56 protein-coding genes (2 of these 56 only partly in view) are annotated in these 55,536 nt (G+C 63.8%); 24 read left to right on the top strand and 32 right to left on the bottom strand.

Annotated elements, in window-relative coordinates:
* The 7 genes from PCA31118_RS04645 to PCA31118_RS04615 form a co-directional block, all read left to right on the top strand.
* A protein-coding gene (locus tag PCA31118_RS04645) for a DUF58 domain-containing protein (protein WP_425495325.1) crosses the window boundary here: on the top strand, positions 1 to 171 show its end. 735 nt of this gene lie to the left of the window's left edge; 171 of the gene's 906 nt are visible here — the last part of the coding sequence; its start codon lies beyond the left edge, outside the window; it ends in the stop codon at positions 169 to 171.
* Complete coding sequence (locus PCA31118_RS04640) at positions 168 to 722, top strand: DUF4381 domain-containing protein (RefSeq protein WP_150623343.1); 555 nt, start codon at positions 168 to 170, stop codon at positions 720 to 722. Before PCA31118_RS04645 ends, PCA31118_RS04640 begins: the two co-directional genes overlap by 4 nt.
* On the top strand, positions 709 to 1,707 hold the full coding sequence (locus tag PCA31118_RS04635) for a vWA domain-containing protein (protein WP_174990327.1): 999 nt from the start codon (positions 709 to 711) through the stop codon (positions 1,705 to 1,707). Before PCA31118_RS04640 ends, PCA31118_RS04635 begins: the two co-directional genes overlap by 14 nt.
* A complete protein-coding gene (locus PCA31118_RS04630) occupies positions 1,697 to 3,370 on the top strand; it encodes a vWA domain-containing protein (RefSeq protein WP_150623341.1) in 1,674 nt (557 codons plus the stop codon). The genes PCA31118_RS04635 and PCA31118_RS04630 overlap by 11 nt, the downstream gene beginning before the upstream one ends.
* A 62-nt stretch (positions 3,371 to 3,432) precedes the next feature.
* Positions 3,433 to 4,833, top strand: a complete 1,401-nt coding sequence (locus PCA31118_RS04625; protein ID WP_174990326.1) for a BatD family protein — start codon at positions 3,433 to 3,435, stop codon at positions 4,831 to 4,833.
* Between the two features lie 12 nt (positions 4,834 to 4,845).
* Positions 4,846 to 5,454 carry a hypothetical protein gene (locus PCA31118_RS04620; RefSeq protein WP_150623337.1) on the top strand — a complete coding sequence of 203 codons (609 nt, stop codon included), beginning with the start codon at positions 4,846 to 4,848 and terminating at the stop codon, positions 5,452 to 5,454.
* Positions 5,455 to 5,540: 86 nt separating this feature from the next.
* Positions 5,541 to 6,242 (top strand): lysozyme inhibitor LprI family protein, encoded by a 702-nt coding sequence (locus PCA31118_RS04615; protein ID WP_174990325.1) that lies wholly within the window; start codon positions 5,541 to 5,543, stop codon positions 6,240 to 6,242.
* A 121-nt stretch (positions 6,243 to 6,363) separates the two neighbouring features.
* Here the strand turns inward: PCA31118_RS04615 and PCA31118_RS04610 are convergent, their stop codons facing one another.
* Positions 6,364 to 7,245 carry a hypothetical protein gene (locus PCA31118_RS04610; protein ID WP_150623333.1) on the bottom strand — a complete coding sequence of 294 codons (882 nt, stop codon included), beginning with the start codon at positions 7,243 to 7,245 and terminating at the stop codon, positions 6,364 to 6,366.
* A 211-nt stretch (positions 7,246 to 7,456) separates the two neighbouring features.
* Between PCA31118_RS04610 and PCA31118_RS04605 the strand changes: the two genes are divergently transcribed.
* A complete protein-coding gene (locus PCA31118_RS04605) occupies positions 7,457 to 7,804 on the top strand; it encodes an ArsR/SmtB family transcription factor (RefSeq protein ID WP_246190054.1) in 348 nt (115 codons plus the stop codon).
* 45 nt (positions 7,805 to 7,849) lie between these two features.
* Here the strand turns inward: PCA31118_RS04605 and arsH are convergent, their stop codons facing one another.
* The 10 genes from arsH to PCA31118_RS04555 all read right to left on the bottom strand — a co-directional run bounded on the left by arsH (position 7,850) and on the right by PCA31118_RS04555 (position 17,089).
* Entirely contained in the window at positions 7,850 to 8,521 is a 672-nt protein-coding gene (arsH, locus tag PCA31118_RS04600; protein ID WP_246190085.1) for an arsenical resistance protein ArsH, read from the bottom strand.
* A 195-nt stretch (positions 8,522 to 8,716) separates the two neighbouring features.
* The gene (locus PCA31118_RS04595) at positions 8,717 to 9,928 is read right to left on the bottom strand and encodes an SAM-dependent methyltransferase (protein ID WP_150623329.1); all 1,212 of its coding nucleotides are present in this window, start codon (positions 9,926 to 9,928) and stop codon (positions 8,717 to 8,719) included.
* A complete protein-coding gene (locus tag PCA31118_RS04590; protein ID WP_150623327.1) occupies positions 9,925 to 10,812 on the bottom strand; it encodes a DUF1365 domain-containing protein in 888 nt (295 codons plus the stop codon). Before PCA31118_RS04590 ends, PCA31118_RS04595 begins: the two co-directional genes overlap by 4 nt.
* Positions 10,809 to 12,131: an NAD(P)/FAD-dependent oxidoreductase gene (locus PCA31118_RS04585; RefSeq protein WP_150623325.1), complete on the bottom strand. Its 1,323-nt coding sequence runs from the start codon at positions 12,129 to 12,131 to the stop codon at positions 10,809 to 10,811. Before PCA31118_RS04585 ends, PCA31118_RS04590 begins: the two co-directional genes overlap by 4 nt.
* 12 nt (positions 12,132 to 12,143) lie before the next feature.
* Positions 12,144 to 13,307, bottom strand: a complete 1,164-nt coding sequence (locus PCA31118_RS04580) for an SAM-dependent methyltransferase (protein ID WP_150623323.1) — start codon at positions 13,305 to 13,307, stop codon at positions 12,144 to 12,146.
* A 30-nt stretch (positions 13,308 to 13,337) separates the two neighbouring features.
* Positions 13,338 to 14,135 (bottom strand): DUF1295 domain-containing protein, encoded by a 798-nt coding sequence (locus tag PCA31118_RS04575; RefSeq protein WP_150623321.1) that lies wholly within the window; start codon positions 14,133 to 14,135, stop codon positions 13,338 to 13,340.
* A 203-nt stretch (positions 14,136 to 14,338) separates the two neighbouring features.
* Entirely contained in the window at positions 14,339 to 14,764 is a 426-nt protein-coding gene (locus PCA31118_RS04570) for a cupin domain-containing protein (RefSeq protein WP_150623319.1), read from the bottom strand.
* Between the two features lie 111 nt (positions 14,765 to 14,875).
* A complete protein-coding gene (locus PCA31118_RS04565) occupies positions 14,876 to 15,664 on the bottom strand; it encodes an AraC family transcriptional regulator (RefSeq protein ID WP_425495315.1) in 789 nt (262 codons plus the stop codon).
* A gap of 67 nt (positions 15,665 to 15,731) precedes the next feature.
* Complete coding sequence (locus tag PCA31118_RS04560; RefSeq protein ID WP_150623315.1) at positions 15,732 to 16,463, bottom strand: anti-sigma factor; 732 nt, start codon at positions 16,461 to 16,463, stop codon at positions 15,732 to 15,734.
* Positions 16,460 to 17,089 (bottom strand): sigma-70 family RNA polymerase sigma factor, encoded by a 630-nt coding sequence (locus PCA31118_RS04555; RefSeq protein WP_425495314.1) that lies wholly within the window; start codon positions 17,087 to 17,089, stop codon positions 16,460 to 16,462. The genes PCA31118_RS04560 and PCA31118_RS04555 overlap by 4 nt, the downstream gene beginning before the upstream one ends.
* A gap of 379 nt (positions 17,090 to 17,468) precedes the next feature.
* Here PCA31118_RS04555 and maiA point away from each other — a divergent pair, with 379 nt between their 5' ends.
* Positions 17,469 to 18,122: a maleylacetoacetate isomerase gene (maiA, locus tag PCA31118_RS04550; RefSeq protein ID WP_174990324.1), complete on the top strand. Its 654-nt coding sequence runs from the start codon at positions 17,469 to 17,471 to the stop codon at positions 18,120 to 18,122.
* Positions 18,123 to 18,173: 51 nt separating this feature from the next.
* Here maiA and PCA31118_RS04545 read toward each other — a convergent pair whose 3' ends face one another.
* The 3 genes from PCA31118_RS04545 to PCA31118_RS04535 form a co-directional block, all read right to left on the bottom strand.
* Positions 18,174 to 19,028 (bottom strand): class I SAM-dependent methyltransferase, encoded by an 855-nt coding sequence (locus PCA31118_RS04545; protein WP_150623311.1) that lies wholly within the window; start codon positions 19,026 to 19,028, stop codon positions 18,174 to 18,176.
* Positions 19,029 to 19,125: 97 nt separating this feature from the next.
* Complete coding sequence (locus PCA31118_RS04540) at positions 19,126 to 19,587, bottom strand: MarR family winged helix-turn-helix transcriptional regulator (protein WP_150623309.1); 462 nt, start codon at positions 19,585 to 19,587, stop codon at positions 19,126 to 19,128.
* Positions 19,588 to 19,746: 159 nt separating this feature from the next.
* Positions 19,747 to 20,310, bottom strand: coding sequence for a lipocalin family protein (locus tag PCA31118_RS04535; protein WP_150623762.1), 564 nt, complete (start codon positions 20,308 to 20,310; stop codon positions 19,747 to 19,749).
* 260 nt (positions 20,311 to 20,570) lie between these two features.
* Between PCA31118_RS04535 and PCA31118_RS04530 the strand changes: the two genes are divergently transcribed.
* Positions 20,571 to 21,155, top strand: a complete 585-nt coding sequence (locus PCA31118_RS04530) for a fasciclin domain-containing protein (RefSeq protein WP_150623307.1) — start codon at positions 20,571 to 20,573, stop codon at positions 21,153 to 21,155.
* A gap of 176 nt (positions 21,156 to 21,331) precedes the next feature.
* Positions 21,332 to 22,264, top strand: coding sequence for an alpha/beta hydrolase (locus tag PCA31118_RS04525; RefSeq protein ID WP_150623305.1), 933 nt, complete (start codon positions 21,332 to 21,334; stop codon positions 22,262 to 22,264).
* A 47-nt stretch (positions 22,265 to 22,311) separates the two neighbouring features.
* Here the strand turns inward: PCA31118_RS04525 and PCA31118_RS04520 are convergent, their stop codons facing one another.
* From PCA31118_RS04520 to PCA31118_RS04495, 6 genes are all read right to left on the bottom strand, one after another.
* Positions 22,312 to 22,455: a DUF2256 domain-containing protein gene (locus tag PCA31118_RS04520; protein WP_150623303.1), complete on the bottom strand. Its 144-nt coding sequence runs from the start codon at positions 22,453 to 22,455 to the stop codon at positions 22,312 to 22,314.
* Position 22,456: 1 nt separating this feature from the next.
* On the bottom strand, positions 22,457 to 23,032 hold the full coding sequence (locus PCA31118_RS04515; RefSeq protein ID WP_150623301.1) for a lipocalin family protein: 576 nt from the start codon (positions 23,030 to 23,032) through the stop codon (positions 22,457 to 22,459).
* Between the two features lie 37 nt (positions 23,033 to 23,069).
* On the bottom strand, positions 23,070 to 23,801 hold the full coding sequence (folE, locus tag PCA31118_RS04510; protein ID WP_150623299.1) for a GTP cyclohydrolase I: 732 nt from the start codon (positions 23,799 to 23,801) through the stop codon (positions 23,070 to 23,072).
* Between the two features lie 42 nt (positions 23,802 to 23,843).
* Complete coding sequence (locus tag PCA31118_RS04505) at positions 23,844 to 24,947, bottom strand: MerR family transcriptional regulator (RefSeq protein ID WP_150623297.1); 1,104 nt, start codon at positions 24,945 to 24,947, stop codon at positions 23,844 to 23,846.
* 324 nt (positions 24,948 to 25,271) lie between these two features.
* Positions 25,272 to 25,835, bottom strand: coding sequence for a DUF3592 domain-containing protein (locus PCA31118_RS04500; RefSeq protein WP_150623295.1), 564 nt, complete (start codon positions 25,833 to 25,835; stop codon positions 25,272 to 25,274).
* Positions 25,836 to 25,921: 86 nt separating this feature from the next.
* Positions 25,922 to 26,797, bottom strand: coding sequence for a ferredoxin reductase family protein (locus PCA31118_RS04495; protein ID WP_246190052.1), 876 nt, complete (start codon positions 26,795 to 26,797; stop codon positions 25,922 to 25,924).
* A gap of 342 nt (positions 26,798 to 27,139) precedes the next feature.
* Between PCA31118_RS04495 and PCA31118_RS04490 the strand changes: the two genes are divergently transcribed.
* Entirely contained in the window at positions 27,140 to 28,237 is a 1,098-nt protein-coding gene (locus PCA31118_RS04490) for an esterase/lipase family protein (RefSeq protein ID WP_425495324.1), read from the top strand.
* 89 nt (positions 28,238 to 28,326) lie between these two features.
* A complete protein-coding gene (locus PCA31118_RS04485) occupies positions 28,327 to 29,229 on the top strand; it encodes a lipase secretion chaperone (RefSeq protein WP_150623291.1) in 903 nt (300 codons plus the stop codon).
* Positions 29,230 to 29,326: 97 nt separating this feature from the next.
* On the opposite strand, the gene PCA31118_RS04480 is transcribed toward PCA31118_RS04485, so the two are convergent.
* From PCA31118_RS04480 to PCA31118_RS04470, 3 genes are all read right to left on the bottom strand, one after another.
* Entirely contained in the window at positions 29,327 to 30,643 is a 1,317-nt protein-coding gene (locus tag PCA31118_RS04480; RefSeq protein ID WP_150623289.1) for an MFS transporter, read from the bottom strand.
* Entirely contained in the window at positions 30,640 to 31,863 is a 1,224-nt protein-coding gene (locus PCA31118_RS04475) for a M20 aminoacylase family protein (protein ID WP_150623287.1), read from the bottom strand. The genes PCA31118_RS04480 and PCA31118_RS04475 overlap by 4 nt, the downstream gene beginning before the upstream one ends.
* A gap of 73 nt (positions 31,864 to 31,936) precedes the next feature.
* The gene (locus tag PCA31118_RS04470) at positions 31,937 to 33,013 is read right to left on the bottom strand and encodes a porin (RefSeq protein WP_174990323.1); all 1,077 of its coding nucleotides are present in this window, start codon (positions 33,011 to 33,013) and stop codon (positions 31,937 to 31,939) included.
* Between the two features lie 322 nt (positions 33,014 to 33,335).
* Here PCA31118_RS04470 and PCA31118_RS04465 point away from each other — a divergent pair, with 322 nt between their 5' ends.
* Positions 33,336 to 34,298: a LysR family transcriptional regulator gene (locus PCA31118_RS04465; protein WP_150623283.1), complete on the top strand. Its 963-nt coding sequence runs from the start codon at positions 33,336 to 33,338 to the stop codon at positions 34,296 to 34,298.
* Between the two features lie 130 nt (positions 34,299 to 34,428).
* Entirely contained in the window at positions 34,429 to 35,718 is a 1,290-nt protein-coding gene (locus PCA31118_RS04460; protein ID WP_150623281.1) for an MORN repeat-containing protein, read from the top strand.
* 22 nt (positions 35,719 to 35,740) lie between these two features.
* Here the strand turns inward: PCA31118_RS04460 and PCA31118_RS04455 are convergent, their stop codons facing one another.
* Positions 35,741 to 36,640, bottom strand: coding sequence for a LysR family transcriptional regulator (locus PCA31118_RS04455; protein WP_150623279.1), 900 nt, complete (start codon positions 36,638 to 36,640; stop codon positions 35,741 to 35,743).
* Between the two features lie 193 nt (positions 36,641 to 36,833).
* Between PCA31118_RS04455 and PCA31118_RS04450 the strand changes: the two genes are divergently transcribed.
* The 9 genes from PCA31118_RS04450 to PCA31118_RS04410 all read left to right on the top strand — a co-directional run bounded on the left by PCA31118_RS04450 (position 36,834) and on the right by PCA31118_RS04410 (position 48,981).
* On the top strand, positions 36,834 to 38,564 hold the full coding sequence (locus tag PCA31118_RS04450; protein WP_150623277.1) for an FAD-dependent monooxygenase: 1,731 nt from the start codon (positions 36,834 to 36,836) through the stop codon (positions 38,562 to 38,564).
* Positions 38,565 to 38,736: 172 nt separating this feature from the next.
* Complete coding sequence (locus PCA31118_RS04445; protein ID WP_246190050.1) at positions 38,737 to 40,143, top strand: MFS transporter; 1,407 nt, start codon at positions 38,737 to 38,739, stop codon at positions 40,141 to 40,143.
* A 112-nt stretch (positions 40,144 to 40,255) separates the two neighbouring features.
* Entirely contained in the window at positions 40,256 to 41,119 is an 864-nt protein-coding gene (locus tag PCA31118_RS04440) for a fumarylacetoacetate hydrolase family protein (RefSeq protein ID WP_150623275.1), read from the top strand.
* Positions 41,120 to 41,177: 58 nt separating this feature from the next.
* Positions 41,178 to 42,149 carry a VOC family protein gene (locus PCA31118_RS04435; RefSeq protein WP_150623273.1) on the top strand — a complete coding sequence of 324 codons (972 nt, stop codon included), beginning with the start codon at positions 41,178 to 41,180 and terminating at the stop codon, positions 42,147 to 42,149.
* A 63-nt stretch (positions 42,150 to 42,212) separates the two neighbouring features.
* Positions 42,213 to 43,373 (top strand): porin, encoded by a 1,161-nt coding sequence (locus PCA31118_RS04430; protein ID WP_150623271.1) that lies wholly within the window; start codon positions 42,213 to 42,215, stop codon positions 43,371 to 43,373.
* A gap of 232 nt (positions 43,374 to 43,605) precedes the next feature.
* Entirely contained in the window at positions 43,606 to 44,103 is a 498-nt protein-coding gene (locus PCA31118_RS04425; RefSeq protein WP_150623269.1) for a sigma-70 family RNA polymerase sigma factor, read from the top strand.
* Between the two features lie 132 nt (positions 44,104 to 44,235).
* Complete coding sequence (locus PCA31118_RS04420; protein ID WP_150623267.1) at positions 44,236 to 45,303, top strand: FecR family protein; 1,068 nt, start codon at positions 44,236 to 44,238, stop codon at positions 45,301 to 45,303.
* Positions 45,304 to 45,379: 76 nt separating this feature from the next.
* Positions 45,380 to 47,962 (top strand): TonB-dependent receptor, encoded by a 2,583-nt coding sequence (locus tag PCA31118_RS04415; protein ID WP_150623265.1) that lies wholly within the window; start codon positions 45,380 to 45,382, stop codon positions 47,960 to 47,962.
* A gap of 206 nt (positions 47,963 to 48,168) precedes the next feature.
* A complete protein-coding gene (locus tag PCA31118_RS04410) occupies positions 48,169 to 48,981 on the top strand; it encodes an IclR family transcriptional regulator (protein ID WP_246190049.1) in 813 nt (270 codons plus the stop codon).
* A gap of 30 nt (positions 48,982 to 49,011) precedes the next feature.
* Here the strand turns inward: PCA31118_RS04410 and PCA31118_RS04405 are convergent, their stop codons facing one another.
* The 8 genes from PCA31118_RS04405 to PCA31118_RS04370 form a co-directional block, all read right to left on the bottom strand.
* A complete protein-coding gene (locus tag PCA31118_RS04405; RefSeq protein WP_246190048.1) occupies positions 49,012 to 49,515 on the bottom strand; it encodes a flavin reductase family protein in 504 nt (167 codons plus the stop codon).
* A gap of 95 nt (positions 49,516 to 49,610) precedes the next feature.
* On the bottom strand, positions 49,611 to 50,039 hold the full coding sequence (locus tag PCA31118_RS04400) for a MaoC/PaaZ C-terminal domain-containing protein (protein ID WP_150623261.1): 429 nt from the start codon (positions 50,037 to 50,039) through the stop codon (positions 49,611 to 49,613).
* Positions 50,036 to 50,521 (bottom strand): FAS1-like dehydratase domain-containing protein, encoded by a 486-nt coding sequence (locus PCA31118_RS04395; RefSeq protein ID WP_150623259.1) that lies wholly within the window; start codon positions 50,519 to 50,521, stop codon positions 50,036 to 50,038. Before PCA31118_RS04395 ends, PCA31118_RS04400 begins: the two co-directional genes overlap by 4 nt.
* An 82-nt stretch (positions 50,522 to 50,603) precedes the next feature.
* Positions 50,604 to 51,770 carry a thiolase family protein gene (locus PCA31118_RS04390; RefSeq protein WP_150623257.1) on the bottom strand — a complete coding sequence of 389 codons (1,167 nt, stop codon included), beginning with the start codon at positions 51,768 to 51,770 and terminating at the stop codon, positions 50,604 to 50,606.
* Positions 51,767 to 52,954, bottom strand: a complete 1,188-nt coding sequence (locus PCA31118_RS04385; protein ID WP_150623254.1) for an acyl-CoA dehydrogenase family protein — start codon at positions 52,952 to 52,954, stop codon at positions 51,767 to 51,769. The genes PCA31118_RS04390 and PCA31118_RS04385 overlap by 4 nt, the downstream gene beginning before the upstream one ends.
* 64 nt (positions 52,955 to 53,018) lie before the next feature.
* Positions 53,019 to 54,197 (bottom strand): acyl-CoA dehydrogenase family protein, encoded by a 1,179-nt coding sequence (locus tag PCA31118_RS04380; protein WP_174990322.1) that lies wholly within the window; start codon positions 54,195 to 54,197, stop codon positions 53,019 to 53,021.
* A complete protein-coding gene (locus tag PCA31118_RS04375; protein ID WP_150623251.1) occupies positions 54,194 to 55,273 on the bottom strand; it encodes an ABC transporter ATP-binding protein in 1,080 nt (359 codons plus the stop codon). Before PCA31118_RS04375 ends, PCA31118_RS04380 begins: the two co-directional genes overlap by 4 nt.
* Positions 55,273 to 55,536 carry the 3' end of an ABC transporter ATP-binding protein gene (locus tag PCA31118_RS04370; RefSeq protein WP_150623249.1) on the bottom strand. Its footprint extends 819 nt past the window's final position, so the window shows 264 of its 1,083 coding nt (coding positions 820-1,083); its start codon lies beyond the right edge, outside the window; the stop codon is at positions 55,273 to 55,275. Before PCA31118_RS04370 ends, PCA31118_RS04375 begins: the two co-directional genes overlap by 1 nt.

The raw sequence follows: 55,536 nt of genomic DNA, 5'->3' as shown, positions 1-55,536 counted from the left end.
GTTCGCACACCGGTGGCCGCCTTCTTCAAAGGGCGCACGGCGGAAGTGGCCGAATTGTTGCGCCTGAGCGGCGTGCCGTGGATGCCGCTATCGAGTGCGGAGCCCGCCGTCGATCAGGTGCGCCGCTTGCTTGGCGCACGCCATACGACGACACATGGAGGTGGCCTATGAGCGACGCGGCTCAGGCGACCCCGATGACGGCGGACTTTCCGAGCGACGTGCCCGAGACGATGGACGTGTCCGTCGCGTTGACGGGACTGGACGAACTGCCGCTGCCGCCGCCCGTGTCGTATATGCCGCAGACGTGGGGCTGGGGCGTCGTGGCAGTGCTGATTGTGCTGGGCGTGGCGTGGTGCGTCTGGCGCGCGTGGCGGCGATACCGGCGGGATCATTACCGTCGTCTGGCGTTGGCCGAGCTGGAACGGCTCGCCGCGATGTCGCGCGAGCCGGACCACCGCACGATTGCCGTCGCATCGATGGCTGCGTTGCTCAAACGTACGGCGCTGGCGGCTTATCCCGCCGAGAACGTCGGGGCGATGCGTGGCGCGACATGGATTGAATTCCTCAATCGTCATCGCGGCCGGTTCGAGGCGCGCGACGGCCAGTACCTGGCGATGGCCAGCTACGCGCCGCGTGGCGTGGACGACACGCCGCAGGGCGAGATCGACGCGCTGGTGCAGCGCGCCCGTCAATGGATACATGACCACCATGTGGAAGTTTGATCTGCCGTGGATGCTCGCGTTGTTGCCGCTACCGATACTGGTCGCGTGGCTGGTGCCGCCGTATCGGGCGATGGCGCTTGCCGTGCGCACGCCGTTCTTTCACGAAATGGCGCAGGCGGCCGGTGAGCGTCCGTCGCCCGGCGGTGTGCATCTGCGGCGCAACTGGCTGCAATGGCTGCTATTGCCGCTGGCGTGGGCGCTCGTGGTGGTCGCCGCTGCCCGGCCGGTGCATGTGGAAGCGCCGATCACGCACGAGACACCGGCGCGCGATCTGATGCTCGCCATCGACCTGTCTCAATCGATGGAGACGACCGACTTCGTGAGCGCAGCCACCGGTGAGCGGACCGACCGGCTGACGGCCGTCAAGCATGTCGTGGCCGATTTCATCGCCAAGCGCCGGGGCGACCGCATCGGGCTTGTCGTGTTCGGCGACGCTGCCTATCCGCAGGCGCCGCTCACGCTCGATCACGATAGCGTGATGATCCTGCTCGATCAGATGCAGATCGGCATGGCCGGTCCTCGCACGGCACTGGGCGACGCCATCGGCCTGACCGTCAAACTGCTCGCCGACTCGAAGGCGCCGGAGAAGGTGCTGATTTTGCTGACCGACGGCAACGACACCGCGAGCAAGATCCCGCCGGATCAGGCCGCACGGATCGCCAAGACCCATGGGCTCGTGATTCACACCATCGGCATCGGGGACGCCAACGCCACCGGCGAAGATCGTGTCGATCTGGCGGCCCTGCAACGCATTTCGAGCGCCACGGGCGGGCGCTCCTATCAGGCATTCGGGCGCGAGCAGGATCTGGCCGATGTCTACACGCAGCTCGATCGGCTAACGCCCGAGCGCATCAAGCAGGACGTCTATCGTCCACAGACGGAGTACTTCTGGGTACCGCTAGGGCTCGCGTTGCTGATCGTGGCGGCGTATCACCTTTTCGCCATGCTCAGTGCCGTCGTTCGGGGGGCTGCGCATGGAAATTGACGTCAGCGCCTTCCACTTCCTGCGTCCCATGTGGCTATGGCTGCTCGCCCCTGCGCTGGTGCTGCCGTTCGTCTGGCGAAGGCGCAGCGACGTGCGCGCGCGCTGGCGGAAATTCATCGCACCTGCGCTGCTGGAGCACCTCCTGGTCGGCGACACACGCTCGTATCGGGTGCAACCGGTGCATACGCTCGCGATCCTGCTCGCCCTCGGTGCGCTGGCGGCGGCCGGCCCGACTTGGGAGCAGGTGCGCCCGCCGTTCAGTCAGGACAAGGCGCCGATGGTCATTGCGCTGGCGCTGGACCGGTCCATGGACGCCACGGACGTGCCGCCGACGCGGCTCGAACGCGCCAAAGCCAAGGTGCTCGATATCGCGCGTGCGCGTAAGGGCGCTCGGACCGGACTGGTCGTCTATGCAGGCACTTCGCATCTGGTCGTGCCGCCCACCGAAGACCCCGCGATGCTTGAGCTGTACGTGCCGGCGCTGGCCACAGGCCTGATGCCCAAAGACGGCAAACGCATGGACCTCGCGCTCGATGTTGCACAGCGTCTGCTGGCGCACGACACGGCGGCGGGCACGATCGTATTCATTGGCGACGGGTTCGATGCAGCGTCGCGCGATGCCTTCGTCGCCAGCGCCAGAGCCTCGAAGCAGCAGTTGTTGTGGCTAGCGGCAGGCACCTCCAAGGGCGGCTCGGTGCGCAATGCCGATGGCACGATCGCGACGGACACCAACGGTTATCCGGTGACCGCCGGTTTCGATGCCGACGGTATTCGCCAACTGGCGCGCGATGCGGGCATTCCGCTCGCGAGCCTGCGCGCCGACGGCGACGACGTCGTATGGGTGCAGCGCCGTGCGCAGACCTATCTGACCGAGATGGACGAAGCGCATCGCGAGCCGCGATGGCAGGAGAACGGTTTCTGGCTCGTGGTGCCGATCTTGCTGCTGGTCTTGGCGTCGTTCCGCCGAGGCTGGACGGTGAAGTGGCTGCCGGTCGTGTTGTTGTCCCTCACGTTCGCCGCGACGCCGGACATCGTGCGCGCGGACGAGGTAGCCCCCCAGCACACCGGCTGGCGATGGATCGACGCCTTCGCCACGCGAGACCAGCAAGGGCGCTGGTACTTCTCCCGGGGGGACTACGCGAAGGCGGCGGCCAGCTTCGAAGACCCGATGTGGAAGGGCCGCGCGCAGTACGCCGCGAAGGACTACAGCGACGCGCTCGCCACGTTCTCTCAGGTCTTCGCCCAACAAAAGCGTGACACGGCCGCGTTCTACATGGGCAATGCGCTCGCGCATCTGGGCGATTATGCGGGCGCCATCAAGGCCTACGAGATCGCGCTCAAGCTGCATCCGGGCTGGGCGGAGGCGAGCGCCAATATCGCCTTGATGAAGGACCTGCTCAAGGCCGACGAACAGCAGGAGGATGCGACGCAGCAGCCGTCGCAGGGCGAGCAGAAGGTTGATCCGAAGAAAGGACAGGGCAAGACGCAGCCGGTGGTGTCGCTGGCGCCGACGGAGGACGTGTGGATGCGCGGGCTCAATACGTCGCCCGCCATGTTCCTGCGTCAGCGCTTCGCGCAGGAGGCGGCGTCTCCATCGATCAGATCCACGACACGACCGGCAGCAGCAACGGCCGCGAGTGCGGCGAAGGCAGGTGCGCCATGAGAGATTTCGTTGCCCGCTGGTGCCGTGTTGTCCGTATTGTCCGTGACCTCCATGTTGCCCATATGGCTTGTGCCGTGCTGATGGTGCTGGGCATATGCGGCGCGCTGAGCGTCGCCGGTGCCTCGAACGCCCTCGCCGACGAGCCGCCGAAGACGATGATCCGCGCGCACCTCGAACCGGCGGGCAACGTGGTCGCAGGCACGCAGGTCAAGCTCGTCGTCGATATCCTCACGACGACATGGCTGAGCGACGCGCCCGACTGGCCCTTGTTCGACATGCCCGGGGCGATTGTCACGCTGCCTGACGAGCAGGCGCGAAATCTCAGTGAAATGATCGGCGACCAGCGCTGGTTCGGCGTGAGCCGCGCCTATCGCATTGCGCCGCAGGCGGGGCAGCGTTACACCACCCCCGCGTTCGACATCCACGTGCAACCCGGCGGGGCCACGGCCCCGGTCACGCTGAAGACGCCATCGCTCTCATTCGTTGCGACGGTGCCGCCGGGAGCGGAGGGCATGAAGGTGTTTTTCCCGACCAGCGGTCTGTCGGTGACGCAGAAGATCGACCCGTCTTCCTCACACGTTCAGGTTGGGGACACGATCACGCGTACGGTCACACAGCGGGCTACGGGCACCGAAGCGATCCTCATACCACCGGCGCCGCTGGCCGACGTGGATGGAATGCAACGGTATGCGCGCCCGGCCACGACGCATGACGATCTGCAAGGCGGGCGCGAACTGGTCGCCGGAGTTCGAACGGATTCGGCAATGTACGTCGTCAACCGGTCCGGTCACATCGAGCTGCCCGCCATCGACATCGAATGGTGGAATACGACGGCGAACCGACGCGAAAAGGTCACGCTCCCCGCAATCTCCGTGAGCGCCCGCGGAGCGCACGAGACGCCGCTGTTCGAGATTCCGGTGGAAGCGGTCGGACGCGCCGCCCACCGCGTGATCGTGCTCGATCGCTCGGACCTGTGGGTCGCGGGCGCAGGCGTTGCGCTGGTATTGGGGTTGCTGTGGATCGGACCGCGTATTGTCGGGGCAGGGCGACGTGCCCGGCAGCAACTCCGTGCGTGGCGCAACGCGATCACCACTGGCGAGCCGCATGCCTGGCGTCAGTTGCAGCGCGTGGCACGCACCGGTTCGTGGCAGGCGTTCGTCAGCGCGTTGTACGGCTGGCTGGACCGCCGCGCGTCAGCGCGTGGCCAACCGCCGACCGGATTGAGCGAGTCGGGCGGATCGTGCGCCGACGCTTCCGAAGAGATCGCCGCGTTGCGCAAGGCCGTATATGCGCGATATTCGCCGAATCCTCCCCACCGTGTCGATTCGTCGCTGGCACCGACGTTAAAGACCATCCGCAAGCAGATGAATCGTGCCTCACGTCGGTCGAACCGGCCCGACGACCTGCCGCCGTTGTACGCCCCGGTGCCGCCGCACCGCCCCAGCCGTCGCTCTCCCAATTGACGAGGAGCTCCGATGCCACGTACTTCCCCGCACTTCGACGACGCCACGCTGAATCAGCTTTACGCGGCCGCGCGTCAGGCCGATGCTGCCCATCGCGACTCGAACACGGCGTTTCTCGATCAGTTCATTCGCGACGCGCTTCGCACGACGCATCGGCTGCACAGCGCGCAAACCTATTTACGCGTGTTGGCCGGGGCAGGTATCGAGCGTCTGCCGAGTGCCGGCACCGTTCAACGCGCCATCACCCGAGCCCGTACCGGGACGGCCAGCGAGACGGGAGATTCGACCGGGCTGGGAATGCGGGCTGCGGCGCAACAAACGCTGGCCCAGCATGTCGCGCGCGTCATGGCGTTGCTCAGCCCCGACGGCAGCGGGCTTCAGGCGATCGATCATGCGGGTGAGCCGCCGTTCGACGCCGCAGATGCCTACCGGCGGTTGCAGCGCCTGGAGGGTGAGAATCGTGCACTGCGAGTGCGTGCGGAGGAACTGACCGCGATGCTGATGGCCGCTCGCGTGGCGCTGGCCGAAGCGCTGAGCCATCACGGACCGCGAGCCGACGGCCTGCCTGCGACGGGCACACGCCACGCGCCGTCCCGACGCGCGAGTGGTAAGAAGGCTTAACGGCAATGTCGAATCGCTTTCGAACGTGGTACTTGCCTGCGTTGGCGCTGAGCGTGGTCTGCCAGGTGCCGGCCGCCGAGTCAGCAATGGGTACCGTTAGCACGTCGAGTGCTGCGAGGTCGATGGGGGCAGGGCAGCCAACAACGGATGGGGTGGATATCGACGGGGCGCTGACGCAGTGTCTGGATGCACCGGACAAGCAGTCCACCGGCGATCAGGACGCATGCATCGTCGAAGCGACGCACGCGTGGGATGCGCGTCTGAACGCCAACTACCGGGCGTTGCAGGCGGAATTGCCCGAGGCGTCGCGACCGATATTGCTTGCTGCGCAGCGCGCATGGCTCGCCAGCCGGGACGCCGATCTCAAGCTGATCGCTGCCGTGTACGCCACGGTGCGCGGCACGATGTATGCCCCGATGAACGCCAATGACGTCATGATGTTGACCAAGCGCCGAGCGCAGACGCTCACGCGCTACGCGGCAGACTTGTCGTACGCGGCATCCGGCGAGTTTCGGCCGATCACCGCCAAGGCCGTGGGGTCGTCGGACATCGATGCCGTTGCCCGCCGCATGACACGCCGCCTGCCCGCTGCATCCGGAAACACAGTGCGTGTGTCCAACGAGAAATGGCGTGCGTTCATGACAGCCGAGACCGCACTGATCGCGGTGGTTTGCCCCCAAGGCAATGCGGCCGCAGGCCAGGCATGCCGCGTTGCACAGGCTCGTGCTGCGTCGGCCGCGCGTCTCGAATGGTTGACAGGTCTAGACCGGCTGATTGGCGCCAATTGACGTGTGTGCCGTCTTCACGTGCCTTCACGTGCCTTCACGTGCCTTCATGCCGTTGCGGGCCATTGTGTGCCCCTGGCGCCCGTGCGTGTCCTTGTGCGGCGGGCTGCGTCGTTCGGCAGGGTCAATCGGTGCGCCGCACCCGGACCAACAACCACGCCATGATGGCCGTAACGAGCGCCGTGGCGACAACCGCTTTCCATACCGAGTGCGTCGTCGCCCAAGTGCCGACCGCGACCCCGGCAAACACGAAGATCGCGACCCATTCGAGTACCTTGTCCAGCGTGTTGGGTGAGCGGTACTGATGAGGATCCGCGACCGGAGAGCGGCCAGAGACCTCGGGTCGTGCGCGCGGCGCACACGCCGGAAAAGCGTCGACCAGCGCTTTGCTCGGCCAAGGGTTCACCTCGGCGCGCGGATTGCCGACGCCGCTCGCCTGCCAGACAGCGTCCTTATCGGCGGCACGCCTGAGTTCTTCGGCGTCCTGCGCCAGTCCCGCGGCGACGAGCGTGCCGTGATCCAGTGCAGCGATCTGCTCCATTTCGGCCGTCATGCCACCCGTGGCGTCGGTGACGTCGGGCAGGCCACTCGTGCGAATGAGGATGAAGTTGCCGTACGCCGAGGCGATATAGTCGACGAACGCGTCGTAGATCGGGCGATAGCGCTCACCGATCAGCGTGATGACGTTCTCGCGACGCCTCGCAGCGCGTTCGAGCGCGAGGCTCTTGGACGTGACGAGATAGGGATACGTTGCGTCTTTCTCGTCCTGCGTGGCGCCCTCGAGAAACTCCTGAATCTCGACGGCATCGTCCTCGGGATCGAAATCGTCGATGACGTAAGCGAAATGAATGTCCTCTACGGCGAACAAAACCCGCCAGAACAGCGGGAAATAACCATTGGCTTCAAGTGATGGGCCATCGGCGAGGAAGTAGGTTTTCAGTTCACCTTTACGGCCCTCTGGCATGCGTGGCCACGGCGGACTCTCGAGAAAGACAGGATGTGACATGTCTTAAGCCTTCGGCTGATTGGGTCGGTGCATCGGGAGAGGGCACGCCAATACGCGGGAGTCCGAATCGAGCGGGCCGGAGAAATTCTGGATGAAATGCCTGTGTTTGTCATCTACGCCCGCCCGTGTCGCCCACCATGCATTTGCATTAAAATTCCGGAAATATCGAAATAACGCAATAACGGAAGCGCGTTCGACGCGAGGGAATTCAATGCCCGATGCCATGCAAACCCATCTGAACGATGCCGATGCCGTCCAGGCCCTCGCTGCGCTGGCGCAAGGCAATCGACTCGCCGTGTTCCGGCTGCTGGTCGTGGCAGGCCCCGAGGGACTGCGCGTGGGCAACATCGCCGAAACGCTCGGTCTTCCCAACGCCACGTTGTCCTTTCACCTCAAGGAACTTGCTCACGCGGGCCTCATCACCTCGCGCCAGGAAGGCCGGTATATCTACTACGCGGCGTCCATCGACCGGATGAACGCCCTGATCGGTTTTCTCACCGAGAACTGTTGTCAGGGCGTGCCGGGGCTTTGCGAACCCTCGTCACCCCGCAAGTGCTGAGGAGATCGCATTCGCCGCTGGCGTCTGGCGCCGGTGCGAGATCGGCTATCGGGTCGTCGGCGTGGCGCCCACGGCAATGGCGGACAGGTCCGTCGCCGGATCCAGCGCCTTGCCCGCTTTGACGCGCTCGCTGTAACGGTCTACGAGGTACTCGCGCTTCTCACGCAACAGCAGCGTGAACTTCACAAGTTCCTCCATCACGTCGACCACGCGATCGTAGTAGGCCGACGGTTTCATGCGTCCCGCCTCGTCGAACTCCTGAAACGCCATGGCGACGGACGATTGATTCGGGATCGTAAACATGCGCATCCACCGGCCGAGCTGGCGCAACTGATTGACCGAGTTGAACGATTGCGAACCGCCGCTGACCTGCATGACGGCCAGCGTGCGGCCTTGCGTCGGGCGAATGCCGCCCATGAACAACGGCAGATGATCGATCTGGTTCTTGATGACGGCCGAAATCGTGCCGTGACGCTCTGGGCTGCACCAGACATGGCCTTCCGACCAGACAGAAAGATCACGGAGCTCTTTGACTTTGGGGTGCGCGTCGCCGGCGACGTCGTCGGGCATCGGCAACCCGCGCGGATCGAAGATGCGCACGTCAGCCCCCATTTGCGTCAGGAGCCGCGCGGCTTCCTGTGTGAGCAGTCGTGAGTAGGAGCGTTCCCGAAGCGACCCATACAGCATCAGAATGCGCACAGGCGGTGCCTCCGGCATGCCTAACCGGGAAGCGATGGACGTGTCGAGATAGTCCGGTTTCACGGCAGGGAGGGAAGTGGACAGCGGGGCAGGGTGTGCAGGCACGACAGACATGGTGGGCATCCGGAATTTAATACAACGTTTCCAATAATATGGAAACGTTTGGGCGGATGCAAGAAAACCCCCGATATTCTGGGGGTTCATCGGCCAGGCTCAGCGTGCTTGGGTTACCACGAAGTGCTTCACGCCGATACGTTGCTCGGCGAAGGCGGCTTCACAGTACTGGAGGTAGAGGTGCCAGGTGCGGATGAAGGCGTCGTCGAAGCCTTGGTCCCGCACGGCGTCGAGTTGCGCTTCGAAGGCAGCATTCCAGTGTTGCAGCGTTCGGGCGTAATCGAGACCGAAGCTCAAGGTCTCGGTCACGCTCAGGCCGCAGTCTCGCGCGACGCTGACGAATCGTTGTGCGCTGGGCAACATGCCGCCGGGAAAGATGAATTCCCGAATGAAATCGCTCGACAGGCGATACGCGGCGAAAGCGTTGTCGTCGATGGTGATCGACTGAATCAGCGCACGACCGCCAGGGAGCAGACGGTATTTGAGCGTGTCGAAGAACGTCGGCCAGTAGGACTCGCCCACCGCTTCGAACATCTCGATGGAGACGATGGCATGGAACTGTCCCTGCACGTCGCGGTAGTCGGTGAGCGATACCTGCGCGAGATGTCCCAGTCCGGCGGCGTCGATACGCGCCCTGGCGAGTGTGTATTGCGCGCGCGAGATCGTCACGCCATGCACGGCGATGCCCTGGCGCGCGGCGTGCAGCGCGAAGCCGCCCCAGCCGCATCCGATTTCCAGCACGCGATCCCCGGGGCGCAACGCCAGCGTGTCGATGATGCGCTGGTATTTCGCGTGCTGCGCGGCGGCGAGCGAGCGGTTGTCGTCTCCCTCGAACAGACCGCTGGAGTAGGTCCATGTCGGATCGAGCCACAGGCCGTAGAAGTCGTTGCCGAGGTCGTAATGCGCGTGAATGTTACGGCGGCTGCCCGCACGCGTATTGCCGCGCAGGCGATGGCGCAGGTGATACCAGAGCCGTGCCAGGCGTGAGCCCGTCACCGTCTCGGAGACGGATGCGAGATTGCGCACGGCAAGGCGCAGCAATGTGACCATGTCGGGGGAGTCGACCCAGCCCGCCCGGTAGGCCTCGGCGAAGCCGATGTCTCCGGACTGCACGATCCGGCGGCACGCCCGCCAGTCGTGAACGTGCAGTGTGGCGCCGGGCTGGCTGTGCGGGTCGCCGAAGACATGTCGCGTGCCGTCAGGGCAAATGAGTGTCAGATGTCCGGTCCGAACGCGTCGCAGAAGCGTCAGGAACCATCGGGCCGAGATCGGCACGACGGGGTTTGGCGAGAGCAAACGAAGCGGCATCATGAGCGTATCTCCGGGTCGGACGACGTAGCGTGTGCGGGTGATGCTGGGGAAAGCGACGGGGGTGTCTTGCCGAAAAACGGCACACCTTTGCACCAGAGCCTCAGGGCTTGCCAGTGAATCCTCAGCACAATATTGACGGCGGCAAACGGCTGCGCGAGCACGGCGCGCAAAACGCGGCGTCCCGTAAAGGGCGTTGCGTGCATGACGACGGCCGTGCGCAGGCGCAGTTCGTCGCCCACCCGGTAGTCGATGGCCACCGTCCAGGCGTCGCCCTTGCGTCGAATGCGAAATTCGTACTGGCCTTCCACGTCGCAGAACGGTGAGACGTGAAAGACCTTGCGGCAGACGAGTCGCCGTCGCGCGTCGTCCACGTCATGAAGGTCACGCACGCCGCCGATGTCACCACTTTCACCGCTTTCACTGCCTTCAGCGCTTTCATCGATATCACCGTGATCCGTGGCGCTCAACAGATAGCCGTGGTGCTGACCAAAGGTGTTGCGTACGTCGGCATATAGCGCTCGCAGGCGGCCGTCGCGGTCATGGCAGTACCAGAAGCTCACCGGGTTGAAGGCGTAACCGGCCATGCGCGGCACGGTCTGCAGCCAGATTTCGCCATCGGCGGGAATACCGGCTTGCGCGAGTTGTGCGCGCATCCAAGGCACGAGTGCGCGGCCGTCGCGGGGACCGTAATCCGACGATCTCAGGCTCAGCAGACGCCAGCGATCCCAGGCGAACCACGCGCTGCGCAGCGTCGCTGAGCGCTCCAGATCACAGGCGACCTGGAACATCGGATAAGTGAACGCATGACGCACCGGTTGCAAGCGTTCATGCCGCACGCGACCGCGCAGCAACCAAATGGTGTCAGGACGGTGGGCGCTCGTCATAGCTTCGCCCAGGTCGGCAGCACGTCGAAGTCGCGCGCCACGCGCAAGGCCGATTTCAGGCCGTCCTCGTGAAAGCCATAGCCCGTCCAAGCCCCGGCGAACCATGTGCGCCGGCGACCCTGCAACCCGGGCAGATGCGATTGCGCCTCCACGGCGGCAAGATCGAGCAGCGGGTGCTCGTAAGCGTAGCGACCCAGCACCGTGTGTGGCGCAGGTTCGTTCACCGGGTTTAACGTCACGACGACCGGCGAGCGGAACGGCAACGCCTGAAGCTGGTTGATCAGATAGCTCACGCAGACGGGCCGGTCAGCGTGGGCGGCGTGACTGGCCTGACTGACATAGTTCCATGCCGACCAGACGCGGCGGCGACGCGGCAGCAGCTGAGGGTCGGTGTGCAGGACGGCCAGGTTCGGCTGATAGCGAACTGCCCCGAGCACCTTGCATTCGTCGGGCGTGGCGTCATCGAGCAGCCGCAGGCTGTCGGGCGCATGACCGGCCAGAACGACGGCATCGAAGCGCTCGTGCACGCCGTTGCCATGAACGACTGTCGCACCGTCGCGCTCACGTCGGACTTGCCGCACCGGCGTTCTCAGCCGCACGTCGTCGAGCCGGGCGACGATGCGGCGAACGTACGCGCGCGCGCCGCCCTCGACGGTCTTCCATTGCGGGCGGTGACGAATCTGGAGCAACGCGTGGTTCAGGCAGAACCTGAGGAAGGTGGCTGCCGGGAATTGAAGAATGTCCGCCGCGCGGCTCGACCAGATCGCCGCTGCCATCGGCAACAGATAGTGATGCTGGAACGGCTGGCCGTAACCGTTCGCAAGCAGCATGTCGCCGACCGAGTGGCGCTCGCGCATGGCGTTGTGGAGATGTTGCTCGGCGGACGCGTTAAAGCGCAGCACGTCGCGCAACATGCCCAGAAAGCTGGGGGAGTACAGGTTGCGGCGCTGGGCGAAGACGGTGTTCAGGTTGGTGCCCGCCCATTCGAGCATGCCCCCGTCGAGCGATACCGAGAAAGACATGTCGCTCGCCACGGCACCGACGCCCAGTTCGTCGAACAAGGCGACTAAGTTGGGATAGGTGCGGTCGTTGAAGACAAGAAAGCCGGTGTCGACCGGGGCGGTGACGCCGTCGAGCGTGACGTCCACGGTGTTGGTGTGGCCGCCCGCGTAACCGCTGGCCTCGAAGAGCGTTACGCGGTGTTTACGGGCAAGCAGGTAGGCGCTGGCGAGTCCGGCAATGCCGGCGCCGACGACGGCGACGCGTTGACCGGGCGGCAGAGGTGCCACGCACGGGATGGGGGCGATCGGGGCAGTCATTGATGCCTCGCGTCAGGAATTGATGAGAGATTCGGCGCAGGCGGAGCGATGCGACGCACCGTGCGTGGGGCGCTTCTCGAACAGGTAATGCCCAACCCCCCATTCGCGGCCGTATGCGTAGCCGAACAGTTCGGCGACCGCCATGTAGAACATGCGCCAGCGTTGAAACTGGATGCGGGCCTGTGCGCCGTAGCCTTTGGCGAGGATTGGCAGCGTTTGCGAGCGGGAGGCGTCCAGCGCTTCGAGCCAGTGATTGGCGGTGCGCGCGTAATGGGTTCCGTCCAGCCACCAGCGGTTGACGACACGCAAATCGTCCTGAAAGTGGAGCAGCAGATCGGCGCTGGGCATGGTCCCACCGGTGAAGAAGTGGCGTGACATCCAGTCGCTGCCGTCCTCGTTCTGGAAGTGATACGCGACGTGACGATGGGCAAAGATGTGCACGAACAGCTTGCCGTCGTCGTGAAGCCAGCCCGCAATCTTGGCGAGCAGCGCCTCGTAATTCTTCATGTGTTCGAACATTTCGATGGACATGACGCGGTCGAAGCCCGCCATGACAGCGCCATCGGATGCGTCGCGCCCGTCGAATGTAAAATCCGCCACGTTGCCTGTGACGATGCGCAGATTCGTGATGCCTCGCCGCGCCGCGGCGGCTTCGATGAAGCGCCGCTGTCCGTGCGAATTCGACAGGCCCACGATCTGCGAGGCCGGATAGCGTGCTGCCAGCCACAGCGCGAGCGAACCCCAGCCACATCCCAGATCGAGAATTCGCTGTCCATCCTGAATGTCCGCGCGCTCGGCATAGAGCGCGAGCATGGCCTGTTCTGCGCCCGAGAGCGTCTCGTCGCCCTTGGGGTAGTAGCAGCAGGAATACTTCATGGCCGGGCCGAGATGCTCCAGGAAGAACTCGCTGGGCACTTCGTAGTGCTGCGCGTTGGCGGTCTGCGCTTCGACGGCGATCGGGCTTGCCCGCAATTCGTCGACCAGTGCGGCAAGCGACGCGGCGGCCCGTGCGGCGTCGTGGGCATGCGACTGGCGTAGCCGCTGACGCATCAACACACGCATGCCGGCGCGCAGGACAACGTCGGGCACGAGTCCGAGTTCACAAAGGCGAATCAGTCCGGTCTCCTCATGTGAGGGCATGGGGGATGCGGGCGGTTGCGTGAGGGAAACGGTCATGGGTCTGACTCCTGGCGTCGACGGTCGAAATCAGGGTGAGGGCGCTTGTGTGGCCGGCTTCGGAGGCCACGGAACGAGCACACTGGTGGTTTGCTGGTAGACCTTGTAGGCGGGACGCGAGCGCATCAGGTGCGCTTCGAGCAAGGGGATGCCCGAGATCTTGAGCAGCAACCACGCCATGAGCAATGGCGGGAGTATCGTCAGCCACGCACCGGGGGCACCGAAGGCCAGCGCCGGATAGGCGCACCAGTGCAGGCATTCGAAAAAGTAGTTGGGATGCCGGGAATATCGCCACCAGCCGACCTGACAGACCTGGGTGCGATGTCGGCTGTCGGCGCAAAAGCGTCGCAACTGGCGGTCGGCGGCCGCCTCGCCGGTAACTGCCGCGAGCCAGATGAGCGAGGCTGAAATCAGGGCGAGCGGTGACGGCGCTGTCGGATTGAAGGCGGGCACGAAGAACGCCATCGCGAGCAACATCGCGATCACGCCTTGCAACTGAAAGAACCAGAACATGTTGCGCCCGGCCGCGTCGCCCCATTGGTCGCGGAACTTCCGGTAACGCGCGTCTTCCGGCTTGCCGTAGTTTCTGCGCCAGAGGTGCACCGCGAGACGCAAGCCCCAAAGACCGCCCGCGATACCGACGAACAGGCGATTCGTGACGTCGCCCGTGCCCATGGCGGCGGCCAGTACAGCAATGCCTCCGAGCGTGGCCGCCCAAACGGGATCGACCATGCCTGCGTTAAGCGTGCGCCATTGGTAGATCCACGCGGCGCTTAGCGCAAGGCTCGTTCCTGCGAACGCGATGACGGCTGCTGCGACGACTGGCATGCGGGCTCCGTGGGCGGGTCGGAAAGCGGAATCGAACGGAATCGGGATGGCATCGCGATTCGATATCGCTCTATACCGACGACGCGCCCATTCGGATGCATGCGGTGAAAACTATTTTTGAGGGGGAGCGAGGTGCAAACGGTGCAAACCGCGCAAACCGCGCAAACCCGGCCGCCCGGGAGGCGGGTACCCGGGCGGCCGCCTTAGATCCACTGATCGTTCGCGACGGTGCGCTCGGTGGCCGCGCCATCGCCGGTATTCGCGACGCCGCGTGGCTCGATCAGCAAGAGTTTCACTTCGGTCAGCGCGTATGGTCTGTGCGCCACGCCCTTCGGCACGACACCCATCTGACCGGCGCGAAGCTGCATCGAGCCATCTCCGGCGGGACCGCCCCGGAAGTCGATGCGCAACTCGCCCTCCAGCACGATGAAGGTCTCGTCGGTGTCGGCGTGCTGGTGCCAGACGAACTCACCCTGAAGCTTGACGACCTTGAACTGGTAGTCGTTCATTTCGGCCACGACGCGCGGCTGCCAGTGACCGTCGATCAGTGCAATTTTCCCTGCAAGATCAATCGCTTCGCATTGGCCGCGCGACGCAGGTGCGCCATGGGCATGGGGGGATGCAGACATCGTTCTCTCCGTTCTTGGGGTGAAGATGTCGAGAGTACGTCGCGTCGAGCAGGGCGTATTGAACGATCGTGGGTGGAGAGCCGTGGAGAGCCGCCGAGAGCCGTGGCGGGCTCAAACGCCGCTCATCCCCCTGGCGATCTGGCGCCAGCGGCCAGGGGTGAGGCCGAAAGCCTTGAGGAAATGGCGGCTCATGTGGCTCTGATCGGCGAATCCCGCTTCGGCCGCCGCCGTGGCCAGCGAGGTGCCCGAGAGCAGCTGGCGACGCACGGCATCGAGGCGGCGCATCGTGAGGTAACGATATGGGCTGGTGCCGTAAAAGGTGCGAAAGTCGTTCGACAGGCTCCAGCGATCCCGCCCGGTGGCGGCTTCCACTTCCTCCAGCGTAACGACGCGCGAGCAATTCGCATGCAGATAGTCGCGTGCGCGCTGTGCTGCGACGTAGTCGCCTTTCTCCGGAACGCGAGACATGCCCGAGACGTCCGCAAGCGCATGCGCCAGTTCCGTGAGCGCATCGCTCTGTTCGAGGGGCTCCAGCGTATGGCCGACATGCTGCAACAGGCTTTGCGTTGCGGCTGCCAGGCGAGGGTCCGTCGACACACCACCCTCGATAAACGGGAGCGCCTGTCCGCCCAGCACTTCCTGAAAGAGCGCCGGTTCGACGTAAATCATCCGGTAACGGAACCCCTCGCTGGTGCCCGCCTGCCCGTCATGCGCTTCATCCGGGTGCAGCACCATGGTGTTGCCCGGCAAACTGTCGCGCTGATCGCGTCGATAGTTGAAGCGCTGCACGCCGGCGAGCGTACGGCCGATGGCGTACGTATCGTGGCGATGCATGGCGTAGGCCTTGTCCTGGAACCAGGCTTCGATACGCTCGACGCCTTGCAAGGGCGTCGCGCGCATCACCCAATCCTTGGACGAAGCAACTTTTTGGGACATGGCTAGTGAGGGAGGGCCGGGAACACCGGAATCACGCCGGACGGATGGCGCCTGTGGCGACCACCGGCCCCGTGGGCTGTCCGGTCGGCGAACCGCCCGGCGGTTCGATGGACACCGCAAGCACCGCGTTGCCGTCGATCTTCGCGAGGATGTCCGCGGGCAGCGTCATGGACGCCGGTTGATCCGCGGCAAAGACGCCCAGTGCGATGGGCTTGGCGTCCTTCGGAATCAGCCAGAGTTCGGTTGCCTTGCCAGCGGCGATCGTCGGCTTGACCGCCGGCACGACCACCATGTTCGCGCGGCGCGTATCGACGGTCGCCGTCCAGTGGGCGACACCGTCCTGACGCGCGATCGTGGCCACCATGTAAGCGCTTGAGACCGCCGGAGCAGGGCTGTCCGGTCGACGCAGCGTATTGACGTTCACGGCGAGCAGCGCCATGGCCGCTACGCTCGCACCGATGCCCAGCCAGCGCCACAGATTCAGGTTGTCCCACAACGACGCCTGTGCCGCGGGCTTCACGCCGGTGTTCACCGCAAAGCCGAGGTCTCGCTGAATTCGTTGCCATACGCGTACCGGCGGCTCGACTGCGGGCACATCCTCGGCCAGCGGCGCAATGCGCTGCTGCCACTGATCGAGGCTTGCCTGAATCTGGGGATTGGTGCTGGCCGACTGTTCGAGCGCGCGCCGCTCGGCAGTGTCCAGAACACCGAGCGCATATTCGGCGCAGCGAAGGTCGTCTTCCGGGGTGGCGGGGGTAGTCATTGGTCGAGGCACACCTTCAACTGCATCAGGCTGCGCCGGATCCAGCTTTTCAAAGTCCCGAGCGGCACGCTCAGCCGGGCCGCAAGTTCACTGTACGACGCACCGCTAAAGAACGCCTCACGCACCACGCCGCGCTGCTGCGGCTCCAGTCGTTGCATGCATTGTTCGAGACGCTGCCGGGCCTGGGTGGCTTCAGCCAGTGCGGCGGGGGTCGGGTCTTCGGATGGAACGGCAAGGGCGTCGGCTTCGTCGAGGGCAGCTTCGCGATGCTCGCGCAGCCGATCGATCGTCCGGTTGCGGGCCATCGTGATCAGCCAGGTCATGGCGTTGCCGCGTGTCGCGTCGAAGGCGTCTGCCCGTCGCCAGATGTTGACGAAAACGTCCTGCAGCAGGTCTTCCGCTTCCGCGCGGTCGCGGACCATGCGAAGGATCACGCCGAACAGCCGCGAGGACGTTACCCGGTACAACTCGGCGAACGCTTCGCGATCGGCCCGACCGACGGCGCTTAGCATGCGATTGAGTGTCGAGTCCGGTGCACTTGCGGCAGTTGTCGCGGCTTGGGCATCGGCGGCACTTTGGCGGCTTTCTGAGCTGGGTCGACTCTCGCTTGCGGGCATGTCGCTCATGCGGACGAGGCCCCGGCACGGGCCATAACAGTGATGATCCGCGCAATATAGCATCTCCGGCGCGCAATGACGCACAGTGCTTGGCAGGCGGGGGCTGGCAGCCGTCATGGCGAGATGCCTCGAAGGGTTCATGTCGACGAATACGGATGACGGCGGCATTCGGATGCACCCACAAGGCAAATACGAAGGGATGCGTTTGTGGCCTACGGCACGGGCGAGGGCTGGCATCCCTATCCCGAATAAGTTGAATTGCAAATGCAATCGTCGAATGGCATCATGGCGTCGATTCAGTTGCAAATGCAATCGTTGGTGCGCGTTGGCGGGTCAGCGGCATTTGCGTTCCCTTTGATCTTTGATGCTTCGACGATTGGACCGTCCCATGACCATTCAGCTTTATGGCTTCTGGCGCTCGAACGCCGCGTTTCGCGTGAAAGTCGCACTTGCGCTCAAGCAACTGCCCTATGAAGAAATCGAGGTGGATATTCTCGCGGGGCATCAGTTCGACGGTGATTACGCCGCCGTGAATGCGGAACGTGTCGTGCCTACGCTCGTGTATCACGGTCAGCGAGTCTTCCAGTCGCTGGCCATCATGGAGTTTCTGGACGAGATGCATCCGACGCCCCGCCTGATGCCGGGCAATCCGTCAGACCGGGCATACGCGCGCGCAATGGCGCTGGTGTCGGTCGCGGATTCGCATCCGTTTGTGGTGCCGAGGGTGCGCAAGCACCTTGCGCAGACGTACGGCGCTGGTCTGGACGGCGTCGAAGCGTGGTGTGCCCATTGGGCGAGGGAGGGGCTTGCCACCTACGAGCGAATGCTGGAAAAGCGCCCCGCGGCGCCGTTTGCCGTGGGTGCGACGCCGACAATCGCCGACATCTGCATTGCCGCTCAGACGATCATCGGCGAATTGTACAAGGTGGATCTCGCTGCCTATCCCCGCGTAGCGGCCCTAGCAAAGCGCTGCTTCGAGATGCCGGCGTTCGCCGAAGCGCATCCGTTCCGGCAACCGGGGTTCAGGGCAGTGGAGATTTAGGCGAGGTTCGGGGGCCGCCGATGGTGCAGGCGGCGATGCTCAGAGCGACGCTCAGGCGGCCGGAAGCGACGCCGGAACCGGACCGGTGAAGAAGCGTTCACGCATCTCTTCGAGTCCCAGCGATGCCAGCACGCTTTCCAGGCGTTCGGCGGGGCGGCGTCGCGGCAGATCCTTGTACTGCGCGATGATCAGCTCATTTTTCATCGAATGTTCCCAGCCCACCAGTTCGGTCACGCTGACCTGATAGCCATGAGCTTCCAGTTGCAGGCACCGCAGCACGTTGGTCACCTGACTGCCGAACTCGCGCGTGTGCAGCGGATGACGCCAGATTTCGGTGAGCGGGTTGCCGCCGAGTTGCTGGCCCTTGTGCTTGCGCAGCACGGCAGCGACTTCGGCCTGACAGCATGGGACCAGCACGATGTGGCGAGCCTGTTTGGCCAGCGCGAAGCGGATCGCGTCGTCCGTTGCGGTATTGCAGGCGTGCAGGGCGGTCACGACATCGACCGTCTCGGGCAACGCTGGGGACGTGATCGAGTCCGCCACGGACAGATTCAGGAACGACATGCCGGGGAATCCGAGGCGCTCGGCCAGTGCCGTCGAGGTCGTGACGAGCGCTTCGCGGGTTTCGATGCCGAAGATATGAGAGTCGTCCGCCAGCGCCTTGAAGAACAGGTCGTAGAGGATGAAGCCCAGATAGGACTTGCCTGCGCCGTGGTCCACGAGCGTCACACGGCCATTCGCCGTCTTGACTTCCTGGAGCAGCGGTTCGATGAATTGAAACAGGTGATAGACCTGTTTTAGCTTGCGGCGGCTGTCCTGATTCATCTTGCCGTCGCGTGTCAGGATGTGTAGTTCCTTGAGCAGCTCGATCGACTGGCCGGGGCGGATTTCGTGGGTGTTCGACATGGGGGATGCGGGTTCGGCAGCGGGAGGCAGCGCCTTCCGGAAACCGACAGTTTACCGAAAAGTGCGAAAACTGCGCGCAATGCCCCCGGGTCCGGCCTTACTCGTGCTCGGCGACGTGCTTGAGGAGGTTCGTGCGCAGCGCGACGATGGACTCGCGAATGTGCTGGAACTCGTTGGCGCTCAGCCCGCAAGCGTCGGTCAGATCCGCGGAGAACGCCTTCTCGCGCAACTTCCGCCCTTCGTCGGTGAGGCTGAGCACGACCTGCCGTTCGTCCGCCGTATTGCGCGCTCGGCTGACGTAGCCCATCGCTTCGAGCTTCTTGAGCATTGGCGTGAGGGTGTTCGATTCGAGAAAGAGCTTCTCGCCCAGGCTGCTCACTGTCTGATGGTCTTCTTCCCAGAGCGCGATGATCACGATGTACTGGGTGTAGGTCAGCCCAAGCGCCTGAAGAATGGGCTTGTAGGCTTTGCCGAAGGCAAGATTGGTGGAATAGATCGCGAAACAGAGGAAATCGGTCAGCGGCAGGGGGGCCGCTGCGGGCTGGGTCTTGCGTGTCATGGCGTAGTTGGCTTCGTTTGAGTCCCGGTGTATGTGGGCTACTGTATCGCTACATCGGATGCGATGCAATCGCACGTGATCTTGCAACTCGATCGCATTCCATCGCGATCGATGCCGTCCACACCGTGTCCAGGCGGGCTCAAGCGCACTCAGTCGCACTCAATCGCGTTCACCGGGGCTGGCGAAGCCGGGCTGACCCATCTGATTCGCGACTTGCGGCACACGCCGAAAGCGCGAGGTGTCGTAGCCCATTTCGTCGAAGCGGGTCAGCAGCTTTCGGTAGGTTGCGTCGTCCATCACAGGCTCGCGCGAGAAGATCCAGCCCAGCGATTTGTCGGGGTAGCCAAGCAGGGTGTACCGGTAGTCCGGATCGACATACAGCGTCAGTTGCGAAACATATACCGGCCAGAAGAGACGCACCCGCCAGTGTCCGCCGCCGCTGCCGGGCACGACCGTGTCGACAAACTGATAGTGCTGCTCCGGCTGATCGAACGATCCCTTGCGCCCGTAAAAGTGGTCGTCGATTCGACCGTCGTCGCGCAGCACCCATTCGGCACGGCTGCCAACGAAGTCGCGCTCGGCGAAGTAGGGGATGTTGGCAATGACATACCAGCGCCCCATATAGCGCGGCAAGTCGACCGGCACGGTCTGGAGCGGCAGATCGGCCCAGGGATTCGGGTTCGGCGGCGACCCTGAACATGCCGCGACCAGCGCCGTGGTCATCGCGCAAACCAGCCGGACGGCGCGTCTGAGGCGTGACGACAGGCGCGCGGTGGTGAGATGCGTGTTTTCCTTCGCGCGGATGGGATTGAAATGGCTCATGACGTCAGGACGAGAGTCGGCACATTCCTCTATACGGACCGAGACGGTCGGCGGATGCATCGTCGCCAAAGATTGTTGATGCGGGGTGCATCCGAACGCTCGCGTCGCTCGTATTTGAGATGGCTTCCAAATCGGAGAAGCGCCATCAATCGGGTGAAGGAATGAAGACAACCAAGTCAGCCGGATTTCTCGCGGTACTCTTGTCTGTCGGGGCCGTCGCCGGCCTCCAGGCGATCACGGTGTCTGCCGCCATGGACTCGAAGGAGTCAACGGTCATGGTGGGTGGTGCGCCCATGTATCCGTCAAAGAACATCGTTCAGAACGCCGTCAACTCGAAGGACCACACAACGCTGGTCGCGGCAGTGAAGGCGGCGGGCCTTGTGGACACGCTTTCCGGTCCCGGGCCGTTCACGGTTTTCGCGCCCACCAACGAAGCGTTCGCAGCGCTTCCCGCCGGCGCTGTCGACGGACTCCTCAAGCCGGAAAGCAAGCCAGCGCTCGTGAAGGTATTGACGTATCACGTCGTTCCGGGGCGACTGTCGGCTCAGGATCTGATGAAAGCCGTCAGGGATGGCGGAGGCAAGGCGACGCTGAAAACCGTTGAGGGCGATGCACTGACGTTCATGGTGCAGGGCGGCCAACTGAGCGTGACCGACGACAAAGGGGGGACCGCCCGGGTCACGATTGGCGATGTCATGCAGTCGAACGGCGTCATCCACGTCGTCGACAAGGTGTTGATGCCGTAATGGCGTGCGCGGACGTGCGCGGCAGTGGCGCATGGGCGTGACTGCCGCACGAGGGGCGATGGAGGGCCAGCGATTCGCATTGCGACGTATCGATTCGCGATCGTGCAGGTCATCGCCCCCATTTGGCTGGCGCGGGAACGGACCGGCGTTCCGTGCCGAACATAGTGTCATACGACATGCCCCCAAAAAAACTTTCCCGTCTTCTCTCCGTATTCTCGGCGTGTGCGACCCTCTGCGCATGTGCCCCCATCAACGTCATTAACGCGCTAACGCCCGGCACGACCTACCACAGCGTTACCGACGTCGCGTACGGTGCTGCGCAGCGGCTGCGGCTCGATGTTTATGTCCCTGCGCATGCCGAGGCATCTTCGACGAAGCTGCCGGTCGTCGTGTTCTTTTATGGCGGTAGCTGGCAAAGCGGAGACCGCGCGGAATATCGCTTTGTCGGCGAAGCGTTGGCCTCGCAGGGGTTTCTCACGATCATTCCCGACTATCGAACGTATCCCGACGTCACGTTTCCCGCCTTCATGGATGACGCGGCAAAGGCCGTGCGATGGACGGTCGATCACGCCGGAGTGTTCGGCGGCGATCCCCGGCGTGTGTTTCTCATGGGACATTCCGCGGGCGCGCAGATCGCGGCCTTGCTGGCGACCGACGAGCGATATTTACGGCATGCCGGTTTGACGACCCGTGCGATCTCGGGGGTGATCGGACTGGCCGGCCCGTATGACTTTCTGCCGCTGCAAAGCGGAACGCTTCGGCGGGTATTTCCGGAAGCGGTAAGGGAGGCAAGTCAGCCGATACGGTTCGTGACGGGGCGGGAGCCGCCCATGTTCCTGGGGGTAGGGGACACGGATCGCATCGTGGAACCCGGCAACACGGTCCGCTTTGCGCAGCGTTTGCGCGAGATGCACGTCGCAGTGGAGATTTGCCACTACGACCTTGGCCACGCGATGATGCTGGGGGCGATCAGTGCGCCGCTGCGTCGCTTTTTCCCCGTTTTACAGGACGTCGCAGCGTTTGTGAAAGGGAACGAGAGACGCGCGAGCGATGCAGGCTGCGACACATCGGAACGTCTCACAGTGGAGGAAACCGCGTCTTCCCGGTGAATCGTTGCGGCGAGCGCCCTGTCGTGAGACCGGGTCATGTCGCCGAGTCATGCTGCTGAAGTGCGGTTGCGCCGACAGCGCTCGGAGCAGTACTTCACGTCCTCCCATGTCTTCGCCCAGCGTTTGCGCCAGACGAACGGTTTGCCGCACGTCTGGCAGAGTCGGCTTGGGAGAAAGGGCTTGCGGTGCATGTCATTGCACGGGGTCGGTCCCGTTCTGGCTCACCCAGATAAGCGACGTCGTATCGACGCCAAGGGCTTGCGCGCGTGCGACGATTTGTTTCAGTTGTGCGTTGTCGAGGTGTTTGTCCCGGGCAAGGATCCAGCAATAACCGGTATCGGGCCCCAGCACGAGCGCCCACCGATAGTCGGGATCGAGGGCCGCGACGTGGTAGCCACCGTAAAAGGGCCCGAAGAACGACACCTTCAGCGAGGCGACATCCGTTGGACCGATGAACCGGGCCTTGCCGATGGCTTCCTTCCAGCGCCCGCTCGCCGGATCGAATCCTCGGTTGCGCACTTTGACGCTACCGTCCGAGTCGCGCGTGTAAGTGGCGGAGACATCGACCATGCCGCGCTCGAACGAGTGGTCCAGACGTGCCAATTCATACCAGCGTCCCTCATAACGACCAATGTCGAATGGCGAGACAGGAACGACACCCGGCGGGGGCGTCGTGCTTGCACAGGCCGAAAGAAGCACGAGCGCGAACGTGAGCAGCCCCAAAAGCGGCAGGCGCAGCGACGCGGTGATGCCAGTGTTGTCTCTCATGTCGGTCCTTTGATACCGCAACGCGGTCATATTTCGTTCAGCGATTGCGCGCCGACATCAGCGCCAGGAATTCCCGGCGAAGGGCCGGATCCTCCAGAAATCGCCCGCGCATGACGCTGCTCACCATGCGAGCGCCGTCATCCTTTGTGCCGCGCCAGTGCATGCAGAAGTGATCGGCTTCCATGACGACTGCCAGTCCGTCCGGCGCGATCTTGTCTTCGAGCAGGTCGGCAATCTGCTTGACGGCTTCTTCCTGAATCTGAGGCCGCGCCATGACCCAGTTGAGCAACCGGGCATATTTCGACAGGCCGGGCAAATTGGAGTCCGCGTTGGGCAACACACCAATCCACGCGTGTCCCATGATCGGGCACAGATGGTGCGAGCAGGCGCTGCGCACGCGCAGCGGGCCGATCAGCGTAAGTTCGTTCAGCTGTCCGATGTTCGGGAATTCGGTGATCGCCGGCGCGGGTTCATAGCGTCCCGCAAACACCTCTTTCACGAACATTTTGGCGACACGTTTGGCCGTTTCTCGCGTGTTGTGGTCGTTGTCGACGTCGATGACGAGCGCACGCAGGGCGTTCTCGATATGTAACGCGACTTCATCCTGGAGTCTGTCGACGTCGCCTTCGCGAAGGTGGGCGGAGACATTGTCGTTGGCGTGAAAACGCACGCCGGCATTGCGAAGACGCTGACGGATTGCCTGCGAAAGCGGCATTCCGTCTTGCGGTGCCTGCGTGATGGCCGGTTGAGAATCGATGACTGCGCCCATGAAATGCTCCCGGTGGAAGAGGGGGATAACGCGAATCGTGTGTTAGCGAATGTCGCGCCGGGGCGCGCTCGTGGAAGCCGGAACTGACCAACCCTCGTGTTCGACAAGCGCAGCCAGCGCGTCTTCGAACAGGGTGACGGCCCGGTTGGCGACATCGCCGAGATGTTGATGAAGCAGGGCATCGGCCGACGAGCGCGACTGACATGCGTCGCTGTAACGCTCGAACGCCGCGATTTGCAGCACCAGTTCGACGAGGTGTTTGGGGCACTCGCACGCGATCGTTGAAGACTGCTGCGCGAGTCGGGTCAGCGTTTGTTCATCGAAGCGCCGTGGTGACCTTGACCAAAGCGGCTCGCGAGCCGAGGCCGCGCGTTCGTCATGCGCCAACTTCCTCGCGAACCCGATAAGCAAGTCACGTGTGTGGAGCAGGGCGTCCGAAGTGCGCGTCAGTTGCATGCCCTCGAGACGTGCAAGATCGACGGCACGACGTGTGCCGAAGGCATAAACCACGAGTATTTGGTGGCAACGAGCGCGCCGCGCGGCGGCGGCAATCGAGAGCACGGTATCTTCGTGCATGGCCTCGACGCGGAGCACAATGCCGGTCGCCGTGCTCTTGTCGTCATCGGCGTGCGGAATCTCGTCGATCGTGCGGAAGGTCTTGAGGGTGACGCCCGCGGGCAAATCGGGTATCAACCCGTCGCTGAAACCGACGAGGAGCAGCTTCGCGCTGCGTGGGATGTCCGCCGGCTCGATACTGGCCGCGCCGGAGGATATACGAAGCAACTGATCGTTATCCAGGTGCGCGATGGCGCTGATGGCATGCCCCTTATCGACCAACGATTTGATCGTTCTGAGCCGAACCACGTCCATGTCCGAATACAGGCGCTGGCCAGAGGCACTGGTCGGGGGCGAAACCACGCCATAACGCTGCTCCCAGATGCGCAACGTGGCGGCCGGCATATCGACAAGCTTGGCGGCCTCGCCGCTCCGATAACGTCGGTCTGGATTCATCGAGGCCTCCATGCAGGTATCTGTGGTGCTTGAGTCGGTATTTGGTAGAATCTTAACTCTCTCACTTATATGAGTCAATAAATTGACTCGACATGTGGGCGTAGTTTCCAATTGAGTTTGAATTGAGAGTGACATTTGAACTCATTGATGCGTCTGCTGTGCGGGAGCGCGTGGGTTGAGCAAGTGGAAGGCTGGCTGCGGCGCGTGGAGCGAGTCGAGCGACGCGATCCCCCGAAGCACGATCGACGACTTTTCGATGCCGGAATCGGTCATCTGATAATCGCATAATGTACATTATGTTAAATAATAGATTTGGCCGTTTTTGTAGCGTCACGTAAGTCATTGAAATGAATGACTCTTGGGGCGGGATCGAAAACCACCCGAGTCCGCGGACAGCAATCTGGGCGCCAAATCTGCGAGACAGCCCAAACGCTCACGTGCCTCCCGCACTTCGGCTGGTCAGCCAAACGTCCGGATCTTTCTCGGTCGTTCGCGCCCCGTGAAGGCCGGTGCCGTCATGAGCATCCAGCAGATCCATGCGGCAACGATTACGAGCAGGATAGATACGCCCAACGACATCCAATCGCCTTCGGTCGAAGTGCGGCGATCCAGGACTGAGCGCTCTGGGGCGGCCGGGTCGTAATAGGCATTCACTTGCGAGCCAATGCTCCGTGAAGCCGCGTCCCGCTCGGCAGAAGCCCGATCGTCATACCAATTCGCGTCATAGCCGTTTGCCACCGCAATGCTATTGCTCGTGTACGAACGCCCTTCAACCGTGTAGACGTATGTCCAGACAGGTGACCAGCGAACCCCACTTTTGCTGTGCGACTCTCTGACGGTACTTCCGGTAATACTTGCTTCGGCGCTGGGCCACGCTTGCTCGGCGCTTTTCAACTGCATTGCGCGCACCGCGCGAACGGTGCCCCACCCCGCTGTAATCACGAACGCGGCCACGACGATCCACAAATACCCCCTAAGTAGCGGTCCTACCCGCTTTCTTTTGGTACCACCAACGTTTCCCATAGGTCGCACTCCTCATGACAATGATTATGGTGGTAACAAATTGAAGATATTTTGAATCGGGCTAGCAGCCGAGTCCTCAGTATGCACTAACGCATTTCGAACAACTCCTGATGGAACGCGTCGTCAGACAGACCATGCGCCGTGAGGTCCGCGCGCAACGCGTGGGCAAAGGCCACCGGACCGCAAAACCAGACACTGGCCTGCTTCCACTCGGGCATCAGTTCGCGCAGGCGCTCGCCGCTCAGACGACCATCGATCCGGTCAACGAACAAGTGCAGACGCACGCCGGCGGCGTGTGCATCGGCGCGCAGCTTGTCGATGGCAGCGGGTTCAAGATCGGCCGTCGGATGAAAGAGATCGATGATCTTTCCACCGCTCTCCCCCACCTGTGCCAGATACTTCATACGTGCGATGAATGGCGTGATGCCGATGCCCGCACCGATCCAGATTTGACGAGGCCGACCATCGTCGAAAGTGAAGCAGCCGTACGGCCCCTCGACCTTCACGCGATCCCCCACGCGCAAACGGTCCGGCAGCGAGCTCGTATGGTCACCGAGCGCCTTGGTGATGAAGGTGAGAAGACGGTCCTTAGGATTCCACGCCGAGGCAATGGTGTAAGGGTGTGCGCCTTCCTTTGGGTTCGACGTCAGGAACGCAAACTGTCCCGGACGGTGACCCTGCCAGCGTTCGTCGACTTCCAGCGTGCTCTCAGGAACTTTCAGGGACGGATAGTGTTGCAGGGTTTCAAGCCAGTGAACGATGCCCGCGACCAGGGCGGAAATTCCCAGCCATTTATGCAGGCGGTACATCTTGTCCAGTCCATTCAACCGCGCTTCGATCCAGACCGGGCGAACTGACAGCACAATAGCGAACGACATCACGCCCACGCTCACGAGGCCGCTGTATTGAACCCACACCGTGCGAAGGGCAAAGAACCCTGGCTGCGCGGGCCAAAGCGTCAAGCGTATAAAAGGTACCTTGATTTTTCCGAAGGATAACCGTCGATCAAGCCGTTTGTTTGTGCTCAGGCAAATTCGGTGCTCTTTCCACTGCGGATTCGCCCGTCTCGAACGTGACATCTACGCCGTCAGGTGCACAGACAGCATGACGTCCGTATCGCGCGCCTCCTCTGCCCTTTGGACTACTAGTCGAAAGCACCATGACTCGTGGTATATAGTTCGACAACCTTGTGAGTTTCCTTTTCTCTCATTGACGCTATTGGAGAGGAGACGTTAATGCTCGATGACCGGAAGCCCTGCGTCAGCACGCGGGTCCGTCGATGGGAGTGGCAGCCCATGCTTGCCATGCGCACGCGCGCCGCGCGCGTTGTGGTTGCGATGCTGCTTGGCGGCGTCATTAACCTGCCTGTGGCCGCGCAAAGCGCACCGTCAACGACTGAGTCCGGGTTCGGCACTCAGGCTGCGACACAAGCGGAGGTCGTCGACGACTACGCCGCGACGCAGTATCCGATCGTGCTGGTGCATGGGTTGACGGGGTCTGATCGACTTGGCAACGTCATCGATTATTGGTACGGCATTACATCCGACCTGGAACGGCACGGTGCCGCCGTGTACGTTGCCAATGTTCGGGCGTTCCAGTCCGATGACGGCCCGGACGGTCGCGGCGAGCAACTGCTCGCCTATGTCAAGCGAGTGCTGGCCGTCACGGGGGCAACGAAGGTCAACCTGATCGGACACAGTCAGGGTGGGCTGACCGCACGATATGTCGCGGCCGTGGCGCCCCAACTGGTCGCATCGGTCACCACTGTCGGCACTCCACATCGCGGTGCGGAGTATGCCGATTTCGTCCAAGGTGCGCTGACCCTCGACCCCACCGGTGCATCGCTTGCGATGGTGGGCGAGATGGCCAATCTGTTTGGTTTCCTGTCGAACACTGCCCACGATCCGCGTCAGGATGCGGTTCGCGCGTTGGCCACGCTCACGACAGCGCAGGCCGCGCGCTTCAACGAGCGTTATCCGACGGCCGGGCTTTCGCCGCCCGGGACCTGCCTGCCCGGCGCGCCCAGCGAAGACGTCGACGGTTTCATGCACCTGCTGTACTCGTGGACGGGTTCCGCAATCCAGGAAAACGGAAGTCTCGGCGATTGGATACTTGCCAAAGACACCAGTGTGAAGCCGATCGTCGACCCGGCGTTGTATCTCGATCCGACTACGCTTGCGATGCAGCAAACCGGTGTCGTGACGCTCAACCGAGGGGGCGGCGCCAACGACGGCCTGGTCTCGGTATGCAGCGCGATGTTCGGCCAGGTCATCAGTACGGCCTATCACTGGAATCACGTTGACGAAATCAATCAGATGGTGGGCGTACTCGGCGCCTACGCCGAGGATCCCGTGGCGGCATTTCGCGCGCACGCCAATCGGCTGAAAAGGAGTGGGCTGTGACAGCACCCGCACAAGAATCAGAACGGTTACCGGACCGGTTACGCGGATCGGGAAGGCAGCGGGCCCGGTGCAAGGAGAGCCTGCTGGCCGTGGGATTGACGAGTCTCGTCATGCTCGGTGGCTGCATTGCCCTTCCGCCTGCGCCTAACGGCGTCGAGGCGGACGCACCGCAGCGACCCACGCCGTCGTCGCTGGTCGGTACCGCTGCGCCCCGCTTGCCCGTCGACCCGAGCGGTCACCTCGCCCGGGTGCGCTCGGTTCGGGACTTCTTCGATTACTGTTTGTTGGCCGAGATCGATTTCACGTCGGAAGGCCTTGATGACTTTGTCGGTCGCCAGATCGGGCTTCAGTTGGCTGGCACGCCCGCACAGGCCGAGGCGCTCGATGTGTGGCGACGTTACCGTGCGTACGATCTGGGCATTCGCAACGTTGAAGTCCGCCACGCGACCGAAACCCAATTCGATCCGGCGCGGCTCGCACGCATTCTGGCGCAGCGCAGAGCCATCGCGCGTCAGACATTGGCGGGATGGGCCGACGTCTTCTTTGCCGACGACTTTGCGCGTATGGAACATGACATCGCGCAACTGCGAGCCCAACGCGACACTTCGACAACCGATGCGCCACTGGCGGGTGTCGATACCTTGGGTCAGGAAGATCAGCACGCTCCCCGGCAGCGGCGCGAAGCGCACGGCAAGTGGATCGCGATGATCGAGACGCTGCAGGCGGACGGCAGTTCACCGGAGCAGATGCGTCAGGCCTTGCAGTCGAAGATCGGGGACGCTGCCTTGGCGCGCGTACTGATTTTTGAGACCGAGGAGACGGCATGGCAGATCAAGTACCGGGACTATTCAGTGCAGCGCAGGGCAATTGAGGCGTCCTCCCTGCCGAACGATCAAAAGAGGGAGCAGATCGCCGCGCTGCGTCGACGCACGTTCACCGGGCCTGGGGAAATCGCGCGAGCCGTGTCATTCGACGCCTACGCCAGCCCTTGATTTGACTTCCCTACCCCGGTCAGCGACGACAGCACCGTCCTGCCAAAAACGGTGTTGTCGTTCGACCCGCCTGCGACCTTCCGTTTGATCGACTGAATTAGTCCAGCGCCATGCGAGACATTTCCCGGCTCTTCAACGCCGCCACCAGCGAGATCAGGCTGATGACAATCACATAGCCTGCGGGCGCCAGCTTGGAACCGGTCGCGGCAATCAGCCACGTCGCAATGAACTGCGCAAACCCGCCGAACACCGACACGCCCACGCCGTACACGATCGCCAGCCCCGTTGCCCGGATGTGACGCGGGAACACTTCGGTAATCATCGTGACCGTCGTGACCGAAATGAACACGGTCGGAATGGTCAGCACGGCCGCCACGACCAGCAAGCGCCCGGTATCCGGCGCTGCCGTCAGCCAGGCGAATGCCGGTACGATCGATGCGAGCAGGATGACCCGAGCGATCGTCACCACGCGCTTGCGTCCCCAACGATCGCTTGCGATACCCGCCACGGCGGCCAGTCCCATCTGCAACCCGCCGGCGACGAACGAAGCCCACAATCCGCTCGTCAGCGACAGCTTGAGCACGCCCACGCCGTAGTTGGTCAGGTAGTGCAACGAGATGTAATTCGACGAGGTCGCACCCGCCGTCATGAGAATGCCCAGCAACAACGCACGTCGATGCTCGCCCAGGACCTGGGCCACCGGGCTGCGCGACCCGCGCCGGGACGGCTCGACTTCGTGCGTTTCATCCAGATGCTTGCGAATGTAGGTGCCCAGAGGAATCAATGCGAGACCAATCAAAAAGGGTACCCGCCACCCCCACGAGAGCAACTGATCGTTCGACAGCGACGCCGTCAGCACCAGGCCCACCAGTGAGCCGAGCAGCGTCGAGAACGCCTGGCTGAACAACTGCCAGCTCGCAAACAGCCCCCGGTTATTGGCATTGGCATATTCGAGCAGCATCGACGTCGAGGCCCCGACCTCGCCCCCCACGGCGAACCCCTGAACCAGACGCCCCGCGATCAGCAGCAGCGGCGCCGCCATCCCGATCTGTGCATACGTCGGTACCACGACGAATACGGCCGATCCTGCCGCCATCAGCCACAGCGTCAACGTCATGGCCGCCTTGCGACCGTGACGGTCGGCATAGGTGCCGATGACGATGCCGCCCAGCGGGCGCACCACGAAACCCACGCCGAACGTCGCCAGCGACAGCAGCAACTGCGTGAACGGAGAGGCCGCCGGGAAGAACAACTTGCCCAGCACGGTGGCGAAGTAGGTGTAGATCGCGAAATCGAAGAACTCGAGGCCGTTGCCGACCGTGATTGCCATGATCTTCTTCGTAAGCGACACAGGTCGCGTGCGTGCGGCCCCTTGCGCGGCCTGTGCTGCCGTTGTGTCGAGATGTGTCGTCATGCGGTTTGCTCCAGGCTCAGGAAGCGCTCGACCAGACGCGTCCAGTACGTTGCACCGATCGGCAGCAGCGCATCGTTGAAGTCGTAGTGCGGGTTGTGCACCATGCAGCCGCCCTCGCCTTCGCCGTTGCCGATGATCAGATAGCTGCCCGCGCACTGCTCGAGCATGAACGAAAAGTCTTCGCTGCCGGTCAACGGCTCGAAGTCCTCCATCAAGCCTTGCGGGCCGAGCCAGTCCAACGCGACCTGGCGCGCGAACTCGGTCATGGCGACGTCGTTGATCAGCGCCGGATACCGCCATCGGTAGTCGATGTCGGCATGCGCGCCGAACACGGCAGCCTGCGCGTTGACCACCTCAACGATGCGATCACGCAACTGCTCGCGCACTTGCGGCGTGTGCGCGCGAACCGACAAGCGAAGCTCGACGCTGTCCGGGATCACGTTGGGCGCGTCGCCGCCGTGAATGGCGCCGACCGTCACGACCGCCATGCGGCGCGGGTCGACGTTGCGCGACACGATCGATTGCAATGCCAACACAATGTGCGACGCCGCCAGCACCGGATCCACGCTATCGTTCGGCATCGATCCGTGTCCGCCACGACCGTGCACGCGAATGAGCACCGTGTCCGACGACGCCATGGCCGGACCGGCGCGAAAGCCGATCTTGCCGGTCGGGAATCCGGGCATGTTGTGATACGCGAATATCGCGTCGCAGGGGAAACGTTCGAACAGGCCATCTTCGATCATCTTTTTCGCGCCGGCCAGTCCTTCCTCGGCGGGCTGGAAAATCAGGTGGAGCGTGCCGTCGAAGTTCCGCGTTTTCGCGAGATGCCGGGCCGCCGCCAGCAACGTGGCGGTGTGGCCGTCGTGGCCGCAGGCGTGCATTTTGCCCGCGAGCTGGCTGGCGTAGGGCTTGCCGGTGGCCTCCTGGATCGGCAGTGCATCCATGTCTGCACGCAGACCGACGGTGCGTGGGCTGTCGCCCACCTTGAGGGTGCCCACCAGACCGGTGCCGCCAATGCCGCGTGAAACGGTGTAGCCCCATTGCGCGAGTCTGTCTGCCACGAGATCGCTCGTCTGAAACTCCTCATAGGCGAGTTCCGGATGTGCGTGGATCTGGTGACGCAGCGCGCGCATGCTGGCGTCGTGTTCGAGAATGTCGGCCGGGATGTCGGCCTCGATCACCGCCGGGAAGGCGTACACAGTGGTGTCGTGGGGCATCGTGTCTCCAATACGAAAATGACAGGAAGGCGGGCGCGCATTGCACTCGCCTTGAACCTTGAACTACGTGAAATCAGAAGCGGTGCGTCACACCCAGTGCCGTCACGAACACGTCGCGCCCGGCGCTGGTCTGCGCGTTGTCGAGCGTGAGCGCCGATGCTCCGCCGTTATTGACCCATGCCAGACGGGTATAGAGCGCCGTGCGCTTGGACAACTGGTAGTCGTAGCCGCCGAGTGCGCCGAACGCGTGATTGCCACCGCCGGCCACCAGCCGTTCCATGACCGACAACCGGAAGACGTGCGGGCCGACGGGAACCGTCGCGCCGAGCAGATACGCGGTGGCAATGCGACCCGTCGTGACGGTGGGCACGATACGGTTGTAAGCCAGCGACAGCGTCGCGCTGCCAACCTTGTAAGACAAACCTGCGCCGTAGTGGTCCGTGGCGTGAGACAAGTCGTCTCGTACCACGTTGTACGACAGGCCTGCGTACAGGCGTTGGCCTTCGTATTGCGCGAGATAGCCGGTGAAGTGCGCGGGCGCGCCGGTGGCGCTGGCGGTGCTGAAGCCGTACAGGACCTGCCCCGAAAAGCCGTTCAGGTCCGGCGTGGTGTAGCTCACGGCGTTGGCCACCCGCGAGTCGATCCCTGTCGCGTTGCCGCCCAGATCGGACGTGGCGTATGCGAGATTGGCCATCAGCGACAGCTTGGTCAGCGCATAGGGGTCGACCTGCGACGACAGCGGGAAGATCGTCGGAAACTGACGACCGAGCTTGAGCATCCCGTAGCGGCGCGAGCTCAGCCATACATTCGCTTCACGATTGAACAGGGTGTTGGTCGACTGGAGCGTGCCATTGTTGGCGTTAATGCCCGATTCGAGGCGGAACCCGGATTCGAGACCGTCGCCCAGCGCTTCGGTGCCGGTGAAGCCGAAGCGCGAGGTCGAACCCGCACCGCTACCGACCTGTGTCGAGCTTCCCTTGCCACCCGAGTCATAGCTGACATAGTTGTCGACAGCGCCATACAGTTGCACGTCGGCCCTCGCGGCGTGGCTTGCCATGGCCAACCATGTCCCAGTGGCGAGGCCGGTCAGTGCCAGACGTAACGGGTAACGTAGTGCTGTCGTGCCGGTGCAGATCGAGGTGTGGCGCATTGGGCTCCTGTGCTTATGTCTTCTTGACCGTCGCGGCGGCCTTGTTGGATGAATGCCGATGGACGGCTCATGAAATTTCGACGCATGGTAGCCACGTCGATTTGCAGCGCCTAGGCAACGCCAAATTTCGGTGTCAACCACAGGTTGACGCCGGCGACGGCCCGGTCGATGATTCAATGTCATGATCTGTGGCCCGTCCGATGCACCCGAGCCACCCGGCGCGCCCGATGCGCCCGATGCGCCGATACGCCTCAGGAAGTCTGATCGGCCTTCAGTGCGCCTTCGTCCCTTCGCCCCGTCGCTCCTTCCCTCGCCCTGACCCATGTCGTCCGATCTGAAGCTCCATCAACTCGAATGTCTCGTTGCCGTTGCCGACCATGGCAGCGTGCGCGCCGCCGCCGGGCGGCTCGGCCGCTCGCCAACGGCTGTCAGCAAGGCGTTGCGGGAACTGGAGCAATCGATGGATGTGGTGCTGATGGCCAGGCGTGCGGATGGCGTCGCGCTCACGCCTGCCGGCACCTCCCTGCTCTCTCACGCAAGGCTGATCCTCGGACAGTTGAGCCGGGCGAGTGAAGACGTGGCGCAAGCGGCTGCCAAACGCGGTGGCACGATTCGCATGGCTGTCACCCCATGGTTGATGCATGGCGTGATTCCCGCGGTCGTGAGGGCGTTCCGGGCCGAGCGTCCGGACGTTCAGCTCGACATCGCCGAGCACCTGGGCGGCGAGTACCCGTTCGTGCGTAACGGGCAACTGGATTTCGCCTTTGGTCCGAGTCCCGACGTGGGACAGGAGCGCGCGCTGGAGATCCGGCCGATTTATTCCTATTCGTTCGCGGTGGTTTGCCGCCCGGGGCACCCGGCGGCGGCTGCACGCACGATCGCGGACTTAAGAGGTTACGACTGGCTGCTGAGCCGCTCCATGGAGCGAACCGCACAGGCCATCGGGGCGTTGCTGCAAGACCAGCGTGATGAGGGGGTGCAACGCTGCCATTTCGCCAGGTCCGTCAACGCGGCACTGGCGATCGTGCGCTCGACCGACATGCTCACGGCGGTCCCCTGGCCGTTGATCGAGACCCCGGATATGCGGGATCGCTTCGTCGCCCTCGATTTCGATGCGATCAGCGACGAAAGCACCACGTGCCTGATTACCCGCAGATACGAACCGTTGCAAGGTGCGGCGCTCGCGTTTCTGGAAACGTTCTGGCGGGTGGCGCGGGAACTGGCGGCGTCTTCCGACGGCCCGACGCGTCGTATCTTCAGCATGGTGGAACCGGCCGATCGCTGACCGACCGGGCAGCCTCCGCCGTTGCAGCGCACTTCTCCCTCAAGTGAAGGATATCCGCCGTCCCCTGCCTTCTGTATCCTCCCGAACAAACCGTCGAACAAAAGCCAAACAGAAGGCCAGGGAGAAGATCATGAATCACGGGCGACATTTCAGACGCAGCACGCTTGTCTGGCTCGGTATTGCCAGCGCGCTCGGCCTGCTGGGCGGCAATCAGGCGCACGCCGAAGGCTGGGTGACGGTCACCAACCAGAATTGCAAGGTCTGGTCGAACGACCCGGACAACCCCGCTATTACGTGGACCGCAACGTGGACCGGCGCTTGCAAGAACGGTTATGCCGATGGGCCGGGCGTCGAAGAGTGGTTCAAGAATGGCGTTTTCGACCAGCGTTTGAACGGGGAACTGAGCCACGGCAAACGCTCGGGCGTCGGGACATACACATGGGCCAGCGGCAATCGCTACGAAGGCCCGTTCGTCAACGACGAGCGTACGGGCAAGGGTAAATTCTTCTGGGTTAGCGGCGCTACGTACGAAGGGGATTTCATTGCGGGAAAGCGCACGGGCAAGGGGGTCTACGTCTGGCCTGACGGAAGGCGATACGAAGGCGACATGGTCGACGGCAACCTGAGCGGTCAGGGTTATCAACTCGAACCTAACGGCAACACGTACCGTGGCCAGTGGGCTGAGAATACGTTCGATGGCCCCGGCATCATCACGTTTGCAGGCGACGGCTCGGTGCGCGCCGGTCAGTTCGTCAAGGGCAAGATATTTGACGGCACCGATACCCGCGCCGACGGGACACTCATCGCCACCTATTCCGGCGGCGTGCGGACAAGCGCCACGGATTCGTCCGACGACGGCCCCGGCGTGCTCTCGTTCGTCGCAGGGTTGTTGGGCGCCGCGGCGCAAGGCGTTGCCAGCGGAGGCGGACGCAACGCCGCTCAATTCCAGGCCGTCGCCACGGCATTGCAGGCGACTTCGGGAGCCTCGTCTTCCCCTTCACCGTCAGCCTTGCCCGTGTCGGCAACCCCGTCGGCGAACTACAACGCCAGCGCAGGCGGCAATACAGCCAGCGCAGGACGCAAGACGATTGCGCCGGTCACCGGTTGCATCGAGCAAGTTCGGATCCCCCGTGGAGCCAAGGGCCATGGAGGCTGGTACGACGTTGAAACCGGTATCAAGAACACTTGTGGGTACGCGGTCATCGTCGCCTGGTGCGTCACCGGGGACAAAGGGCCGGGAGACACGGCGCGATGCGAAACGAACTACTCCGGCTTCTATGGCCTGTCTCCGGGTGAGCAACATTCGTTGGGCTCAGACCGCTTCGGCACATTGCAAACGCTGATCTGCAAAGAACCGGCGCGACCGCTGGACATTACGTGGAGCGGCACCCGTTTTACGGGACATTGCGTGCTTGTTTGAGGCGCGCGTGACGCCTGCTTCTTCACCTCAGCGCCTCCGCCACCAGCTTGCGAAACCAGCGATGCCCCGGATCGTTGTGAAATCGCGGATGCCAGAATTGCCGCACCGTCAGATCCGGCAGTGAGATCGGCAATGCGAACACGTCGACGTTGGCCAACTTGCCGAAGAGGTCGGCCAGCTCGTTCGGAATGACCGCCACGAAGTCGGAATTCGCCACGAGCCCGGGCACGGCGAGCAAGTACGGCACTTCCACCCCCACGTTCAGGCGCGTGCCACGCTTGCGCAATTCCCCCGCAAGCAACTCGTTCGTCATCGCCAGCGTTGCGGCGACGACGTGTCGCGTCTTCATGAACGTCTCGGCGTCCATCGGCGCCCCACCTGCCTGCCTGCGCGGCATCCTGCGACGAATCCCCACCAGCGAACGGGTGAACAGTCTCTGCTGGTGCAAATGCTCGCCCATCCGGTCGAGATACCCGATCGCCAGATCGGCCTCGCCGTCCTGCAATGTCGTGCCCAACTCGCTCGCCGGTACCTGAATCGGTCGCAGTGTTGCCATGGGCGCCTGCTCGGCAAGCGCCGCCAGTAATCGCGGCAGCAGCACGATCATGCCCATGTCGCTCAGGCAGACGGAGAACGTGCGACGTGTCTGCGTCGGCTCGAATGCCTGCGCGCCCAGTACGTCTTGCCGAATCAACAGCAACGCACGCGCGACGCCTTCCGCCACTCGCTCGCCCGTGGGCGTCGGCGCCATGACCGCCCCGGCGCGCACGAACAGATCGTCGCCGAAGCGAATGCGTAACCGTCCCAGCGCATGGCTGACCGCCGGTTGCGTCAGCCCGAGCCGTTGCGCCGCGCGCGATACGCTGCGCTCCGTCATCAACGCATCCACGACGTAAAGAAAATTCAGATCGGGATATTCCATGCATGTCTCCTCGTGGTGGCTGCGCTCGGTTGCGTCTCAGGCCATTCCTTCGCACCTATGCTGCCCGAGATTATGCATTCAATTCATATTCAATATGATTTCCATTGCATAGATTTATACAGAGGCCCGCCGTACCTTTACGCCAACACGCCGCGACAGGCGTGGCGAAGAAAGGCATCAGGAGACGACGGAAATGGATTGTGACGTTTTGATCGTGGGCGCCGGCCCGGTGGGATTGTTCCTGGCGGCATCGCTGGCGCAGCAGGGACTTAGCGTTCAGGTGTTCGACGCGAAATCGGGGACAAGTCAGCATCCGGCCGCCAACGCCAACAGCGCGCGCACGATGGAGCACTTCCGCCGTATCGGCGTTGCGGCACACATCCGCACGCTCGGTCTGCCGCAGGACCAGCCGCAGGACGTGGCTTACTTCACCACGATCTCCGGCTATGAACTGGCTCGCCTGTCGCTCCCGGCGTCGCGCGACGCCGTCGCTTACGCCAAGGCACATGGGTTCACCTGGCCGACGCCCGAGCCGCCGCATCGGTGCTCGCAGCTCTACATCGAACCGGTGCTGCTCGACGCCGCACGCCGACAGGCGACCTGCACCGTGCACTTCGACGCGACCGTCACCGACATTGCGCAGGATGCCCAGAGCGTGACGGCGGTTGTCACGCTCGCCGCCACGGCCGATCGCCCGGCGCAAGTGCGCCGCGTGCGCGCCCGCTATGCCGTGGGATGCGATGGGCCGCGCAGCTTCGTGCGCCGTGCGCTCGGCCTGCGCTACGGCGGCGTGGCGAACGAAAAGCGGACGTTCATGGGCGGCCAGATGGAGGCCGTGTACTTTTACGCCCCCCGCCTTGTCGAAGCGAGCGGCAAAGCCGCAGCGTGGCAATACTGGACCTTCGGCCCGACTCAGCGCGCATTGATCGTGTCGGTGGACGGACGCGGGCACTTCATCATGAACGTGCAACTTCAGGGCGACGAAGCGCCATCGGAAGACGTCGTGCGCTCGCGCATCGCGCAGGCGCTCGGTGCCGACATCCCGTTTGAAGTCAAAAGCTCGTCGGCATGGACGGCAGGCCATGCGCTGGTGGCCGAACGTTTCGTCGACGCCCGGGTATTTCTATGCGGCGACGCCGCTCACCTGTTCACACCCACGGGCGGGCTGGGTTACAACACTGGCATCGACGACGCGGCCAATCTCTCGTGGAAGCTCGTGGCGCTGGTGCGCGGTCGCGCCGGGGCGGCACTCGCGCAAAGCTACGATGCGGAACGCCGTCCGGCGGGTGAGCGCAACACGGCCTTCGCACGAGACTTCGCCAACAGCATCGGCTATGTCTGCCTGCCCCCCGAAGCGTACGAACCCGGTCCGGCAGGCGACGCCGCACGGCGCGCCGTCGGTGACTACCTCGCCTTTCACGCACACCACGAATTCGTGATTCCGGGCGTGCACCTCGGCACGCGCTACGAAGGGTCGCCACTGATCGACACCGAGCCCGGCAGTCCGCCCGCCGACAATGCGAATCTCTATGTGCCGAGCGCCCGTGCCGGACATCGTGCGCCGCACGCATGGCTCGCCGACGGCACATCGTTGTACGACGCCATGGGTCCACAGTTCACGCTGCTGTGTCTGGACGCCCCGGCGCCGGACGCCTCGACGCTTCAGACGGCGCGAAACGTGCTCGGCGACCTCGCCATCGTCTCACCGAGACAAGCCGACCTGCCCGCACTCAAGCCGCTCTACGAGCGCCGCTACGTCCTGATTCGTCCCGACCTTCATGTGGCGTGGCGAGGCGACGCGCTCGACGACAGGTTCCACGCCGCCATGCGCCGAAGCCTTGCCCTCGATGCGAACGCGCCACCCGCCGCAACGCCGGCGCCATCGGCCGTCGTGGACACGCCGGACACGCTTTTGACGTCGTGAGACGTCAGCTCAGGCGATCGTCATGACGTCATAACGCTACAACGCCACAACGCTATCGCGCCCACCCCGTTCCGAGCTTTTCCTCTGCGCCATGCCGGCCACGCACGACGACAACAGACGCCGGCAGTCGCAGACCGGTGAGACCGTCACCGGCAACCACCAGGAGACAACGATGTACGCAAATTCAACGTCGCAATCGGCGACAACGGCCAAACCGGACACGCAGGCCGCCGGGGAGCATCGCCAGCCTCGCGCGGGCATGACCGCCCTCCAGCGGCTCACGCTTTTTCTGTGCTTTCTGATCGTTGCGGCCGACGGCTTCGACGTGGCCAGCGTGGGTTACGTAGCCCCCTTGCTCAAGCGCCAATGGTCGCTCAGCGCCGCAGAACTGGGGCCGGTGTTCGGCGCTGGGCTCTTTGGGCTGACGATCGGCAGCTTTCTCTTCGGGCCGCTTGCCGACCGGATCGGCCGCAAGCGCGTGATTCTGATCTCGATGTTCCTGTTCGGGCTTGGCAGTCTTGCGTGCGCCTGGTCGCCGTCGATCGGCTGGCTCGTCTTCCTTCGGTTTCTGACGGGTGCCGGGCTTGGCGGCGCCATGCCCAACGCCATTACGCTGTCGTCGGAATACAGCCCGGCGCACAACCGCGCGTGGCTCGTGACTCTCATGTTCTGCGGCTTCACGCTGGGACTCGCGTGCGGCGGCTATGTGGCGGCGTGGCTGATCCCGCATTTCGGCTGGCACGGCGTGTTCGTGTTCGGCGGTCTCGTGCCGCTGGCCCTGTTGCCTGTCGTGGCGTGGAAGCTGCCGGAGTCGCTGCGCTTCATGGCCGCAAAGCCTGCCTTCGCCACGCAAATGCAACGTACGCTCGTGCGTCTGGGCGAGCGCGGCGCCGCCGCGTTTGAAGCAGAGTTCAAAGCCGAGTTCAAAGCAGAGATGGCAGCGGAACGAAACACGGTGGTCGCCACGTCGGACGAGCGGCCGGTCGCCACCTTGTTCAACGCCCACTACCGCACCGGCACCCTGCTCCTGTGGCTGGCGTTCTTCTGCACGCTGTGGGTCTACTACCAGATCAGCAGCTGGCTGCCCACGGTGCTCACCGAGAGCGGCATCGGCGTCGCCCACGCTGCACAAGTAGGCGCGATGCTCCCGATCGGCGGCACGCTCGGCTCTCTGCTCAATGCCCGGCTGATGGATCGCTTCAATCCGTTTGTCGTGCTGGCGATGTCCTACATGATCGCCGCCGTGTCCATCGCGCTGATCGGGATATCGGTGAATTCGGCCACCTTGGTGTTCGTCACCGTGTTCTTCGCCGGCTTTGGCCTCTCGGGCGCGCAAACCGGTGCGAACGTGCTGGTGGCAGGCTTCTACACGACCGGCGCGCGGGCGACCGGGGTGAGTTGGGCACTCGGGGTCGGCCGCGTCGGCTCGATCATCGGCTCCATGACCGGCGGCGTGTTGCTCGCCACCCTGGGGTCGGTGCCCGTGTCGTTCCTCGTCTTCGCACTGCCCGCCGTCATCGCCGGTCTGGCCATGATCGCCAACGGCCTGCGCTACCGGAAGCCCTCCCCGGCCATCTGAATTTCATCGGCCCTCATTCGAAGCCGAATGTCGGTACGCGCATGTGCATGTACCGGTGTCGACGACCATCTGACCATTCATCCATTCAACCCACAGCTTTCAGGAGTCCACCATGCGCTTTGTCAGTTTTGAACTCGATGGCAAACCCCGTCTCGGCATTCGCGAGGCCGACCGTATCCGGATCCTCGGCGACTTCGCCCTCGAAGACTTGCTTGCGAACGACGTCGATCTCGTCGCCTTCGCGAACGCCAACACGTCAACGGACTACGTCAGCGCGGACGCCGTTCGGCTGCTGCCGCCGCTGCGACGCCCGCCCAAGATTTTGTGCGTCGGGCTGAACTATCGCGACCATTCGGCGGAGAGCCAGTACGCGCAGCCTGATTACCCGACGCTCTTTACCCGCGTGAACACGAGTCTTGTCGCCCACGACGCACCGATTGTGCGACCGGCTGTGACGGACAGCGAAGGAGTCGACTACGAAGGTGAGCTGGCCGTCGTCATCGGTCGCGGTGGACGTCATATTCGCCGTGAAGACGCCCTGCAACACGTGGCAGGTTATTCCGTGTTCAACGACGGATCGATTCGCGAATATCAATTCAAGACGCCGCAGTGGACGATGGGCAAGAACTTCGACGCCACCGGCGCGTTCGGCCCCGATCTCGTGACTGCCGACGAACTGCCGGCCGGCGCGCGCGGTCTGCTGCTGCAAACGCGTCTGAACGGTCAGGTCGTGCAGTCGGCCAGCACCGACGACATGGTGTTCGATGTCGCCACGCTCATCGAAGTGATCAGCCAGGGCATCACGCTCGAAGCCGGTGACGTGATTGTCGCCGGCACACCCTCGGGCATCGGCTGGGCGCGCACCCCCAGGCTGCTCATGCGCGCAGGCGATGTGTGCGAGGTCGAAATCGAGCGCGTCGGCCTGCTGCGCAACGCGATTGCCGACGAAGCCGCGCTGCCCCGCTCGCGCGGCTGACCTCGTCGCTCTGCCGGTGCGCCTCCCGGCGTGCCGCGCAGCCTCACTGGAGGACGTCATGACCGTTTCGCCAACGCCAGACAAGATGCGCGCCGTACATTCGATCGATCACTTCGCCCTGCACGTACCCTCGCTCAGGCAAGCGCACCACTTCTTCACGGCCTTCGGGCTGGATGTGCGCGAAACCACGTTGCATGAGACGGCGCTCGAACTGCGCGCCGATGACGGCCATCGCTGGGCGCGCCTGCTGCCCGGCGACGGCAAGTCGCTCGCCTACCTGCTGTTCAATTGCTTCGCGCAGGACTTCGACACCATCCGGGCGCAGGTCGAGGGCACCGGCGCGCCGTTGGCCGATGCCCCGGCAGCCCTTGTCCGGGACGGCGCTTCGCGACAGGAAAACGGTGTCTGGTTTCGCGATCCCGACGGCAACCTGATCGGCGTACGCGTGGGTCCAAAGACATCGCCCGACGCGAAGCCGCCGTTCGTGGTCAGCGCCAGCGGCGTCGGCGAACGAGGTTCCCGGACTCGGCACGACGTGACGCCGGTGCGCCCGCGACGGTTATCGCACGTGCTGCTGTTCACGCCAGACGTGCAACGCGCGCTGGCGTTCTATCACGCAGCGATAGGGCTGCGGCTCTCAGATCGGTCGCGAGACCTGATCGCCTTCACCCACGCACCGCACGGTTGCGATCATCACCTGCTGGCGTTCGCAAAGAGCCACGCGCGCGGCTGGCATCACTGTTCGTGGGATGTGGCGAGCCTGGACGATGTCGGCAACGGCGCGGCCCAAATGGCCGCCGCAGGTTATCGACGCGGATGGGGGACGGGCCGACACGTGCTCGGCTCGAACTACTTCCACTACGTACAGGACCCGTGGGGATCGTTCAGCGAGTTCTCTGCCGATATCGACTTCGTCGCGAAAGGCCGCGCATGGCCCGCTGGCGACTTCGATCCCGAGGACTCGCTGTACCTGTGGGGCCCCGACGTTCCGGACGATTTCATTCGCAATACCGACACACCGCCCGCCTGAGCGGCGCGCACCCTACAGACCAGACTGACTGGCGTCGACAAGGAAAAGGACAAGGAGACAGACATGAAAGCAGCAACGTTGCGCCTCGCAGGCGTAGCGGCGGTCGCGCTCGCCTGCACGGGGCCGACACCCGTACTCGCGCAATCCAGCATTCAGCTGTACGGCGTGCTCGACACGGGCATCGAATTCGTCACGCATGCCGGACCGTCCGGCGACAACCTCTGGCGCGTTCCGGGCATTACCGGGACCATGCCGTCGCGCTGGGGCATTCGTGGCAGCGAAGACCTCGGTGGCGGTTTGCATGCCCTCTTCACGCTGGAAAATGGCTTCAACGTGCGTGCAGCCGACGTGAATCAGGGCGGACGGCTGTTCGGTCGGCAGTCGTGGGTCGGCCTGCAGAACGACTGGGGCACGTTGAGTTTCGGGCGTCAGTACTCGATGACGTTCTGGGCGCTGTCCGACGCCGACATTCTTGGGCCGGACATCTACGGCGGCCTGGGATCGTTCGACGCCTACATTCCCAATGCGCGCAGCGATAACACGGTCGCGTACAAGGGAACGTGGCAGGGACTGACCGTTGGCGCTACGTGGTCCTTCGGCCGCGACAGTGGGGGTACCGGCAATTCGCCGGGTCAGGGAACGTGCGCCGGGAACGGCACCGGCGCGAACGGCTCGCCGGCGTGCCGTCAGTGGTCGGCGATGTTGCGCTACGACGCATCCGCGTTCGGCGTGGCGGCGGCCTATGACCAGCAACGTGGCGGGCCGGGCGCCGCCGCGAGCTTTTTCGACGGTGTCGCGCCAGTCGCCATTACCGGCAGTGGTGCGACCGACGCGCGCATCCAGCTCAACGCCTATGTCAAAGGCGACAAGTGGAAAGTCGGCGGCGGCTGGCTTGGCCGACGCGTGAGCACCGACGCGCCTACCCTGCCGGGCGTCAATTCCGACATGTTCTATCTCACGGCGTCGTACGCATGGCAGCCGCAGTTCGTGATCGACGGCGGCGTGTACCGGATCGTGAACACGCAACACGACACGCGTGGCACGATCGCCGCGTTGCGAGGCACATGGCTGCTTTCGCGGAGATCCGCCGTGTATCTGCAAAGCGGGTATCTCTTCAACAGCGCGCACGCGGCGTATACGCTCAGTCAGGGAGGCGCGGGCGCTTCGCCCAACGCCGGCGTGAACCAGCTGGGCGTGATGGCCGGGGTAAGGCATACGTTCTGATCGCGCGTTCGTCTGGCGGCGACGGCGCACACGCGTGTGTCGCCGCCATCCACTATTGACCTGAATTTGAAATGAAATGATAATCAGTCGCATTTGATAGTGGTACTCGATACGCCGAGCCAACAGGCTCGGCTCCCGGACTTCTCGTGCGTTTCTTCTCTCCTTGTAATCGTGCTGACTGCCGTGCCTCCCGCCGCACCGCAGCGACCGGCCGCTCCACGCCGCTCGTGTGATGGCAGCCTCCACGCGCCCGCGAGGGATCTTCGCCTACTACGACGAGTTGCTTCGCACGTGGACGGGAAAGCTCAGCAACCGCCATCAGGCGGAAGACCTGGCACAGGACTCGCTGCTCAGAGTCCTTGAGCTGAAAACGCCGCCGGAACAGCCACGCGCCTATCTGCACCAGACCGCCCGCAACATTGCCGTCGATGCCTACCGGCGCGAAGGCGGACGCGAGCAGACGACGCTCGACGCACTCGCGGAGTTCGAAGCCCCGACGGGCAATCCGGAAGACGAGGCGCACGCGGTACAACTCGCGCAGGCGATCGAAGCGGCATTGTCGGAACTTCCGCTCAAGTGCCGGCAAGTCTTCATCTGGCAGCGAATCGACGGTTGCAGCCAGCAAGAGATCGCCGAGCGGCTCGATCTGTCGAAAAATATGGTCGAGAAGTATATGATTCGGGCGATGAAACATCTGCGTGAACGCCTCGGCCCGTTAAGTCCCCAGTAAGGCGTGAGTTCGTGACCCTCTTCCCGTCGACTCCTATTTCTCCCCTGCCCGAGCGGCAGTTCAGTCAGATGCGCAGCGTTTGCCCTGCTCCTTTCGGTGCCCCTCTCGGTGCCCCTTTCGGTGACGATGTCGATGTCGCGCGCTGAACGTATTCGCGAGGAAGCCGCGCGATGGTTCGCCAAGGCGCATGGCGGCGCATTCTCCGATGCGCAACGCGCTTCGCTCGACGCGTGGCTGTCGGCCGATCCGCTGCACCGCGCCGAATACGCTGCATTGACGCGCGTATGGCAGGCGGCCGCGAGTGTGCCGTCGGCGCGGCTGCGCGCGCTGGCCGAACCGGAGGCGGCAGGTGTCGGCGCGACATTGTCGGGGCGGCGCGTCGCGAACCGATGGATCGCTCTCGCATGCGTTTGCGTGCTGGCGGTCTCGCTTGGCGCGATGGTACTGCCTGCGGTCAATCGGTCGATCCAGGACATGGCCGCGGTCTCGCCCACAAGCCCGGCGTCGGAGCCGGGGGCTGAGTCGGGGGCGGAGTCGGCGCAGGCGCAGGAATTCTCGACCCGCCCCGGCGAGCGTCGCACCGTGACGCTCGCCGACGGGACAGCCGTGGAGCTCAGTACCCGTACGCGCATTCAGGTGAACTACACCCCGGCGCAACGTAGCGTCACGCTCCTCTCGGGCGAAGCGATGTTCTCGGTGACGCACGACGCCGCGCGGCCGTTCGTGGTGGATGCGGGCGTCGGCCGGGTGACCGTCACGGGCACCCGCTTCGATGTGCGCCGTGTCGCGAATGGTCTGGCCGTTGCGGTCGAATCGGGCGCTGTCAGGGTCGAGGGTGCCGGGGCACGCGCGCCGGCTGGACAGGCAAAAACGTCTGCGCTGCTCACGGGCGGGTTGGGCACGACGGTGGATGCCGACGGTGCGGTCGCCTCTCCCGGACCGGTGAACCTGTCAACGGCGCTGGCCTGGCGCGACGGCAAACTGGTCTTCCAGAACGCGACGCTCGCCGACGTGGTCAGCGAAGTCTCGTTGTACCGACGATCGCCGGTCGTGGTGGCCAACGACGCCGTCGGGCAACTTCGCGTGAGCAGCGTATTCAGCGCGGACAACACCGACGATCTGCTCGCTGCCCTGCCCCAGTTTCTGCCGGTCACGGTGCAGACGCTCGCAGACGGCAGCGTAAAAATTTCGTCGAAGTGATTCAGGTTTTTGCACGGCGTTTCGTCTTCTGATAGTTCGCCCACATCGCTGAGCGGCGAACCCATCAAAATTCGAAATGAGACTCAACGCCGTGAAAGGTTCTACGTACGCCCGCGCTTCTCAATCGCACCGGTCCCACCGACTGCAGCGACCACAACAATCACAGCCGTCACGCCGTCCACACACGGCCGCATCGGTGATTTTTCTTGCGTCCCTGGCGGCCTTGACGGCACTAAGCGCTCAACCGCAACGGGCGGCGGCGCAGCAAGCGAGCGGCAAGTCCGCTGCCAGCGCGAGTGCCGCGATCGACGTCAACGTGCCGGCGCAATCCTTGTCCGATGCGCTCGTGCTCTTCGGGCGTCAGGCCAATCTGCAACTGTTCTTTTCGCCCGACCTTGTGAGTGGCAAGACCTCGCCTGCCGTGCGCGGGACGATGAGCGCGGAAGCCGCATTGACGGCACTGCTTCAGAACAGCGGGATAAGCTACCGACGAAGCGGCAATCAGGGTTACGTGCTGGTCGCGGCATCGGAAAAGCAGGCCGAGACGCCGGCCGCACCCGGGAGCGCGACGTCGCTCGCACTGGCCCCGGTCGAGGTGACCGCCTCGCGCACGTCGAGCGATCTGGTTCGTCCAACGCGTCAGGTCACGGTCATCGAACGGGCTGAACTCGACGAGCTCAAGACGGCATCTGGCAATCTGGCGACCGTGCTGGCCAAAGTCGTGCCGGGCATGGCCGACTCCAGCCGCACGGTGACGGATTACGGGCAGACCCTTCGCGGGCGAGGCATGCTGGTGCTGCTCGACGGCGTGCCGCTGAACACCAACCGCGACTCGTCCCGCAATCTGGCAAACGTGGACCCGGCGCTGGTGGAGCGCATCGAGGTATTGCGGGGAAGCAGCTCGATTTATGGCGGTGGCGCCACGGGCGGTATCGTCTCCATTACGACACGACCAGCCGGCGGTGAGCCCAAAGCCGATACCACGGTCTCCCTGAGCTCCCCGCTGTCGCGATTGCGTGCAGACGGCCTGAGCGCGGATATTCAGCAGCACTTCTCCGGCAGTCACGACATGATCGATTATGCGTTCGATGTCGGGGGACGCCGGATCGGCAACAGCTATGACGCTCGCGGCAATCGCATTGCCCCCGAGCCAAGCCAGGGCGACCTGTTTTCGTCGAACAATTACAACATCGGTGGCAAGCTCGGCCTGCGTTTTGCGCCGGATCAGCGTGTGCAGCTCTCGGTCAGCCACATCAACTCGTCGCAGGACACGAGTTACGCTTCGGACCCCTCGGTCGCCCGCCTGCCGGCAGGCAGCGTGCCCGCGCGCGGCATCGGCGGGCTTCAGATCGACGAGCAGAACCAGATACGCAATACGCTCGTCAATCTGGAATACGAGCACCGTGACCTGCTGGGCAGTCAGGTGTCCGCCCAGTTCTACTATCGCGACTACTTCACCCGATTCACACCGTTCGACGCGCGTGCCGTGGCCACGCGTGGTGCAAACGTCGACCAGACGATGCAGGATTCCACGGTTTTTGGCAGTCGTCTGACGATCAAGACGCCCTTTGGCGCCGACAAAAAGACCCGACTGGTGTGGGGCATGGACTTCGAGCAGGAAAAGAGCGACATGCCGCTCGATATCTTCGACCCGAAGCTGTATGACGCCAGCGGCGGCCGCATCTTCCGCAAGATCGGTGAGGCCACCTATCTGCCGCCGCTCACGACGCGCAGCCTGGGCGGATTCGCGCAGCTTCAGCACAAGTTCGACGAACACTGGTCGACAGAGGGCGGCCTGCGCTACCAATATGCGACCGCAAGTTTCGACGACTTCGTGCCGCTGTCCCAATCGAAAGTCGCGAATCCCATGAGCGTGCGTGGCGGCACGGTGAACTACAACGCGGTCCTCGGCAACATCGGCGTGACTTACTCGCCCATCAGGGGCCATGAGTTCTACGCCGCATTCAGCCAGGGCTTCAGCTTGCCGGACATCGGCGTTCAGGTGCGCAATGCCCGACCGGGATTCGACATCAATTCGTCGGATCTGCGTCCGGTAAAGACGAACAATTACGAGCTGGGATGGCGTGGCGTCTTCGGCAACACCCTCACCTCGCTCGCCGTGTTCTACACCACGTCCGATCTCGGCGATGTTCAGAGCTTCAACAATGGCCTGATCCTCACGCGCACGGCGGAAAAGATCTTCGGGGTCGAGGGGGCGGCGGACTACCTCTCGGAGGACGAACGTTGGGGGCTGGGCGGCACGTTCACCTGGATGCAGGGCCGCGAGACACCGCAGGGCGCAAACAGCCAGGACATGGGCGGTTACCGGATTCCACCGCTCAAGCTGACGGGCTACGTCCAGTTCAAGCCCACGCCGAAGTGGAGCAACCGACTCCAGCTGACGTACTTCTCGGGCCATGACTACCGTTTGAATGGTGTCAACAGCTTCGGTCGCATGGACACGACAAGCTACACGACGGTCGACGTGATCAGCCGCTACGAAGTCACGAAGCGCGACACCGCGACCCTCGGCATTCAAAATCTCTTCAACCGGTATTACTACCCGCTGTACAGTCAGTTACTCAGAAACAGCAACAACACGAGCCACTTGCCTGCGCCGGGCATCACGCTGACTGCGACGTATCAACACCGGTGGTGAGCACGTGACGGCCTGATTTCGGAATCGGACCGGCATAGAATGGCCGGTCCGGCAGTCGCGCAATGGTGCCTCATTCCTCGGAACGGATATAGTACGATCTCGTTATTCCGCAGCCCATTGCGACCACTCTTCCGCCCTGTTCCATCGTGCCCACGAAAAGCGTCGACATCGCGCCCAAGGTTCCCAAATCGAAAACCAAAGCCAGCGTGCCGGACCTTCCGGAGCGCAACGCCGTCAACGCGCCGCCGCTTGGCACGCAGAGCATTCACCGTGCGGTGACGGTGCTGCGCGAAGTGGCCGCGCACGGCATGAAGGGGCTGCGGCTGTCCGACATTGCCGATGCCCTTGGGCTAGAACGCCCGACCGCCCATCGCATCGTCAAGGGGCTGGTCGCTCAGGGCATGCTCATGCAGAACCGCGACACCCGGCACTATCACCTGGGTCATGTCGTGTATGAGCTGGGTTTGGCTGCGTCGCCGCATTTCAGCCTGCGCGAGCTTTGTCAGCCGACGCTGCAAACGCTGGCGGAGAAGTCCGGCGACTCCGTTTTTCTGATGGTGCGCAGCGGGCTGGACGCCGTTTGCATCGATCTGCTCGAAGGCGGTTACCCGATTCAGACCCGTACGCTCGAGATTGGAGGGCGCCGCCCGCTGGGCGTTGGCGCGGGCAGTCTTGCGCTACTCATCTCGTTGCCCGCCGACGAGCGCGCACGCGTGATGCAGACCAACGCCGAACGCCTCGCGACCTTCGGCAATTTCTCTCAGGCACGACTTGAGAAGGCGATTGCCGCGTCGGCCGAAGCGGGCTATGCGATCAATGAAGAGGACGTGCTGCCGGGCGTCTCCGCCATTGGCATGTCGATCCGTCCGCGTCAGGGCGTACCCTATGCCGCGATCAGCATCGCGGCCATCGAGTCGCGGCTCTCCGGCGCCCGGCGCGCAGAGATGGCCAAGTTGCTGCAAAAGGAAGTGCGCGCGCTCGAGAAGAAGCTGGAAGCCGAATCGCAACTCTGGGAATGACGGCCTTGCCGTGACGGGAGCTGTCCCCTCTTACCCCATCGTCAGATCCGGGTGCGGTGTCGGCACGCCGTAAGCCCCGCCCGCGTAGAGCAGCGGCACGCGGTCGCAGTGATGCAGGTCCATGACCTCGCCGACGAAGATGAAATGATCCCCGCCCTCGTACTTGAACGCCAGCGTGCATTCGAACCACGCGACACACCCGTCGAACAGCGGCATGCCGCCGCGACCGCTGCGCCATTCCACACCTTCGAATCGGTCGGCAATCGGTGAGGCGAAGCGTGCCGCGAGCGGCATCTGATCCGCGCACAGCACATTGATCGCAAAGCGGCCCGATGTCTCGAACACCTCAAGACTGCGTGAGCGCTTGTTGATGCTCCACAGCACCAGTGGTGGCGAGAGCGACACCGAGTTGAACGAGTTCGCCGTGAGACCGACCGGGGTGCCATCGGGCATGGTGGTCGTGACAATGGTCACGCCGGTGGCGAAGCGCCCCAGCGCGTGACGAAAATGGCTGGCATCGAACGTCGTATTCACGGAAACCTCCTCGAAAGACGTCATGACTATGTCGATTCATCGCGCCGAGCGACACCTTTGCGCGACTGCATCGCGTTGCCGTTAGCGCGTTGTCGTCAGCGCGTTTGTGGCGCGGCCACGACCGCTGCGCCGCTCGCGACGGTCTTGTCGCCCACCTGCGCCACGATCTCGCAGCGCAGACGCCGACGTCCATCGCTGCCCGGCGCGCAATCCGCCACCGTGCCGACGACCCGGACAACGTCGCCCGGTCGAACAGGCGCATTGAAGCGCGCCTCGATGTCGACGATCGCGGCGGCCGGTCCAGCCCAGTCCGACACCGCACGCCCCATGAACGCCATCGTGAGCATGCCGTGCGCAATCACGCCGCCCAGTCCCGCCTCCTGGGCGTAATGCTGGTCGTAATGGATGCGGTTGTAGTCGTCCGATGCGCCTGCGTAACGCACGAGCTGCGTCGTCGTTACCGCAGGCATCGAAAGCGTGAAGGTGTCGCCTACCCGCGCCTGTGACAGATGCGTACTGCTCATGCCAAACTCCCCGATGCGACTTGCTGCGCGGACCGATAAACGGTGGTCCGGCGCACGCTGAACACGCAGTCCCGCGCGACGCCGTCCGCGCTGATGAGAAAACCCGACATCACCTGGCGCAGCAACGACATCGCGCCCCGCGTTCCCGTCTTCTCGTCGATGCCGACGAGTTGCCACTGACATTCGAACCGCATGCCCGCGATGATGGGACGATGGTAGTGAAACCCCATTTCGCCCGCGACGATCCGACGCCGGTCCAGGGTTGCGATCCACGGCAGATCGTTCGGCGCGCGAAAGCAGGTCGGGAACGTTGGCGGCGCAATGATCCCCTCATACCCTTGGGCTCGCGCAAAGGCATCGTCGCGATAGAGCGGGTTATCGTCGCCGATCGCATCGGCGAACTTGCGAATCGCGCCGCGCTCCACTTCCACCACAAACGGGGGCGCGCTCGTGCCAATCAGCGAATGATCGATTTCCGTCATCGTTGCCCTCTTCCTTCAATCCTTCAATGCTTGTTCGTCGACGGTTGCCGTTGCGCGACGGCAAGCCTCGCTACGAATCCCTTCATTCAACCCGTTCGACGATCGTCGCCGTGCCGAGCCCACCACCGCAGCACATCGACTGCAATCCGTACAGACCGCCACGCAGTTCCAACTCGTCCACGAGTCCCGCCATCAGGCGAGCGCCTGTCGATCCGAGCGGGTGACCGACCGCGATGGAGCCACCGTTCACGTTCACGCGCGAAAGATCGGGTTTCATCTCGGCGAGCCATGCGCCGAGCACCGACGCGAAGGCCTCGTTGATTTCGAAGAGATCGATGTCTTCGAGCGCCAGTCCACTGCGCGCGAGGATTTGCTGCGTCGCCGGAATCGGGCCGGTCAGCATCATGGCGGGATCGACGCCGACCACATATTGGGCACGTAGTACGGCGCGCGCGCGCAGCCCATACTCGCGCGCCTTCGCCGCCGTCATGAGCAATACGGCCGCGGCGCCATCCGAGACTTGACTTGCATTGCCTGCCGTTACCCGACCGTCCTCCCGGAACGAGGGCTTCAGCGTGGCGAGCTTCTCGAGCGACGTGTCACGACGTACGCCTTCGTCACGCGCCACGACCTGTCCGTCAACGCCGGTGACCGGGATCATCTGACGCGCGAGACGGCCTGAATCCTGCGCCTGCGCGCTCAATACATGACTACGCAGGGCCAACTCGTCCAGATAGGGGCGTTCTAGCTTCCAATGCGCAGCGATGCGCTCGGCGGCAATGCCCATGGACGGCATCGAAAAGCGCTCGACCAGCGATTCGGGATAGCGCCGTCCGTAACGCGTATCGTCGTTGCCACCCTGGGTTGTCGACATCAGCTCCACGCCCCCGGCGATCACCACGTCGCACGTCCCGCTGCGAATCAGGTTGTCGGCGAAGTGGATCGCCTGCTGCGACGAGCCGCAGGCGCGCTGCACGGTCGTGCCCGGCACGGTGAACGGGAGGTCCGCCATGAGCAGCGCAGTGCGCGCAATGTTGCCCGCCTGCTCGCCCACTTGCGTGGCGCACCCGGCGACCACGTCGTCGACATCGCTTCCGGGCAAACCGTTGCGCGTGAGGACTGCGCTCAGCACCTGTGCGAGCAGCGCGGCGGCATGCCACTCCCTGAGCGCCCCATTGCGACGCCCCACCGGGGTACGCACGACATCGACGATGACCGGATCCCGGTCGGCCAGTGCAGACGCCTTCATTCGCCCGACTCCCCGGCCTTGGGCGCCCACTGGCTGTTCTTCCGTCCGAGCAGGTGGCCCGCGATCATGTTCTTGTGGATTTGCAGCGTGCCGCCGTAGATCGATCCGCCGCGCACCTCGCGATACAGACCTTCGACCGGGTACTCGGCCATGTAGCCATAGCCGCCGAGCAATTGAATGGCGTCGTCGCAGATCTCTTTCGCAGCCTGTGCGACGTAGACCTTGGCAACCGACGTTTCCAGCGGTGACGGCAACCCGCTCGCGGTGTTCGACGCCGCCCGGTAAGTCAGCATCTGCGCGGCTTCGAGCTTGACCTTCATGTCGGCCAGCATCCATTGAAGCCCCTGAAAGTCCGCAAGCTCCCGCCCGAACTGCTTGCGCTCCTGCACGTACTGCAACGCAAACTCGAACGCGGCCTGGGCCGAACCCAGCATGCGCGAGATGCTGCCCAGCCGCTCCACGTTGTATACGCTGATGAGCTTCGCAAACGCCCGGCTCTCGGCAAGGATGTTGGCCTTGGGCACCCGGCAGTCGTCGAAGTACAGCTCGTACTGCCGCTCGCCGGCCATGTTGAGCGTACCGCCGCTGCACGTGAAGCCCGGCGCGTCGTGCGGCACCATGATCGCGCCGATGTCACTCGCCCGGCCCGTGTTGCCGAAACGGCAATACAGCATGGTGTAGTGATGCCCCTTGGCTGCGCTGATGAAGATCTTCTGCCCGTTGATGACGACGTCGTCGCCCTCGATGCGAGCGCGCGTTTTCATCGCCGTGGCGGCCGACCCGGCATCGGGTTCGGTAATGCCGATCGACACGCCGATCTCGCCGCGCGCCACGCCGCCCACGAAGCGCGACTTCTGCGCCTCGGTGCCGAGTTCGAGCACGGCGCCGATCGCGCCGGTGGACGTGCGGTGCGCCAGACCGCCCAGCGTGGAATCGACCCGCTGAATGGTCTGAATCAACAGCAGCGTCTCCAGCAGTGGCAGACCGACGCCGCCATATTCCTGCGGCATGTTCAGGGCGAGCAGACCGGCCTCGGCCATTTGCTTTCGCAGTCGTTGCAACGGTGCGAAGTCGCCCTTCGTTTCGGCCTCGTGGGCCTCCTTCGCCAGCGGCTGCAACTGGCGACACAATTTTTCCGTCGCGTCGATCAATTCGCGCTGCGATTCGGTGAGCTGAAAATCCATGGAAACTCTCGAAGACTTGGTTGACGTGGGCGAGCCCGGCGAGCTCGTCGTGAACGTGCGGCGCTCAGCGCTGCAACGTCGAATCGAAGGATTCGCCAAGCTCGGCGGCCCCCACGATCTGCGCCGTCTTGTCGTGCCCCACGTGCAGGATGTGCGTGTTCAGGTCGCGGATCAGGCGTGCCAGCGGAAACTCGTCGAACAGTGCCGTCGAGCCGGCCAGCATGATCAGCGTGTGCGACATCTCCAGCGCAGCATGTGCGCAGATCGACTTTGCCTGCATGGAGATCAGCTCCGCACGTTGCACGTCACCGGCGCGCCACGCATCGATGGCGTTCTCGAAGACGACCTGCGCCCCATGCAATTGCGTCTTCGCCTCGCCCATGCGCAATTGCACGAACGGATCCTTGCCCCGGCCGCGCTCGATCAGGCTTTGCCGCACCCACTCGTACGCCCCTTCGATCATGCCGAGATAGTTCGCAGTGAACCCCAGATGGAAGCGTCCCTGCCAGCGCCCGCGCGGGTACACCCCCGGCTCGCCGAGGACATGCAATTCGTCGATGAAGACGTCATTGAGATAGATCTCCGGGCTCGGGCACACGCGCATGCCGGTCGGACGGTACCAGTCGTGATTGATACTGAGCCCTTCCATGCCCGGCTCGACGATGACCATCAAATGCGACTTGAAATACTCGGTCTCGCCTTCGATGGTCGCGAACACGATGGCCACGCCGTTTTCATAGCCGTTCGTCGCGTAATTCTTGTTGCCGTTGACGATGTAGCCACCGTCCACCTTTTTGGCGGTGGTCTTGAGCACGTACATATGCTTGCGCCCCGCCTCGCTGCCGACGAATGACGACACGCTCATCTTCTGCGTCATCGGCTTGACGAAGCGCTCGCGCTGCGCGTCGGTGCCCAGTTCGTCGAGCGCCCAGGCCACGTGGTTCTGCACCTGCATGCAGTGCGCCGTGCCGGGCGAGACGCGTGCGACGCGCCGCATCGCCTGCAGGAACGTTGCCGGATCGGCGGACATCACGTTGCTGCCCAGACCGCCATGTTCCTTACGTACGGTCGCGGTCAGCAGTCCCAGCTCGAACAGGTCCTGCAGGTTCTCGAACGGCATGGCGGCCGCGTCGTGGTATTCACGCTCGCGAGCCGGGAAACGGCTTTGCACCACCGACTCCAGCGCTGCGAGCACATCGGGGTTGCCCTGCCTGGACAACGAAGGGGTTTCCGCAAAATTCATGTTGCCTCCTGAAAGGGGACCGCCTGAGCCTCCGGAGCGGAGGTCTTGGCGGTTTCTATCGCTTTCGGGCCGATGGCGCGCGCAGCGGTGTTCGCTGTCGCGACGGGAATCGTCTCCGCGAAATGACATGTCACCCAGTGGCGCGGGGCAATTTCCCGCGCAACCGGCTTTTCCTCACGACACCGCGCCGCCGCGTGTGGGCAACGGGGATGAAACGGGCATCCCGAGGGGGGATTCATCGGCGACGGGATTTCGCCGGCCACCGCCTGGGCGTCCCGTGCGTCGGTCGCGCCTCGGGCATCGACGGACGCAATCAACGCCTGTGTGTACGGGTGGCGTGCGCCGCGCATGAGCGTGGCGGTGTCGGCCACTTCCATGAACTCGCCGAGATACAACACGCCGATGCGCTGGCTCATGTAAGCGACCACCGCCAGATCGTGCGAAATCAGCAGATAGGTGAGATCGAGCGTGCCCTGCAAGTCCTTGAGCAGATTCAGAATCTGCGCCTGAATGGACACATCGAGCGCGGACACCGGTTCATCGAGAATCATGCAGCGAGGGCTCAGGCTAAGCGCTCGCGCGATGGCCACGCGCTGACGCTGGCCGCCCGACAACTCATGGGGGAACTTGCGCGCGGCGCCCGCTGGCAGGCCGACGAGTTGCAGGAGTTCCTCGACGCGCTGCAACCGCTGTGGGTCGCCAAGCGTGCGATGAATGCGTAACGGTTCGTCGATGATCCGACCGATGCGCATGCGGGGATTGAGCGCGCTATATGGGTCTTGCAGCACCGGCTGCAGCATGCGGTGAAAGTGCGCGCGAGCCGGAGCGCTCAACTGCCCGACATCCTGTCCGTCCACTTTCACTTCGCCGCTCGTCGCCGGTTCGGCCAGCATCAGCATCTTGGCGATGGTGCTCTTGCCGGATCCGGACTCCCCGACGAGACCGAAGGTCTCGCCCGGTTCGACCTCGAACGTCACGCCGGCCACGGCATGAAGGGGGCGAGCGCGTCCAAGCAACCCGCGACGCACGTCGTAGGTCTTTCTCAGGTTGCGCACGCTAAGGTAGGGTTGAGGCATCACGCCACCTCCCTGCGCAGCCGCGTTGCATGGTCCATGACCGTCTCGGCCTGGCTGTCGGCCTCCACCCCACCTTGCCTGCCTTGCGCGCCTTGACCCGCACTGCGCCACAAGGTCATCGCCTGCCAGCACGCGCTGCGGCGCGCCGCACCCTGCCATTCGAACCAGTCCGGGTACTGGTCGCGACACTGCTGCGTGGCGTGCGCGCAGCGTGGCGCGAATCGGCAGCCCTGCGGCCACTCGGTGAGGCCGGGCTGCTGTCC

Source organism: Pandoraea captiosa, assembly GCF_902459775.1.
In the GTDB taxonomy this organism is placed as follows: Bacteria; Pseudomonadota; Gammaproteobacteria; order Burkholderiales; family Burkholderiaceae; genus Pandoraea; species Pandoraea captiosa.
Note: the sequence above shows the minus strand (reverse complement) of the source record. Positions and strands in the feature narration are given on the sequence as shown.

What these genes read in the sequence shown, in the direction of transcription:
- PCA31118_RS04575 (WP_150623321.1), bottom strand. Translation starts at nt 14,135, where the DNA reads ATGCCAGTCGTCGCAGCAGCCGTCATCGCGTTCGCAGGAACGAGCCTT.
- PCA31118_RS04435 (WP_150623273.1), top strand. Translation starts at nt 41,178, where the DNA reads ATGACCGTTTCGCCAACGCCAGACAAGATGCGCGCCGTACATTCGATC.
- arsH (WP_246190085.1), bottom strand. Translation starts at nt 8,521, where the DNA reads ATGCCGGAGGCACCGCCTGTGCGCATTCTGATGCTGTATGGGTCGCTT.
- PCA31118_RS04590 (WP_150623327.1), bottom strand. Translation starts at nt 10,812, where the DNA reads ATGACGAGCGCCCACCGTCCTGACACCATTTGGTTGCTGCGCGGTCGC.
- PCA31118_RS04545 (WP_150623311.1), bottom strand. Translation starts at nt 19,028, where the DNA reads ATGTCGAACACCCACGAAATCCGCCCCGGCCAGTCGATCGAGCTGCTC.
- PCA31118_RS04555 (WP_425495314.1), bottom strand. Translation starts at nt 17,089, where the DNA reads ATGAGCGACATGCCCGCAAGCGAGAGTCGACCCAGCTCAGAAAGCCGC.
- PCA31118_RS04430 (WP_150623271.1), top strand. Translation starts at nt 42,213, where the DNA reads ATGAAAGCAGCAACGTTGCGCCTCGCAGGCGTAGCGGCGGTCGCGCTC.
- PCA31118_RS04625 (WP_174990326.1), top strand. Translation starts at nt 3,433, where the DNA reads ATGGCTTGTGCCGTGCTGATGGTGCTGGGCATATGCGGCGCGCTGAGC.
- PCA31118_RS04470 (WP_174990323.1), bottom strand. Translation starts at nt 33,013, where the DNA reads ATGCGCCACACCTCGATCTGCACCGGCACGACAGCACTACGTTACCCG.
- PCA31118_RS04440 (WP_150623275.1), top strand. Translation starts at nt 40,256, where the DNA reads ATGCGCTTTGTCAGTTTTGAACTCGATGGCAAACCCCGTCTCGGCATT.
- PCA31118_RS04630 (WP_150623341.1), top strand. Translation starts at nt 1,697, where the DNA reads ATGGAAATTGACGTCAGCGCCTTCCACTTCCTGCGTCCCATGTGGCTA.
- PCA31118_RS04480 (WP_150623289.1), bottom strand. Translation starts at nt 30,643, where the DNA reads ATGACGACACATCTCGACACAACGGCAGCACAGGCCGCGCAAGGGGCC.
- PCA31118_RS04515 (WP_150623301.1), bottom strand. Translation starts at nt 23,032, where the DNA reads ATGAGAGACAACACTGGCATCACCGCGTCGCTGCGCCTGCCGCTTTTG.
- maiA (WP_174990324.1), top strand. Translation starts at nt 17,469, where the DNA reads ATGACCATTCAGCTTTATGGCTTCTGGCGCTCGAACGCCGCGTTTCGC.
- PCA31118_RS04450 (WP_150623277.1), top strand. Translation starts at nt 36,834, where the DNA reads ATGGATTGTGACGTTTTGATCGTGGGCGCCGGCCCGGTGGGATTGTTC.
- PCA31118_RS04530 (WP_150623307.1), top strand. Translation starts at nt 20,571, where the DNA reads ATGAAGACAACCAAGTCAGCCGGATTTCTCGCGGTACTCTTGTCTGTC.
- PCA31118_RS04505 (WP_150623297.1), bottom strand. Translation starts at nt 24,947, where the DNA reads ATGTCACTCTCAATTCAAACTCAATTGGAAACTACGCCCACATGTCGA.
- PCA31118_RS04640 (WP_150623343.1), top strand. Translation starts at nt 168, where the DNA reads ATGAGCGACGCGGCTCAGGCGACCCCGATGACGGCGGACTTTCCGAGC.
- PCA31118_RS04400 (WP_150623261.1), bottom strand. Translation starts at nt 50,039, where the DNA reads ATGAGCAGTACGCATCTGTCACAGGCGCGGGTAGGCGACACCTTCACG.
- PCA31118_RS04535 (WP_150623762.1), bottom strand. Translation starts at nt 20,310, where the DNA reads ATGACCACGGCGCTGGTCGCGGCATGTTCAGGGTCGCCGCCGAACCCG.
- PCA31118_RS04525 (WP_150623305.1), top strand. Translation starts at nt 21,332, where the DNA reads ATGCCCCCAAAAAAACTTTCCCGTCTTCTCTCCGTATTCTCGGCGTGT.
- folE (WP_150623299.1), bottom strand. Translation starts at nt 23,801, where the DNA reads ATGGGCGCAGTCATCGATTCTCAACCGGCCATCACGCAGGCACCGCAA.
- PCA31118_RS04565 (WP_425495315.1), bottom strand. Translation starts at nt 15,664, where the DNA reads ATGCGCGCGACGCCCTTGCAAGGCGTCGAGCGTATCGAAGCCTGGTTC.
- PCA31118_RS04595 (WP_150623329.1), bottom strand. Translation starts at nt 9,928, where the DNA reads ATGATGCCGCTTCGTTTGCTCTCGCCAAACCCCGTCGTGCCGATCTCG.
- PCA31118_RS04635 (WP_174990327.1), top strand. Translation starts at nt 709, where the DNA reads ATGTGGAAGTTTGATCTGCCGTGGATGCTCGCGTTGTTGCCGCTACCG.
- PCA31118_RS04500 (WP_150623295.1), bottom strand. Translation starts at nt 25,835, where the DNA reads ATGGGAAACGTTGGTGGTACCAAAAGAAAGCGGGTAGGACCGCTACTT.
- PCA31118_RS04585 (WP_150623325.1), bottom strand. Translation starts at nt 12,131, where the DNA reads ATGACTGCCCCGATCGCCCCCATCCCGTGCGTGGCACCTCTGCCGCCC.
- PCA31118_RS04475 (WP_150623287.1), bottom strand. Translation starts at nt 31,863, where the DNA reads ATGCCCCACGACACCACTGTGTACGCCTTCCCGGCGGTGATCGAGGCC.
- PCA31118_RS04610 (WP_150623333.1), bottom strand. Translation starts at nt 7,245, where the DNA reads ATGTCACATCCTGTCTTTCTCGAGAGTCCGCCGTGGCCACGCATGCCA.
- PCA31118_RS04395 (WP_150623259.1), bottom strand. Translation starts at nt 50,521, where the DNA reads ATGACGGAAATCGATCATTCGCTGATTGGCACGAGCGCGCCCCCGTTT.
- PCA31118_RS04375 (WP_150623251.1), bottom strand. Translation starts at nt 55,273, where the DNA reads ATGCCTCAACCCTACCTTAGCGTGCGCAACCTGAGAAAGACCTACGAC.
- PCA31118_RS04580 (WP_150623323.1), bottom strand. Translation starts at nt 13,307, where the DNA reads ATGACCGTTTCCCTCACGCAACCGCCCGCATCCCCCATGCCCTCACAT.
- PCA31118_RS04490 (WP_425495324.1), top strand. Translation starts at nt 27,140, where the DNA reads ATGCGCACGCGCGCCGCGCGCGTTGTGGTTGCGATGCTGCTTGGCGGC.
- PCA31118_RS04380 (WP_174990322.1), bottom strand. Translation starts at nt 54,197, where the DNA reads ATGAATTTTGCGGAAACCCCTTCGTTGTCCAGGCAGGGCAACCCCGAT.
- PCA31118_RS04455 (WP_150623279.1), bottom strand. Translation starts at nt 36,640, where the DNA reads ATGGAATATCCCGATCTGAATTTTCTTTACGTCGTGGATGCGTTGATG.
- PCA31118_RS04425 (WP_150623269.1), top strand. Translation starts at nt 43,606, where the DNA reads ATGGCAGCCTCCACGCGCCCGCGAGGGATCTTCGCCTACTACGACGAG.
- PCA31118_RS04620 (WP_150623337.1), top strand. Translation starts at nt 4,846, where the DNA reads ATGCCACGTACTTCCCCGCACTTCGACGACGCCACGCTGAATCAGCTT.
- PCA31118_RS04385 (WP_150623254.1), bottom strand. Translation starts at nt 52,954, where the DNA reads ATGGATTTTCAGCTCACCGAATCGCAGCGCGAATTGATCGACGCGACG.
- PCA31118_RS04560 (WP_150623315.1), bottom strand. Translation starts at nt 16,463, where the DNA reads ATGACTACCCCCGCCACCCCGGAAGACGACCTTCGCTGCGCCGAATAT.
- PCA31118_RS04570 (WP_150623319.1), bottom strand. Translation starts at nt 14,764, where the DNA reads ATGTCTGCATCCCCCCATGCCCATGGCGCACCTGCGTCGCGCGGCCAA.
- PCA31118_RS04445 (WP_246190050.1), top strand. Translation starts at nt 38,737, where the DNA reads ATGTACGCAAATTCAACGTCGCAATCGGCGACAACGGCCAAACCGGAC.
- PCA31118_RS04520 (WP_150623303.1), bottom strand. Translation starts at nt 22,455, where the DNA reads ATGCACCGCAAGCCCTTTCTCCCAAGCCGACTCTGCCAGACGTGCGGC.
- PCA31118_RS04465 (WP_150623283.1), top strand. Translation starts at nt 33,336, where the DNA reads ATGTCGTCCGATCTGAAGCTCCATCAACTCGAATGTCTCGTTGCCGTT.
- PCA31118_RS04460 (WP_150623281.1), top strand. Translation starts at nt 34,429, where the DNA reads ATGAATCACGGGCGACATTTCAGACGCAGCACGCTTGTCTGGCTCGGT.
- PCA31118_RS04420 (WP_150623267.1), top strand. Translation starts at nt 44,236, where the DNA reads ATGTCGCGCGCTGAACGTATTCGCGAGGAAGCCGCGCGATGGTTCGCC.
- PCA31118_RS04540 (WP_150623309.1), bottom strand. Translation starts at nt 19,587, where the DNA reads ATGACACGCAAGACCCAGCCCGCAGCGGCCCCCCTGCCGCTGACCGAT.
- PCA31118_RS04415 (WP_150623265.1), top strand. Translation starts at nt 45,380, where the DNA reads ATGAGACTCAACGCCGTGAAAGGTTCTACGTACGCCCGCGCTTCTCAA.
- PCA31118_RS04615 (WP_174990325.1), top strand. Translation starts at nt 5,541, where the DNA reads ATGGGTACCGTTAGCACGTCGAGTGCTGCGAGGTCGATGGGGGCAGGG.
- PCA31118_RS04605 (WP_246190054.1), top strand. Translation starts at nt 7,457, where the DNA reads ATGCCCGATGCCATGCAAACCCATCTGAACGATGCCGATGCCGTCCAG.
- PCA31118_RS04390 (WP_150623257.1), bottom strand. Translation starts at nt 51,770, where the DNA reads ATGAAGGCGTCTGCACTGGCCGACCGGGATCCGGTCATCGTCGATGTC.